General features: G+C 72.9%; 55 protein-coding genes (1 of these 55 running past the window's edge). 48 read left to right on the top strand and 7 right to left on the bottom strand.

All coding sequences use genetic code 11. From position 1 onward, the window contains the following. Positions 1–1,052 carry the 3' portion of a bifunctional (p)ppGpp synthetase/guanosine-3',5'-bis(diphosphate) 3'-pyrophosphohydrolase gene (locus tag AB0E19_RS12450; protein WP_362177470.1) on the top strand. Its footprint begins 1,399 nt before the window's first position, so the window shows 1,052 of its 2,451 coding nt (coding positions 1,400–2,451); its start codon lies off the left edge, out of view; it ends in the stop codon at positions 1,050–1,052. Positions 1,053–1,129: 77 nt separating this feature from the next. Here the strand turns inward: AB0E19_RS12450 and AB0E19_RS12445 are convergent, their stop codons facing one another. Both AB0E19_RS12445 and AB0E19_RS12440 read right to left on the bottom strand, forming a co-directional pair. Further along, positions 1,130–2,359 carry a DUF349 domain-containing protein gene (locus tag AB0E19_RS12445; protein ID WP_362177467.1) on the bottom strand — a complete coding sequence of 410 codons (1,230 nt, stop codon included), beginning with the start codon at positions 2,357–2,359 and terminating at the stop codon, positions 1,130–1,132. A 225-nt stretch (positions 2,360–2,584) separates the two neighbouring features. Further along, on the bottom strand, positions 2,585–3,337 hold the full coding sequence (locus AB0E19_RS12440; RefSeq protein ID WP_362177464.1) for a peptidylprolyl isomerase: 753 nt from the start codon (positions 3,335–3,337) through the stop codon (positions 2,585–2,587). Positions 3,338–3,491: 154 nt separating this feature from the next. On the opposite strand from AB0E19_RS12440, the gene AB0E19_RS12435 reads away from it, so the two are divergent. From AB0E19_RS12435 to rpsD, 5 genes are all read left to right on the top strand, one after another. Next, the gene (locus tag AB0E19_RS12435; RefSeq protein ID WP_362177461.1) at positions 3,492–4,199 is read left to right on the top strand and encodes an MBL fold metallo-hydrolase; all 708 of its coding nucleotides are present in this window, start codon (positions 3,492–3,494) and stop codon (positions 4,197–4,199) included. Positions 4,200–4,210: 11 nt separating this feature from the next. Then, positions 4,211–5,473, top strand: a complete 1,263-nt coding sequence (gene hisS, locus AB0E19_RS12430; protein ID WP_362177458.1) for a histidine--tRNA ligase — start codon at positions 4,211–4,213, stop codon at positions 5,471–5,473. Positions 5,474–5,608: 135 nt separating this feature from the next. After that, a complete protein-coding gene (locus AB0E19_RS12425) occupies positions 5,609–6,223 on the top strand; it encodes a vitamin K epoxide reductase family protein (RefSeq protein ID WP_362177455.1) in 615 nt (204 codons plus the stop codon). A gap of 46 nt (positions 6,224–6,269) precedes the next feature. Next, entirely contained in the window at positions 6,270–7,619 is a 1,350-nt protein-coding gene (locus AB0E19_RS12420) for a replication-associated recombination protein A (protein WP_362178056.1), read from the top strand. A gap of 365 nt (positions 7,620–7,984) precedes the next feature. Next, positions 7,985–8,599, top strand: coding sequence for a 30S ribosomal protein S4 (gene rpsD, locus AB0E19_RS12415; RefSeq protein ID WP_030745475.1), 615 nt, complete (start codon positions 7,985–7,987; stop codon positions 8,597–8,599). 37 nt (positions 8,600–8,636) lie between these two features. Here rpsD and AB0E19_RS12410 read toward each other — a convergent pair whose 3' ends face one another. Continuing rightward, entirely contained in the window at positions 8,637–10,796 is a 2,160-nt protein-coding gene (locus tag AB0E19_RS12410; protein ID WP_362177451.1) for a regulator, read from the bottom strand. A gap of 179 nt (positions 10,797–10,975) precedes the next feature. Here AB0E19_RS12410 and AB0E19_RS12405 point away from each other — a divergent pair, with 179 nt between their 5' ends. From AB0E19_RS12405 to nusB, 15 genes are all read left to right on the top strand, one after another. After that, positions 10,976–11,416 (top strand): DUF948 domain-containing protein, encoded by a 441-nt coding sequence (locus AB0E19_RS12405; protein WP_362177448.1) that lies wholly within the window; start codon positions 10,976–10,978, stop codon positions 11,414–11,416. A gap of 5 nt (positions 11,417–11,421) precedes the next feature. Further along, a complete protein-coding gene (locus AB0E19_RS12400) occupies positions 11,422–11,772 on the top strand; it encodes a DUF6167 family protein (RefSeq protein WP_362177445.1) in 351 nt (116 codons plus the stop codon). Then, positions 11,772–14,441: an alanine--tRNA ligase gene (gene alaS / locus AB0E19_RS12395; protein WP_362177442.1), complete on the top strand. Its 2,670-nt coding sequence runs from the start codon at positions 11,772–11,774 to the stop codon at positions 14,439–14,441. The genes AB0E19_RS12400 and alaS overlap by 1 nt, the downstream gene beginning before the upstream one ends. A gap of 2 nt (positions 14,442–14,443) precedes the next feature. Continuing rightward, complete coding sequence (ruvX, locus tag AB0E19_RS12390; protein ID WP_063766091.1) at positions 14,444–14,908, top strand: Holliday junction resolvase RuvX; 465 nt, start codon at positions 14,444–14,446, stop codon at positions 14,906–14,908. 101 nt (positions 14,909–15,009) lie between these two features. Next, positions 15,010–16,749 carry an endolytic transglycosylase MltG gene (mltG, locus tag AB0E19_RS12385; RefSeq protein ID WP_362177438.1) on the top strand — a complete coding sequence of 580 codons (1,740 nt, stop codon included), beginning with the start codon at positions 15,010–15,012 and terminating at the stop codon, positions 16,747–16,749. Next, positions 16,733–17,575: a shikimate dehydrogenase gene (locus AB0E19_RS12380; RefSeq protein WP_362177435.1), complete on the top strand. Its 843-nt coding sequence runs from the start codon at positions 16,733–16,735 to the stop codon at positions 17,573–17,575. The genes mltG and AB0E19_RS12380 overlap by 17 nt, the downstream gene beginning before the upstream one ends. A gap of 48 nt (positions 17,576–17,623) precedes the next feature. Next, on the top strand, positions 17,624–17,851 hold the full coding sequence (locus AB0E19_RS12375; RefSeq protein ID WP_362177432.1) for a hypothetical protein: 228 nt from the start codon (positions 17,624–17,626) through the stop codon (positions 17,849–17,851). Positions 17,852–17,965: 114 nt separating this feature from the next. Beyond that, positions 17,966–19,150: a chorismate synthase gene (aroC, locus tag AB0E19_RS12370; protein ID WP_362177427.1), complete on the top strand. Its 1,185-nt coding sequence runs from the start codon at positions 17,966–17,968 to the stop codon at positions 19,148–19,150. Beyond that, the gene (locus AB0E19_RS12365; RefSeq protein ID WP_362177424.1) at positions 19,147–19,665 is read left to right on the top strand and encodes a shikimate kinase; all 519 of its coding nucleotides are present in this window, start codon (positions 19,147–19,149) and stop codon (positions 19,663–19,665) included. Before aroC ends, AB0E19_RS12365 begins: the two co-directional genes overlap by 4 nt. Continuing rightward, positions 19,662–20,759, top strand: coding sequence for a 3-dehydroquinate synthase (gene aroB, locus AB0E19_RS12360; protein WP_362177421.1), 1,098 nt, complete (start codon positions 19,662–19,664; stop codon positions 20,757–20,759). The genes AB0E19_RS12365 and aroB overlap by 4 nt, the downstream gene beginning before the upstream one ends. After that, positions 20,756–21,208, top strand: a complete 453-nt coding sequence (gene aroQ, locus AB0E19_RS12355) for a type II 3-dehydroquinate dehydratase (RefSeq protein ID WP_362177418.1) — start codon at positions 20,756–20,758, stop codon at positions 21,206–21,208. The genes aroB and aroQ overlap by 4 nt, the downstream gene beginning before the upstream one ends. Positions 21,209–21,507: 299 nt before the next feature. Then, positions 21,508–22,413, top strand: coding sequence for an AAA family ATPase (locus AB0E19_RS12350; protein WP_362177415.1), 906 nt, complete (start codon positions 21,508–21,510; stop codon positions 22,411–22,413). Positions 22,414–22,481: 68 nt separating this feature from the next. After that, positions 22,482–23,594 carry a M24 family metallopeptidase gene (locus AB0E19_RS12345; protein WP_362177412.1) on the top strand — a complete coding sequence of 371 codons (1,113 nt, stop codon included), beginning with the start codon at positions 22,482–22,484 and terminating at the stop codon, positions 23,592–23,594. Between the two features lie 49 nt (positions 23,595–23,643). Beyond that, entirely contained in the window at positions 23,644–24,210 is a 567-nt protein-coding gene (efp, locus tag AB0E19_RS12340; RefSeq protein ID WP_043228086.1) for an elongation factor P, read from the top strand. A gap of 2 nt (positions 24,211–24,212) precedes the next feature. Then, complete coding sequence (gene nusB, locus AB0E19_RS12335; protein WP_169092715.1) at positions 24,213–24,650, top strand: transcription antitermination factor NusB; 438 nt, start codon at positions 24,213–24,215, stop codon at positions 24,648–24,650. A gap of 195 nt (positions 24,651–24,845) precedes the next feature. On the opposite strand, the gene bldD is transcribed toward nusB, so the two are convergent. Beyond that, the gene (gene bldD, locus AB0E19_RS12330; protein ID WP_015032294.1) at positions 24,846–25,346 is read right to left on the bottom strand and encodes a transcriptional regulator BldD; all 501 of its coding nucleotides are present in this window, start codon (positions 25,344–25,346) and stop codon (positions 24,846–24,848) included. 256 nt (positions 25,347–25,602) lie between these two features. Here bldD and pyrR point away from each other — a divergent pair, with 256 nt between their 5' ends. The 14 genes from pyrR (at position 25,603) to AB0E19_RS12260 (ending at position 42,188) form a co-directional block, all read left to right on the top strand. After that, entirely contained in the window at positions 25,603–26,166 is a 564-nt protein-coding gene (pyrR, locus tag AB0E19_RS12325; RefSeq protein ID WP_362177406.1) for a bifunctional pyr operon transcriptional regulator/uracil phosphoribosyltransferase PyrR, read from the top strand. An 85-nt stretch (positions 26,167–26,251) separates the two neighbouring features. Next, positions 26,252–27,238, top strand: coding sequence for an aspartate carbamoyltransferase catalytic subunit (locus AB0E19_RS12320; RefSeq protein ID WP_360604032.1), 987 nt, complete (start codon positions 26,252–26,254; stop codon positions 27,236–27,238). Between the two features lie 2 nt (positions 27,239–27,240). Beyond that, positions 27,241–28,527, top strand: coding sequence for a dihydroorotase (locus AB0E19_RS12315; protein ID WP_362177402.1), 1,287 nt, complete (start codon positions 27,241–27,243; stop codon positions 28,525–28,527). Next, on the top strand, positions 28,524–29,132 hold the full coding sequence (locus AB0E19_RS12310) for a hypothetical protein (RefSeq protein ID WP_362177399.1): 609 nt from the start codon (positions 28,524–28,526) through the stop codon (positions 29,130–29,132). Before AB0E19_RS12315 ends, AB0E19_RS12310 begins: the two co-directional genes overlap by 4 nt. Further along, complete coding sequence (gene carA, locus AB0E19_RS12305) at positions 29,129–30,268, top strand: glutamine-hydrolyzing carbamoyl-phosphate synthase small subunit (RefSeq protein ID WP_362177396.1); 1,140 nt, start codon at positions 29,129–29,131, stop codon at positions 30,266–30,268. The genes AB0E19_RS12310 and carA overlap by 4 nt, the downstream gene beginning before the upstream one ends. Beyond that, positions 30,261–33,569, top strand: coding sequence for a carbamoyl-phosphate synthase large subunit (gene carB / locus AB0E19_RS12300; RefSeq protein WP_362177392.1), 3,309 nt, complete (start codon positions 30,261–30,263; stop codon positions 33,567–33,569). Before carA ends, carB begins: the two co-directional genes overlap by 8 nt. Before the next feature lie 55 nt (positions 33,570–33,624). Continuing rightward, a complete protein-coding gene (locus AB0E19_RS12295) occupies positions 33,625–34,737 on the top strand; it encodes a quinone-dependent dihydroorotate dehydrogenase (protein WP_362177389.1) in 1,113 nt (370 codons plus the stop codon). Beyond that, positions 34,734–35,570, top strand: a complete 837-nt coding sequence (gene pyrF / locus AB0E19_RS12290; protein ID WP_362177386.1) for an orotidine-5'-phosphate decarboxylase — start codon at positions 34,734–34,736, stop codon at positions 35,568–35,570. Before AB0E19_RS12295 ends, pyrF begins: the two co-directional genes overlap by 4 nt. Before the next feature lie 306 nt (positions 35,571–35,876). Further along, positions 35,877–36,200: an integration host factor gene (locus AB0E19_RS12285; RefSeq protein WP_030493613.1), complete on the top strand. Its 324-nt coding sequence runs from the start codon at positions 35,877–35,879 to the stop codon at positions 36,198–36,200. Between the two features lie 73 nt (positions 36,201–36,273). Beyond that, complete coding sequence (gene gmk / locus AB0E19_RS12280; protein ID WP_362177382.1) at positions 36,274–36,837, top strand: guanylate kinase; 564 nt, start codon at positions 36,274–36,276, stop codon at positions 36,835–36,837. A gap of 76 nt (positions 36,838–36,913) precedes the next feature. Continuing rightward, positions 36,914–37,186 carry a DNA-directed RNA polymerase subunit omega gene (rpoZ, locus tag AB0E19_RS12275; RefSeq protein ID WP_030810584.1) on the top strand — a complete coding sequence of 91 codons (273 nt, stop codon included), beginning with the start codon at positions 36,914–36,916 and terminating at the stop codon, positions 37,184–37,186. Between the two features lie 107 nt (positions 37,187–37,293). Then, positions 37,294–38,508 carry a bifunctional phosphopantothenoylcysteine decarboxylase/phosphopantothenate--cysteine ligase CoaBC gene (gene coaBC / locus AB0E19_RS12270; protein WP_360604048.1) on the top strand — a complete coding sequence of 405 codons (1,215 nt, stop codon included), beginning with the start codon at positions 37,294–37,296 and terminating at the stop codon, positions 38,506–38,508. 237 nt (positions 38,509–38,745) lie between these two features. Continuing rightward, positions 38,746–39,954 (top strand): methionine adenosyltransferase, encoded by a 1,209-nt coding sequence (metK, locus tag AB0E19_RS12265; protein ID WP_362177377.1) that lies wholly within the window; start codon positions 38,746–38,748, stop codon positions 39,952–39,954. Positions 39,955–40,049: 95 nt separating this feature from the next. Then, positions 40,050–42,188, top strand: a complete 2,139-nt coding sequence (locus AB0E19_RS12260; RefSeq protein WP_362177374.1) for a primosomal protein N' — start codon at positions 40,050–40,052, stop codon at positions 42,186–42,188. Positions 42,189–42,267: 79 nt separating this feature from the next. On the opposite strand, the gene AB0E19_RS12255 is transcribed toward AB0E19_RS12260, so the two are convergent. Further along, positions 42,268–42,789 (bottom strand): hypothetical protein, encoded by a 522-nt coding sequence (locus AB0E19_RS12255; RefSeq protein ID WP_362177371.1) that lies wholly within the window; start codon positions 42,787–42,789, stop codon positions 42,268–42,270. A 307-nt stretch (positions 42,790–43,096) separates the two neighbouring features. Here AB0E19_RS12255 and fmt point away from each other — a divergent pair, with 307 nt between their 5' ends. The 11 genes from fmt (at position 43,097) to AB0E19_RS12200 (ending at position 53,121) form a co-directional block, all read left to right on the top strand. Continuing rightward, positions 43,097–44,029, top strand: coding sequence for a methionyl-tRNA formyltransferase (fmt, locus tag AB0E19_RS12250; RefSeq protein ID WP_362177368.1), 933 nt, complete (start codon positions 43,097–43,099; stop codon positions 44,027–44,029). Then, the gene (locus AB0E19_RS12245) at positions 44,026–44,364 is read left to right on the top strand and encodes a hypothetical protein (protein ID WP_362177365.1); all 339 of its coding nucleotides are present in this window, start codon (positions 44,026–44,028) and stop codon (positions 44,362–44,364) included. Before fmt ends, AB0E19_RS12245 begins: the two co-directional genes overlap by 4 nt. A 58-nt stretch (positions 44,365–44,422) precedes the next feature. Continuing rightward, the gene (locus tag AB0E19_RS12240; protein ID WP_362177362.1) at positions 44,423–45,835 is read left to right on the top strand and encodes a transcription antitermination factor NusB; all 1,413 of its coding nucleotides are present in this window, start codon (positions 44,423–44,425) and stop codon (positions 45,833–45,835) included. A 96-nt stretch (positions 45,836–45,931) separates the two neighbouring features. Beyond that, the gene (rpe, locus tag AB0E19_RS12235; RefSeq protein WP_362177359.1) at positions 45,932–46,615 is read left to right on the top strand and encodes a ribulose-phosphate 3-epimerase; all 684 of its coding nucleotides are present in this window, start codon (positions 45,932–45,934) and stop codon (positions 46,613–46,615) included. A gap of 121 nt (positions 46,616–46,736) precedes the next feature. Continuing rightward, positions 46,737–47,795 (top strand): sugar-binding domain-containing protein, encoded by a 1,059-nt coding sequence (locus tag AB0E19_RS12230; protein ID WP_362177356.1) that lies wholly within the window; start codon positions 46,737–46,739, stop codon positions 47,793–47,795. A gap of 165 nt (positions 47,796–47,960) precedes the next feature. Further along, complete coding sequence (locus tag AB0E19_RS12225) at positions 47,961–48,422, top strand: ribonuclease domain-containing protein (RefSeq protein WP_362177353.1); 462 nt, start codon at positions 47,961–47,963, stop codon at positions 48,420–48,422. After that, positions 48,409–48,717 (top strand): barstar family protein, encoded by a 309-nt coding sequence (locus AB0E19_RS12220; protein ID WP_362177350.1) that lies wholly within the window; start codon positions 48,409–48,411, stop codon positions 48,715–48,717. The genes AB0E19_RS12225 and AB0E19_RS12220 overlap by 14 nt, the downstream gene beginning before the upstream one ends. A 143-nt stretch (positions 48,718–48,860) precedes the next feature. After that, entirely contained in the window at positions 48,861–49,520 is a 660-nt protein-coding gene (locus AB0E19_RS12215) for a DUF998 domain-containing protein (RefSeq protein WP_362177347.1), read from the top strand. A gap of 95 nt (positions 49,521–49,615) precedes the next feature. Then, on the top strand, positions 49,616–50,833 hold the full coding sequence (locus AB0E19_RS12210) for a histidine kinase (RefSeq protein ID WP_362177344.1): 1,218 nt from the start codon (positions 49,616–49,618) through the stop codon (positions 50,831–50,833). Between the two features lie 5 nt (positions 50,834–50,838). Next, entirely contained in the window at positions 50,839–51,522 is a 684-nt protein-coding gene (locus AB0E19_RS12205; protein ID WP_362177340.1) for a response regulator transcription factor, read from the top strand. A gap of 156 nt (positions 51,523–51,678) precedes the next feature. Continuing rightward, the gene (locus AB0E19_RS12200) at positions 51,679–53,121 is read left to right on the top strand and encodes a GuaB1 family IMP dehydrogenase-related protein (protein ID WP_362177337.1); all 1,443 of its coding nucleotides are present in this window, start codon (positions 51,679–51,681) and stop codon (positions 53,119–53,121) included. Positions 53,122–53,193: 72 nt separating this feature from the next. On the opposite strand, the gene AB0E19_RS12195 is transcribed toward AB0E19_RS12200, so the two are convergent. Continuing rightward, the gene (locus AB0E19_RS12195) at positions 53,194–54,207 is read right to left on the bottom strand and encodes a GDSL-type esterase/lipase family protein (protein WP_362177334.1); all 1,014 of its coding nucleotides are present in this window, start codon (positions 54,205–54,207) and stop codon (positions 53,194–53,196) included. Positions 54,208–54,551: 344 nt separating this feature from the next. Between AB0E19_RS12195 and AB0E19_RS12190 the strand changes: the two genes are divergently transcribed. Together AB0E19_RS12190 and AB0E19_RS12185 are read left to right on the top strand one after the other, a co-directional pair. Beyond that, positions 54,552–56,033, top strand: coding sequence for an amino acid permease (locus tag AB0E19_RS12190; protein ID WP_362177331.1), 1,482 nt, complete (start codon positions 54,552–54,554; stop codon positions 56,031–56,033). 10 nt (positions 56,034–56,043) lie between these two features. Continuing rightward, on the top strand, positions 56,044–56,499 hold the full coding sequence (locus AB0E19_RS12185; protein WP_043223665.1) for an Lrp/AsnC family transcriptional regulator: 456 nt from the start codon (positions 56,044–56,046) through the stop codon (positions 56,497–56,499). Positions 56,500–56,503: 4 nt separating this feature from the next. Here the strand turns inward: AB0E19_RS12185 and AB0E19_RS12180 are convergent, their stop codons facing one another. Next, positions 56,504–56,677: a hypothetical protein gene (locus AB0E19_RS12180; RefSeq protein ID WP_362177327.1), complete on the bottom strand. Its 174-nt coding sequence runs from the start codon at positions 56,675–56,677 to the stop codon at positions 56,504–56,506. Between the last annotated feature and the right edge of the window lie 694 nt (positions 56,678–57,371).

Below are 57,371 nucleotides of genomic sequence, written 5' to 3'. Positions count from 1 at the left end.
TCCGCTTCGACCTCTCGCGCAACGAGGTCTTCGTCTTCACGCCCAAGGGCGACGTCATCGCGCTGCCCGCCGGCGCCACCCCGGTCGACTTCTCCTACGCCGTCCACACCGAGGTCGGCCACCGCACCATAGGGGCCCGGGTCAACGGCCGTCTCGTGCCGCTCGAATCCACCCTCGACAACGGCGACCTGGTCGAGGTCTTCACCTCCAAGGCCGCCGGCGCCGGCCCCTCCCGGGACTGGCTCGGCTTCGTCAAGTCCCCGCGCGCCCGCAACAAGATCCGCGCCTGGTTCTCCAAGGAGCGCCGCGAGGAGGCCATCGAGCAGGGCAAGGACGCCATCGCGCGGGCCATGCGCAAGCAGAACCTGCCGATCCAGCGGATCCTCACCGGCGACTCCCTCGTCACCCTCGCCCACGAGCTGCGCTACACCGACATCTCCTCGCTGTACGCGGCGATCGGCGAGGGCCACGTCACCGCCCAGTCCATCGTGCAGAAGCTGGTGCAGGCGCTCGGCGGCGAGGAGGCCGCCACCGAGGACATCGCCGAGACGGCCCCGCCGACCCGCGGCCGCTCCAAGCGGCGCTCCAACGCCGACCCCGGCGTGGTCGTCAAGGGCGTCGAGGACGTGTGGGTCAAGCTGGCCCGCTGCTGCACCCCCGTGCCCGGCGACCCGATCATCGGCTTCGTCACCCGCGGCAGCGGCGTCTCCGTCCACCGCAGCGACTGCGTCAACGTCGACTCGCTGTCCCGGGAGCCGGAGCGGATCCTGGAGGTCGAGTGGGCCCCGACCCAGTCCTCGGTCTTCCTGGTCGCCATCCAGGTCGAGGCGCTGGACCGCTCCCGGCTCCTCTCGGACGTCACCCGGGTCCTCTCGGACCAGCACGTCAACATCCTCTCGGCGGCCGTCCAGACCTCCCGGGACCGGGTGGCCACCTCCCGCTTCACCTTCGAGATGGGCGACCCCAAGCACCTGGGACACGTCCTCAAGGCGGTCCGGGGCGTCGAGGGCGTGTACGACGTCTACCGCGTGACCAGCGCCCGGCGCCCGTAGCCGGACCCCGGCACGGACACGGGAAGGGCCCCCGGCACGCGCCGGGGGCCCTTCCTCGTACCGCTGCTCCCACGGGATCAGCCGCCGAACTCCTCCAGGCCCTTCATGGCCTGGTCGAGCAGGGCCTGGCGGCCCTCCAGCTCCTTGCCGAGCTTGTCGGCCTTGGCGTCGTTGCCCGCCGCCCGGGCCGCGTCGATCTGCTTGCGCAGCTTCTCGACGGCGTCCTGGAGCTGGCCGGTGAGACCCGCGGCACGCGCGCGTGCCTCCGGGTTGGTGCGGCGCCACTCGGCCTCCTCGGCCTCCTGGATCGCCCGCTCCACCGTGTGCATCCGGCCCTCCACCTTGGGGCGGGCGTCGCGCGGCACGTGACCGATGGCCTCCCAGCGCTCGTTGAGCGCGCGGAAGGCGGCGCGGGCGGCCTTCAGGTCCGTCACCGGCAGCAGCTTCTCGGCCTCGCCGGCGAGCTCCTCCTTCAGGGCCAGGTTCTCGGTCTGCTCCGCGTCCCGCTCGGCGAACACACCGGACCGGGCCGCGAAGAAGACGTCCTGGGCGCCGCGGAAGCGGTTCCACAGGTCGTCCTCGTGCTCGCGCTGCGCGCGCCCGGCGGCCTTCCAGTCGGCCATCAGCTCGCGGTAGCGGGCCGCGGTCGCGCCCCAGTCGGTCGAGTTCTGCAGCGCCTCGGCCTCGGCGACCAGGCGCTCCTTGGTCTTGCGGGCGTCCTCGCGCTGCGCGTCGAGCTGGGCGAAGTGCGCCTTGCGGCGCTTGGAGAAGGCCGAGCGGGCGTGCGAGAAGCGGTGCCACAGCTCGTCGTCGGACTTCCGGTCGAGCCGGGGCAGGCCCTTCCAGGTGTCCACGAGCGCCCGCAGCCGCTCGCCGGCCACCCGCCACTGCTCGCTCTGCGCCAGCTCCTCGGCCTCGGTGACCAGGGCCTCCTTGGCGGAGCGCGCCTCGTCGGCCTGCTTGGCCTTCTGCGCCTTGCGCTCCTCGCGGCGCGAGTCCACCGACTCCACGAGCTTGTCCAGACGGGCGCCGAGCGCGGCCAGGTCACCGACGGCGTGGTGCTCGTCGATCTGCTGCCGGATGTGCTCGATCGCCGTCTGGGCGTCCTTCGCCGAGAGGTCGGTGGTCTTCACCCGCTTCTCGAGGAGGCCGATCTCGACAACCAGGCCCTCGTACTTGCGCTCGAAGTAGGCCAGCGCCTCCTCGGGGGTGCCCGCCTGCCAGGATCCGACGACCTTCTCACCCTCGGCCGTCCGCACGTACACGGTGCCCGTCTCGTCGACGCGGCCCCACGGGTCGCTGCTCACAGCGCCTCCTCACCATGATGCCCTCGTCGGGGTGGTGACCCCCGGGCATCGTCCACAGTTCCTGGGCGGGCCTCGCCCGCCTTCCGCCGCGCGGCCGACGATCGGACCGCGCCGCACAACGCCAATCTAGGCGAACGGCGGCCCGGCTGTCCGCACTCGGCGCCACCGAAATTCCACGGTCACGTGCGTGCGGACGTCCGGGCCGCCGTCGCCTCCGCCCCGGCGTCACTTCGCGGCGACGGTCGCCTTCTCGATGGTGACCGGCTTCTTCGGGGCCCCGTCGCCCTGGCCGCCGTCGGCGCCCGCGGCGCCGACCTTCTGCACCGCCGCCAGACCGGCCGCGTCGATCGTGCCGAAGGGGGTGTACTGCGGCGGCAGCTTCGAGTCCTTGTAGACGAGGAAGAACTGCGAGCCGCCGGTGCCCGGCTGCCCCGTGTTGGCCATGGCGACCGTGCCGGCCTTGTACGTCACCTTGCCGTCGGCGCCCGCCTTGCCCAGGGCGTCGAGGTTCTCGTCCGGGATGGTGTAGCCGGGGCCGCCCATGCCGGTGCCCTCCGGGTCGCCGCACTGGAGGACGAAGATCCCGGCGGTGGTGAGCCGGTGGCACTTGGTGCCGTCGAAGTACTTCTTGTCGGCGAGGTGCTTGAAGGAGTTCACCGTGCGCGGGGTCTTCGCCGCGTCCATGGTGATCGTGATGTCGCCCTCGTTGGTCTTCAGGGCCATGGCGTACGCGCCCTTGGCCTCGATGCCCATCTTCGGCTCGCCGGTCGGCGTCTCCGCCTCGGTGTTCTTGGTGTCGTCCCCGAGGAACTGCACCGAGGCGTACACCGCTCCGCCCGCGGCGAGGACCACCGCGAGGGAGGCCGCGATCACGGTGGTGCGACGTTTGGCCTTGCGCTGCGCCTCCGCCCGTCGCTGCTGCTGGCGCGCGTACTTGTCCCTGGCGAGCTGCCGCCGCCGCTGATCGCTGGTGACCACCGGGTCCGCTCCTTGTCGGTCGTGTGTTCCTGTCCTGGCCGGATGTGCCCGTACCGTATACGGGTTGGCTGTGGAATACGCAGCGCCGGTAGGCTCTGATCTGCTGCATTCCGCAAGGCCGCAGTCATCTGCCGGACGACACAGAAGGACGATCGTGCTGATTGCCGGGTTCCCCGCCGGGGCCTGGGGCACCAACTGTTACGTGGTCGCCCCCGCCGCAGGCGAGGAGTGCGTCATCATCGACCCGGGCCACCAGGCCGCCCAGGGAGTCGAGGAGACGCTGAAGAAGCATCGGCTCAAGCCCGTCGCGGTGGTCCTCACCCATGGCCACATCGACCACGTCGCCTCCGTCGTCCCGGTCTGCGGCGCCCATGACGTACCCGCGTGGATCCACCCCGCGGACCGGTACATGATGAGCGACCCGGAGCGTGCCCTCGGCCGCTCCATCGGGATGCCCCTCATGGGCGAGCTGACCGTGGGCGAGCCGGACGACGTGCACGAGCTCACCGACGGCGCCGAGCTGAAGCTCGCCGGCATGGGGTTCTCCGTCGCGCACGCGCCCGGTCATACCAAGGGGTCGGTGACCTTCCGGACGCCGGAGACGACGGAGATCCCCTCCGTGTTCTTCTCCGGCGACCTGCTGTTCGCCGGCTCCATCGGCCGCACCGACCTGCCCGGCGGTGACATGGACGAGATGCTCGCGTCGCTGACCCGCGTGGTCCTGCCGCTCGACAACTCGACCGTCGTCCTGTCCGGCCACGGTCCCCAGACGACCATCGGCCAGGAGCGCGCCACCAATCCGTATCTGCGGCAGGTGACCTCCGGCCTCGGGAGCACGGACGCTCCCCGACGAGGAATGTGACGAGAACCTCCGTGAGCACCTTTCAGGCCCCCAAGGGCACGTACGACCTGATCCCCCCGCGCTCCGCCGTCTTCCTGGCGGTCCGGGACGCCATCTCCACCCAGGCGAGGAACGCCGGCTACGGCTACGTCGAGACCCCCGGCTTCGAGGACGTGAACCTCTTCGCCCGCGGCGTCGGCGAGTCCACCGACATCGTCACCAAGGAGATGTACACCCTCACCACGAAGGGCGGCGACCAGCTCGCCCTGCGCCCCGAGGGCACCGCCTCCGTGCTGCGCGCGGCCCTCCAGGCCAACCTGCACAAGCAGGGCAACCTGCCGGTCAAGCTCTGGTACTCCGGCTCCTACTACCGCTACGAGCGCGCCCAGGCCGGCCGCTACCGCCACTTCTCGCAGGTCGGCGCCGAGGCGATCGGCGCCGAGGACCCGGCGCTCGACGCCGAGCTGATCATCCTGGCCGACCAGGCGTACCGCTCCCTCGGCCTGCGCCAGTACCGCATCCTGCTGAACTCGCTCGGCGACAAGGAGTGCCGCCCCGTCTACCGCGAGGCCCTGCAGACCTTCCTGCGCGGCCTCGACCTCGACGAGGAGACGCTGCGCCGCGCCGAGATCAACCCGCTGCGGGTCCTCGACGACAAGCGGGCCGACGTGCAGAAGCAGCTCGTCGACGCGCCGCTTCTCCGCGACTACCTGTGCGACGCCTGCAAGGCGTACCACGAGCAGGTCCGCGAGCTGATCACCGCCGCGGGCGTGGTCTTCGAGGACGACCCCAAGCTGGTCCGCGGCCTCGACTACTACACCCGGACCACCTTCGAGTTCGTCCACGACGGCCTCGGCTCCCAGTCCGCCGTCGGCGGCGGCGGCCGGTACGACGGCCTCTCCGAGATGATCGGCGGCCCCTCGCTGCCGTCCGTCGGCTGGGCGCTCGGTGTCGACCGCACGGTCCTCGCCCTGGAGGCGGAGGGCGTGGAGCTGGACCTGCCCGCCACCACCAGCGTCTTCGCGGTGGCCCTCGGCGAGGAGGCGCGGCGCGTCCTCTTCGGCAAGGTCACCGAGCTGCGCCGGGCCGGGATCGCCGCGGACTTCTCCTTCGGCGGCAAGGGCCTGAAGGGCTCGATGAAGGACGCCAACCGCTCCGGCGCCCGCCTCACGCTCGTCGCGGGCGAGCGCGACCTCGCCGAGGGCGTCGTCCAGCTCAAGGACATGGAGTCCGGAGAGCAGCGCGCGGTCGCCCTGGACGAGGTCCTGGACGCCGTCCGCGACCAGCTCGCCTGACACCCGTACCGAGGGGAGGGCCCGGTCCGCCTCGCGCGGCCGGGCCCTTCCTTATGCCCCGCGAACGGCCGATGCCGTACGCCTTGTTGCAGAATGGCGGGGGCCGCCGGGCCCGCGAGCGAGGGAAAAGGACAGATGAGAGACGCCGCTACGGAGACGACGGAGACGCCGGGGACCATCGGCGCGAGCAAGGGCCTCGCCTGGCTGCTGGTGATCACCGGAGCGGCCGGACTCCTCGCCGCCTGGGTCATCACCCTCGACAAGTTCAAGCTCCTGGAGGACCCGAACTTCGTCCCCGGGTGCAGCCTCAACCCCATCGTGTCCTGCGGGAACATCATGAAGAGCGAGCAGGCCTCGGTCTTCGGCTTCCCCAACCCGATGCTCGGCCTGGTCACCTACGGCATGATCGTCGCCATCGGCGCCGGCCTCCTCGCGGGCGCCCGCTACCGCCGCTGGTACTGGCTCGGCCTCAACGCCGGCACCCTCTTCGGCGTCGGCTTCTGCACCTGGCTGATGCAGCAGTCCCTGTACGAGATCAACTCGCTCTGCCTCTGGTGCTGCCTCGCCTGGGTCGCCACCATCGTCATGTTCTGGTACGTGACCTCGCACAACGTCCGCAAGGGCGTCATCCCCGCCCCGGCCGGACTGCGGACCTTCTTCGCCGAGTTCACCTGGGTCCTGCCCGTCCTGCACATCGGGATCATCGGCATGCTGGTCCTGACCCGCTGGTGGGACTTCTGGACGAGCTGACCGGCGGCCCCCGGCTTGTCGGTGGCGTGACCTAGGCTTCATGGACGTGGAGCCCGACCTCTTTACCGCAGCCGCAGAAGAACGCCAGGAGAAGGACCCGGCCAGCAGTCCGCTGGCGGTCCGGATGCGCCCCCGCACGCTCGACGAGGTGGTGGGCCAGCGGCACCTGCTCAAGCCCGGCTCGCCGCTGCGACGGCTCGTCGGGGGGAGCGGCGGCCCCGCCGGCGCCTCCTCGGTGATCCTCTGGGGCCCGCCCGGCATCGGCAAGACCACCCTCGCGTACGTGGTCTCCAAGGCCACCGACAAGCGCTTCGTGGAGCTCTCCGCGATCACCGCCGGCGTCAAGGAGGTCCGGGCCGTCATCGACGGCGCCCGCCGCGCCTCCGGCGGCTACGGCAAGGAGACCGTCCTCTTCCTCGACGAGATCCACCGCTTCTCCAAGGCGCAGCAGGACTCCCTGCTCCCCGCCGTCGAGAACCGCTGGGTCACCCTCATCGCCGCCACCACCGAGAACCCGTACTTCTCGGTGATCTCCCCGCTCCTCTCCCGCTCCCTGCTCCTCACCCTGGAACCGCTCACCGACGAGGACCTCAGCGGCCTCATGGACCGGGCCGTCACCGAGGAGCGCGGCCTCGGCGGCGCCGTCGAGCTCCGGGACGACGCCCGCGCCCATCTGCTGCGGATCGCCGGCGGCGACGCCCGGCGCGCCCTCACCGCCCTGGAGGCCTCCGCGGGCGGCGCCCTCGCCAAGGGCGAGCGGGAGGTCACCCTCCAGACGGTCGAGGAGGCCGTCGACCGGGCCGCCGTGACGTACGACCGGGACGGCGACCAGCACTACGACGTGGCCAGCGCCCTCATCAAGTCCATCCGCGGCTCCGACGTGGACGCGGCGCTGCACTACCTCGCCCGCATGATCGAGGCGGGGGAGGACCCCCGCTTCATCGCCCGCCGCCTGATGATCTCCGCCAGCGAGGACATCGGCCTCGCCGACCCGCAGGCCCTGCCGCTCGCCGTCGCCGCGGCCCAGGCCGTCGCCATGATCGGCTTCCCCGAGGCCGCCCTCACCCTCAGCCACGCCACCATCGCCCTGGCCCTGGCCCCCAAGTCCAACGCGGCGACCACCGCGATCTTCGCCGCCCGCGAGGACGTCAGGAACGGCCACGCGGGCCCCGTCCCGGCCCACCTCCGCGACGGCCACTACAAGGGCGCCGCCAAGCTCGGCCACGCCCAGGGGTACGTGTACCCGCACGACGTGCCCGGCGCGATCGCCGCCCAGCAGTACGCCCCCGACGCCCTCCACGGCAAGCGCTACTACGAGCCCACCCGTTACGGCGCCGAGGCCCGCTACGCGGACGTGGTGGAGAAGGTCCGCGGACGCCTGAAGGGCGACGGCTGACCGCTGTCCGGGCCGACCGGGCCCCCGGGCGGCGGCGCTCCGCGGAGCCGGTACACTGGTCGGGATCGCTGCGTCCCGTGTCCGGCCCAGGCCGGCGCCACCAGAGCGGGACAGTCAGCAGGAGACCCGGCCCCCGGGCAGGGTTTCCAGGAGCGTCGCGCACCTCGAAGGTGTCGCGTGCCACCCACCACCCCCCGGGTTCCCGGGAACGGCGGTGGGTCGTTCGCGTGCTGCACGTACGTGCCCAGAACGGGAAGCGGCTGCCCGACAGGTCCCTCGTGGACCCGGAGGGTTTTCCCGGCTGCGGATGGCGACCTCCCTAACCACTGGTGAAGCCGTATTCGTTCAGATAGAGAGGTTGGTTCATGGCGAACCAGGCCCGCCCCAAGGTCAAGAAGTCGCGTGCCCTCGGCATCGCGCTGACGCCGAAGGCCGTCAAGTACTTCGAGGCCCGTCCCTACCCGCCGGGCGAGCACGGCCGCGGCCGCAAGCAGAACTCGGACTACAAGGTCCGTCTGCTCGAGAAGCAGCGTCTGCGTGCCCAGTACGACATCAGCGAGCGCCAGATGGCGCGCGCCTACGACCGCGCCAAGAAGGCCGAGGGCAAGACGGGCGAGGCGCTGGTCGTCGAGCTCGAGCGCCGCCTCGACGCCCTGGTCCTGCGTTCGGGCATCGCCCGCACCATCTACCAGGCCCGTCAGATGGTCGTCCACGGCCACATCCAGGTCAACGGTGGCAAGGTCGACAAGCCGTCCTTCCGCGTCCGTCCCGACGACGTCGTGATGGTCCGCGAGAAGTCCCGCGCGAAGACCCTGTTCCAGGTCGCCCGCGAGGGTGGCTTCGCCCCCGACGGCGAGACCCCGCGCTACCTCCAGGTCAACCTGAAGGCCCTGGCCTTCCGCCTGGACCGCGAGCCGAACCGCAAGGAGATCCCGGTCATCTGCGACGAGCAGCTGGTCGTCGAGTACTACGCCCGCTGATCTCGGCAGGCGCTGGGGGAACTCACCCCCGTGGTGCTCAGCCCGCCGCTTCCCCGCCCTTTCCGGTGGGGGAGCCGGCGGGCTTCCGCGTTCCCGGCACCACCGGCGGACGCGCGGAGCGGAACGGCCGCCGCGCCTCCTCCCTGGGCCGCCCGCCCCCGACCGCCGCGGGCCGGTCCGCGAGCGCCCGCTCCACCGTCTCGTCCAGCGAGAGCCCCTGACCGAACCGCAGCGCCTCCTCGTACCGCTCCGCCCCCAGCTCCTCCACCGCCCGCCCCGCGCACAGCGCCCGCGGCCCGTCGAAGGAGCCGGACCCGAAGAGCTGGATCCCCACCGCGTCCCACACCGGCAGCGCCGCCCCCTGGAGCACCGCGGCCTCCACCGCGTCGCCCTCGCTCACCGTGACCAGCGCCAGCAGCTCCACCGCGAGCACCACCCCCACCAGGTCGCGGAAGAGGTGGTTGATCGTCACGCACTCCACGAGCAGCTCCCGCGCCTGCGCGAGCGCGCCCCGCGTCCAGGCCGAGTACGCGAGCACATAGAGCGCGTACGCCCGCGTCCACCGTTCCCCGCGCTCCTCGCAGACCTCCCGCACTTCCCGGCAGATCGCCGTCGCGCCCTCCAGATCGCCCCGGAAGGCCCGTGCCATCGCCAGCTCCACCTGGCCCATCAGCACATTGCTGTTCAGCTCGCCCAGCTCGCCGTAGGCGTCGAGTGCCCGGCCGAGCAGCTCCTCGGCGCGCGGGAAGTCGTCCGTGAGCAGCGCCAGACAGCCCATCCGGTGCGTCGCGTACGCCTCCGCCAGCCGGTTCCGCGAGGCGCGCGCCCGCTCCCGGCAGGAGTGCAGCGCCCCCACCGCCGCCGTCGCGTCGCCCTGCAGGACCGCCACGTAGCCGAGCACCCACAGCGCCTTGAGCCGCGCCTCCTCGTGCCCCGACTCCAGGGCGAGCGCCCGGTCCAGCCAGTGCCGTCCCTCCGCGAGCCGCCCGCACCCCACCCACGCGAACCAGAGCGTGCCCGCCAGGTGCTGGGCCAGGTGCGCGTCCTCCGGCAGCTCCAGGCAGAGGTCGAGCGCCGCCCGCAGGTTCGGCAGCGCCGCCGCCGTCCGCGCCGCCACCTCCGCCTGCCGGGGGCTGAACCACTCCAGCTCGCACCAGGTCGCCAGGCCCATGTACCAGTCCCGGTGCCGCCTGCGCATCCGCTCGGTGTCCCCGAGCTGCGCCAGCCACTCCGCCCCGTACGCCGCCACCGTGTCCAGCATCCGGTAGCCCGGGCCCGCCGCCGTGTCCTCCCGGGTCACCAGCGACTGCGCGAGCAGACCGCCGAGCAGGTCGAGGACCGCCTCCGGCGGCAGGTCCGGGCCCCCGCACACGTACTCGACGGCCTCCAGGTCGAAGGGGCCGGCGAAGACCGAGAGGCGCGCCCACAGCAGCCGCTCCTCCGGCGTGCACAGCTCGTGGCTCCAGCCGATCGCGGTGCGCAGCGTCTGGTGGCGGGGGAGGACCCCGCGTCCGCCGCCGCCGAGCAGCCGGAAGCGGTCGTCGAGCCGGGCGAGCAGCTGTTCCACCGAGAGCAGCGGCAGCCGGCCCGCGGCCAGTTCGAGGGCGAGCGGGATCCCGTCGAGCCGCCGGCACAGCTCCCGTACCGACGCGTCGGCGTCGAGGGCGGGCGCGCCGGCCCCGGCCGCCCGCTCGGTGAGCAGGGCGAGGGCGTCCGGCTCGGCCATCGGTGCCAGCGTCAGCACCGCCTCGCCCGGCAGCCGCAGCGGGCGGCGGCCGGTGGCGAGCACGGTCAGCCCCGGTGCCGCCGTGAGCAGCTCGTGGACGAGCGGGGCGCAGTCCTCCACCAGGTGTTCGAAGCCGTCGAGGACGAGGAGCAGCCGGCGTTCGGCGAGGTGCTCCCGCAGCACCTCGCGGGGCGCGCGGGGCGTGTGGTCGGTCAGGCCGAGCGCCTCGATCAGGGCGTGCTCGACGAGCCCGGGGTCGCGCAGCGGCGCCAGTTCCGCGAGCCGCACCCCCTCGCCGTAGCGTTTCTGCACCTCGGCGGCGGTCTTCAGGGCGAGTCGGGTCTTGCCGACCCCGCCCACACCGAGCACGGTGACGAGACGGGACTCGGCCAGGAGCGCGGCCAGTTCGGCCCGCTCCCCGGTCCGGCCCACGAACCGGTTGAGCTCCGCCGGGAGGTTGCTGCGTCGCATGGGACACGGAGCGTACTCACCCGCGCGCGCTCCGTACAATCCGATCGCGCGGCTCCCGTGCCGGGGCGGCAACGCGGGCGCTAATGCGGTACGGCGTCCCAGCCCCGGCGCGATAGGCTCGGGGAACGACTTTTCGCAGGACCCCAACGACCGATGACGACAGCAGAGAGCGGTGCGGAGTGACCGGTGGAGAGGTTGCCGGGATCCTGGTGGCCGTGTTCTGGGCGATCCTCGTCTCCTTCCTCGCCGTGGTGCTGGGGAGGCTGGCGCAGACGCTCAGGGCGACCACCCGGCTCGTGGCGGAGGTGACCGAACAGGCCGTGCCGCTGCTCGCCGACGCGTCGGCGACCGTCCGCTCGGCACAGACCCAGCTGGACCGGGTCGACGCCATCGCCTCGGACGTCCAGGAGGTCACCGCCAACGCCTCCGCGCTCTCGACGACCGTCGCCTCCACCTTCGGGGGCCCGCTCGTCAAGGTCGCCGCCTTCGGCTACGGGGTCCGCAAGGCGCTCGGCCGCGACCGGGACCGCGAGGAGGCGGCGCCCGCCGGCGGGCGCCGCACTGTGATCGTCGGCCGTACCGTGCCGGTCGCACGGCGCCGGAAGCAGAAGGGCCGATAGCCGCGATGTTCCGCCGTACGTTCTGGTTCACGGCCGGCGCAGCCGCCGGCGTCTGGGCCACCACCAAGGTCAACCGCAAGATCCAGCAGCTGACCCCCGAGAGCCTCGCGGCGCAGGCCGCGAACAAGGCGGTCGAGGCGGGCCACCGGCTCAAGGACTTCGCCCTCGACGTGAGGGCGGGCATGGTCCAGCGCGAGGCGGAGCTCGGCGAGGCACTCGGCCTCGACGCGGCGCCTCCCGCGGACCGGGAGCTTCCGCAGCCCCGCCGCCGGGCCGCCCTCGGCCCCACCCCGCACAAGACCACGACCACGTTTTCGTCGCGCACGATCTCGTACAACCGGAATGAGGACCACTGATGGAGTCGGCTGAAATCCGCCGCCGCTGGCTGAGCTTCTTCGAGGAGCGCGGGCACACCGTCGTCCCTTCGGCGTCGCTCATCGCGGACGACCCGACTCTGCTGCTCGTCCCCGCCGGCATGGTGCCCTTCAAGCCCTACTTCCTGGGTGAGGTCAAGCCGCCCTTCTCGCGCGCCGCGAGCGTGCAGAAGTGCGTCCGCACCCCGGACATCGAAGAGGTCGGCAAGACCACCCGCCACGGCACGTTCTTCCAGATGTGCGGCAACTTCTCCTTCGGCGACTACTTCAAGGAAGGCGCCATCAAGCTCGCCTGGGAGCTGCTGACCTCCTCGGTCGAGCACGGCGGCTACGGGCTCGACCCGGAGAAGCTCTGGATCACCGTCTACGAGCAGGACGACGAGGCCGAGCGCATCTGGCGCGACGTCGTGGGCGTCCCCGCCGAGCGCATCCAGCGCCTGGGCATGGGCCCGAACTTCTGGTCCATGGGCGTCCCCGGCCCCTGCGGCCCCTGTTCCGAGATCAACTACGACCGCGGCCCCGAGTTCGGCGTCGAGGGCGGCCCGGCCGTCAACGACGAGCGGTACGTGGAGATCTGGAACCTCGTCTTCATGCAGTACGAGCGCGGCGAGGGCTCCGGCAAGGACGACTTCCCGATCCTCGGCGACCTGCCGGCCCAGAACATCGACACGGGCCTCGGCCTGGAGCGCCTGGCGATGATCCTCCAGGGCGTCCAGAACATGTACGAGACGGACACCCTCAAGGTCGTCATCGACAAGGCCACCGAGCTCACCGGCGTCTCCTACGGCAAGGCCAAGGACAGCGACGTCTCGCTGCGCGTGGTCGCCGACCACATGCGCACCTCGGTCATGCTCATCGGCGACGGCGTCACCCCGGGCAACGAGGGCCGCGGCTACGTGCTGCGCCGCATCATGCGCCGCGCCGTCCGCAACATGCGCCTGCTCGGCGCCACCGGCCCGGTCGTCGGCGAGCTCGTCGACACGGTCATCACGACGATGGGCGAGCAGTACCCGGAGCTGGAGACCGACCGCAAGCGCATCGAGACGGTCGCCCTCGCCGAGGAGGCCGCGTTCCTGAAGGCCCTCAAGGGCGGCACGAACATCCTCGACAGCGCCGTCACCGAGACCAAGGCCGCCGGCGGCACGGTCCTCGCCGGCGAGAAGGCCTTCCTGCTCCACGACACCTGGGGCTTCCCGATCGACCTCACCCTGGAGATGGCCGCCGAGCAGGGCCTCTCCGTGGACGAGACCGGCTTCCGCCGCCTGATGCAGGAGCAGCGGGACCGGGCCAAGGCCGACGCCAAGGCCAAGAAGACCGGCCACGCCGACGTCTCCGCCTACCGTGAGATCGCCGACACCTCCGGCGCCACCCAGTTCACCGGTTACACCAACACCGAGGGCGAGTCCACGGTCGTCGGCCTGCTGGTGAACGGCGTCCCGTCGCCGGCCGCCTCCGAGGGCGACGAGGTCGAGGTCGTCCTCGACCGCACCCCCTTCTACGCCGAGGGCGGCGGCCAGATCGCCGACCAGGGCCGTATCCGGCTCCACTCCGGTGCCGTGATCGAGGTCCGCGACGTGCAGCAGCCCGTCCCGGGCGTCTCGGTGCACAAGGGCTCGGTCCAGGTCGGCGAGGTGACCGTCGGCTCCACCGCCTACGCCACCATCGACGTGCGCCGCCGCCGGGCCATCGCCCGCGCCCACTCGGCCACCCACCTCACCCACCAGGCGCTGCGCGACGCCCTCGGCCCGACGGCCGCCCAGGCCGGTTCCGAGAACCAGCCCGGCCGCTTCCGCTTCGACTTCGGTTCGCCGAACGCCGTCCCGGGCACGGTCCTCATGGACGTCGAGCAGAAGATCAACGAGGTCCTCTCGCGCGAGCTGGAGGTCCACGCCGAGGTCATGCCGATCGACGAGGCCAAGCGGCAGGGCGCCATCGCCGAGTTCGGCGAGAAGTACGGCGAGCAGGTCCGAGTCGTCACCATCGGCGACTTCTCCAAGGAGCTGTGCGGCGGCACGCACGTCAAGAACACCTCGGCCCTGGGCCTGGTGAAGCTGCTCGGCGAGTCCTCCATCGGCTCCGGCGTGCGCCGCATCGAGGCCCTGGTCGGCGTCGACGCGTACAACTTCCTCGCCAAGGAGCACACGGTCGTCGCCCAGCTCCAGGAGCTGGTCAAGGGCCGCCCGGAGGAGCTGCCGGAGAAGATCTCCTCCATGCTCGGCAAGCTGAAGGACGCCGAGAAGGAGATCGAGAAGTTCCGCGCGGAGAAGGTCCTCCAGGCCGCCGCCGGCCTGGTCGACTCCGCCAAGGACATCCGCGGCCTCGCCCTGGTCACCGGCCAGGTCCCGGACGGCACCGGCGCCGACGACCTGCGCAAGCTCGTCCTCGACGTGCGCGGCCGCATCCCGTCCGACCGCCCGGCCGTCGTGGCCCTCTTCACCACGGCCAACGGCAAGCCGCTGACGGTCATCGCCACCAACGAGGCCGCCCGCGAGCGCGGTCTCAAGGCCGGCGAGCTGGTCCGCACGGCCGCCAAGACCCTCGGCGGCGGTGGCGGCGGCAAGCCGGACGTCGCCCAGGGCGGCGGCCAGAACCCGGAGGCCGTCGGCGAGGCCATCGCCGCCGTCGAGCGTCTCGTGGTGGAGACGGCGTGACGATGCGCCGCGGCCGCCGTATCGCGGTCGACGTCGGGGACGCCCGGATCGGGGTCGCCTCGTGCGACCCCGACGGGGTCCTCGCGACGCCGGTGGAGACCGTGCCGGGACGCGACGTCCCGGCCGCCCACCGGCGGCTCCGCCAGATCGTCGAGGAGTACGAGCCGATCGAGGTCGTCGTGGGCCTGCCCCGCTCGCTCAGCGGGCGGGAGGGCCCCGCGGCCACCAAGGTCCGGGCCTTCGCGAAGGAGATGGCGAAGGGCGTCGCCCCGGTGCCGGTCCGCCTGGTCGACGAGCGGATGACCACGGTGACGGCCACGCAGGGGCTGCGCGCCTCCGGCGTGAAGTCCAAGAAGGGGCGGTCCGTCATCGACCAGGCCGCCGCTGTGATCATCCTTCAGAACGCTCTTGAGTCCGAACGGGTATCAGGTAATCCGCCCGGCGAGGGCGTCGAAGTGGTCATCTGATCGCGATACGGTAACGTTCCGCGCGATGCGGCGGTGTTCGAACAGCTGCCGCACTACGTAGAGGCGGATCGTCCGGAAGCCTCGCGGCTGTTTGGGGATCGATGACTGAGTATGGCCGGGGCCCTGGCTCCGAACCGTGGCACCCCACGGACCCGTTGTACGGGGACCAGGGGTGGGAAGGTCAGCAGCAGTACCACCAGCAGCCGCACCAGGCGACGCCGTACGCGCAGGGTGGTCAGGCCTACCAGGACCCGTACGCCCAGCAGGGCTACGGGACCGACCCGTACGCGCAGCAGCAGGCCGCGTACCAGCAGCAGTACCCGCAGCAGGGGTACGTCGACCCGCAGCAGGCGCAGCCGCAGGCCTACGGCCAGACCGGCTGGGACCAGGTTCCGCAGGGGCACGAGGCGTACCAGGGGCAGGGCTACGACACGCCCGGGCATCCCGCACAGGCGTACGACGGCAACTGGGAGACCGGCCAGGCCGCCATGGCCTACAACGCGCCGCCGGCCGATCCGTACGGCGGTCAGCAGCCCGATCTGTACGGCACGCCCGAGGCGTACCCGCCGCCGCAGCCGCCCGGCCGCCGGCAGCGGCCGCCGCAGCCCGAGCCCGCCCACCCGGAGCCCGAGCCCGAGCCGGAGGAGTCGCACCCCTTCTTCGGTGGTGACGACGAGGACGGTCACGAGGACGACGAACCGGCCTCGCGCCGGGGCCGGGGCGGCGACGACCGCGACCGCGAGCGCCGCGGCAAGGAGCGGAAACGCAAGGGCAAGAACGGCATGGCCTGCCTCGTCGTCGCCGCCGTCCTCGTGGGCGGCGTCGGCGGCATCGGCTACTTCGGCTACCAGTTCTGGCAGGGCCAGTTCGGCGAGGCCCCCGACTTCGCGGGCGGCGGCAGCGGCGAGGTCCAGGTCGAGATCCCGAAGGGCGCCTTCGGCAACGAGATCGGCAACATCCTCAAAGAGGCCGGTGTCGTGAAGAGCGTCGACGCCTTCGTCGCCGCCCAGAAGAAGAACGAGAAGGGCAACTCGATCCAGGCCGGCGCCTACACCCTGAAGAAGGAGATGTCGGCGGAGAGCGCGGTCGCGCTGATGCTGGACCCGGCGAGCCAGGCCAACCTCATCATCCCCGAGGGCAAGCGCAACGCCTGGGTGTACGAGCAGATCGACACCCGCCTCGGCCTCGACCCCGGCAGCACGAAGGAGATCGCGGTCTCGAAGGCCGACTCCCTGGGCCTGCCGGACTGGGCGAAGAACCACAAGAACGTCAAGGACCCCCTGGAGGGCTTCCTCTTCCCGGCGAGCTACCCGGTCGCGAAGGGCTCCAAGCCCGAGGACGCCCTCAAGAAGATGGTCAGCCGCGCCAACCAGGAGTACACGAAGCTGGACCTGGAGGGGAAGGCGAAGGCGCACGGCCTGGAGAACGCCTGGGAGCTCGTGACGGTCGCGAGCCTGGTGCAGGCCGAGGGCAAGACGCACGACGACTTCCGCAAGATGGCGGAGGTCATCTACAACCGCCTCCAGCCGGACAACACGGAGACGAACCGGAAGCTCCAGTTCGACTCGGCCCTGAACTACCTGAAGGGCCAGTCCGAGATCAAGATCTCGGAGAACGAGGCGAACACCAATCAGGACCCGTACAACACGTACACCCAGGTCGGTCTGCCGCCCGGTCCGATCAGCAACCCCGGTGTCGAGGCCCTGGCCGCCATGCTCGACCCGACGAAGGACGGCTGGATGTACTTCGTGGCGACCGACGGCATGAACAAGACCGAGTTCGCGAAGACGTACGCCGAGTTCGAGAAGCTCAAGGACAAGTTCAATGCCAACACGAACTAGCGCCGCCGGCCGCCGCGCCGCCGTCCTCGGTTCGCCGATCGCCCACTCGCTCTCCCCGGTCCTGCACCGGGCCGCGTACGCGGAGCTCGGTCTCGACGACTGGTCCTACGAGCGCTTCGAGGTCGACGAGGCGGCGCTGCCGGGCTTCGTCGCCGAGCTCGACGGCTCGTGGGCGGGGCTCTCGCTGACCATGCCGCTCAAGCGGGCGATCATCCCGCTGCTCGACGAGGTCAGCGGGACGGCCGCCTCCGTGGAGGCCGTGAACACGGTGGTCTTCCGCGAGGACGGCCGCCGGGTCGGCGACAACACCGACATCCCCGGCATGATCGCCGCCCTGCGCGAGCGCGGCGTCGAGAAGGTGGAGTCCGCGGCGATCCTCGGCGCGGGCGCCACCGCCTCCTCCGCGCTCGCCGCCCTGGCCCGCGTCTGCGCGGGCCCGGTCACCGCCTACGTACGCGGCGAGGCGCGGGCCGCGGAGATGCGCGGCTGGGGCGAGCGCCTCGGCGTCGACGTCCGTACCGCCGCCTGGGACGACGCGGCGGAGGCCCTCGCGGCGCCGCTGGTCGTCGCCACCACCCCGGCGGGAGCCACGGACGGGCTGGCGACGGCCGTGCCCGACCGCCCCGGCACCCTCTTCGACGTCCTGTACGACCCCTGGCCCACCCGGCTCGCCGCCGCCTGGTCCGAACGCGCCGGTAAGATCATCGGCGGCCTGGACCTCCTGGTCCACCAGGCGGTGCTCCAGGTCGAACAGATGACGGGCGCCCCGAAGGCCCCGCTGGCCGCCATGCGCGCCGCCGGCGAGGCCGCGCTCGCCGCGCGCTGACCCCGCGCGGCCGCCCCGGGGTGCCATGACACCCAGGGGGAAACGGGGATGGACGGGGACATCACGCTCGCGTCGAAGGCGGATCTGGCCTTCGACGCGTTGCGCTTTCTGTACGTGGGCTTCCTCAGCTCACTGCCCGCGTGGGCGCGGTACACCGTGCTCGCGCTCTTCATGCTGACCGTGGTCTACGGCTTCGTCAGCTGGCTGCGGAAACGGTCCGCCGACGAGCCCGCGGCCGCCGCCGACGTCCACGAGGACGAGGCACGCGTCCGATAGCTGGACCGAGGGCCGAGGTCAGGGCCCGGACGTGGGAGGATCGGGGGTGGCGGGTCAGGGCCGCGCGCCCGGTCCTGCCGTCGCAGTGCCCAGGCGCGAGCATGAGGAGCATCGTTGAGCAGGTTGCGTTGGCTGACCGCTGGGGAATCCCACGGACCCGCGCTGGTCGCGACGCTGGAGGGTCTTCCCGCCGGCGTCCCGGTCACCACTGAGCTGGTGGCGGACCACCTCGCGCGGCGGCGCCTCGGCTATGGGCGCGGCGCCCGGATGAAGTTCGAGCAGGACGAGGTCACCTTCCTCGGCGGCGTCCGGCACGGGCTCTCGCTGGGTTCGCCGATCGCCGTGATGGTCGGCAACACCGAGTGGCCCAAGTGGGAGAAGGTCATGTCGGCCGACCCGGTCGACCCCTCGGAGCTGAAGGAGACCGGCCGCAACGCGCCGCTCACCCGGCCCCGCCCCGGCCACGCCGACCTCGCCGGCATGCAGAAGTACGGCTTCGACGAGGCCCGGCCGATCCTGGAGCGCGCCAGCGCCCGGGAGACCGCCGCCCGCGTCGCCCTCGGCGCCGTCGCCCGGTCCTTCCTCAAGGAGGCCGCCGGCATCGAGATCGTCAGCCACGTGGTCGAACTGGCCGCGGCCAAGGCCCCGTACGGCGTCTACCCCGTCCCCGGCGACGTCGAGCGACTCGACGCCGACCCGGTCCGCTGCCTCGACGCCGACGCGTCGAAGGCGATGGTCGCCGAGATCGACCAGGCCCACAAGGACGGCGACACCCTCGGCGGCGTCGTCGAGGTCCTGGCCTACGGCGTGCCCGTCGGCCTCGGCTCGCACGTCCACTGGGACCGCCGCCTCGACGCCCGGCTCGCCGCCGCGCTCATGGGCATCCAGGCCATCAAGGGCGTCGAGGTCGGCGACGGCTTCGACCTCGCCCGGGTGCCCGGCTCCCAGGCCCACGACGAGATCGTGAGGACCGAGGACGGCATCAGGCGCACCTCCGGCCGCTCCGGCGGCACCGAGGGCGGCCTCACCACCGGCGAACTGCTGCGCGTCCGCGCCGCCATGAAGCCGATCGCGACCGTCCCGCGCGCCCTCGCCACCGTCGACGTCGCCACCGGCGAGGCCGCCGCGGCCCACCACCAGCGCTCCGACGTCTGCGCCGTCCCGGCCGCCGGCATCGTCGCCGAGGCCATGGTCGCCCTCGTCCTCGCCGACGCCGTCGTCGAGAAGTTCGGCGGCGACTCGGTCCCCGAGACCCGGCGCAACGTCCGGTCGTACCTCGACAACCTCCGCATCCGGTGACCGGCGGCCCGCTGGTCGTCCTCGTCGGCCCGATGGGCTCCGGCAAGTCCACGGTGGGCGCGCTCCTGGCCGAACGGCTCGGCGCGCCCTACCGGGACACCGACGCCGACATCGTCGCCGCCGAGGGCCGTGAGATCTCCGACATCTTCGTCGAGGACGGCGAGGAGCGCTTCCGCGCCCTGGAGAAGGCCGCCGTCGCGCGGGCCGTCGCCGAGCACCGGGGCGTCCTCGCCCTGGGCGGCGGCGCGATCCTCGACGCCGACACCCGCGCCCTGCTGGCCGGGCAGCCCGTCGCGTACCTCTCGATGGACGTCGAGGAGGCCGTACGACGGGTCGGACTCGGCGCGGCCCGCCCGCTGCTCGCCGTGAACCCGCGCCGGCAGTGGCGCGAGCTGATGGACGCCCGGCGCCACCTGTACGAAGAAGTCGCCCGCGCCGTGGTCGCCACCGACGCGCGCACCCCCGAAGAGGTCGCCGAGGCGGTCCTCGACGCACTGGAGCTGAAGGACGCATGACCACGGACCAGGAAGTCACCCGCATCCACGTCGGCGGCACGGCGGGCACGGAGCCGTACGAGGTGCTGGTCGGCCGGCAGCTGCTCGGCGAACTGCCCACCGTCATCGGCGACCAGGCCAAGCGGGTCGCGGTCATCCACCCCGAGGCGCTCGCCGAGACCGGTGAGGCGCTCCGCGAGGACCTCGCCGAGCAGGGGTACGAGGCCGTCGCCATCCAGGTGCCGAACGCCGAGGAGGCGAAGACCGCCGAGGTCGCCGCCTACTGCTGGAAGGCGCTCGGCCAGACCGGCTTCACGCGCACCGACGTCATCGTCGGCGTCGGCGGCGGCGCCACCACCGACCTGGCCGGCTTCGTCGCCGCGACCTGGCTGCGCGGCGTCCGCTGGGTCGCCGTGCCGACCACCGTCCTCGGCATGGTCGACGCGGCCGTCGGCGGCAAGACCGGCATCAACACCGCCGAGGGCAAGAACCTCGTCGGCGCCTTCCACCCGCCCGCCGGGGTCCTCTGCGACCTGGCCGCCCTCGACTCGCTGCCCGTCCACGACTTCGTCAGCGGGCTCGCCGAGATCATCAAGACCGGCTTCATCGCCGACCCGGTGATCCTCGACCTCGTCGAGGAGGACCCGCAGGCCGCCCGTACGCCCGCCGGACCGCACACCGCCGAGCTGATCGTCCGCTCGATCCGGGTGAAGGCCGACGTGGTCTCCGGCGACCTCAAGGAGTCCGGCCGCCGCGAGATCCTCAACTACGGGCACACCCTCGCGCACGCCATCGAGAAGAACGAGCGGTACAAGTGGCGCCACGGCGCCGCCGTCTCCGTCGGCATGGTCTTCGCCGCCGAGCTGGGCCGCCTCGCCGGCCGCCTCGACGACGCCACCGCCGACCGGCACCGCGCCGTCCTGGAGTCCGTCGGCCTGCCGCTCACCTACCGCGGCGACCAGTGGCCCAAGCTCCTGGAGGCGATGAAGGTGGACAAGAAGTCCCGCGGCGACCTGCTGCGCTTCATCGTCCTCGACGGGCTCGCCAAGCCGTCCGTCCTGGAGGGCCCGGACCCGGCCGTCCTCATCGCCGCCTACGGGGAGATCTCCGCATGAGCGGAACGCGGCGCGTCCTGGTGCTGAACGGGCCGAACCTCGGCCGGCTGGGCTCGCGCGAGCCCGACATCTACGGCGCCACCTCCTACACGGGGCTCGTGGAGTCCTGCCGGGAGCTCGGTGCCGAGCTCGGCTTCGACGTCGAGGTCCGCGAGACCAACGACGAGGGCGAGATGATCCGCTGGCTGCACGAGGCGGCCGACGGGCGCGTCCCGGTCGTGCTCAACCCGGGCGCCTTCACGCACTACTCGTACGGGATGCGGGACGCGGCCGCGCAGCGGACCGCCCCGCTGATCGAGGTGCACATCTCCAACCCGTACACCCGCGAGGAGTTCCGGCACACCTCGGTGGTCGCCGCCGTCGCGACCGGCACCGTCGCCGGCTTCGGCATCGGCTCCTACCGGCTCGCCCTGCGCGCCCTCGCCGAGGAGCTCGACGCCCAGCTCTGAGCGGGTACGCGGACACGCGGGTACCCGGACACGCGGGTACGCAGGACCCGGGGGCGGTCGCCGTGCGGCGGCCGCCCTTCGCGCGCCGGTCCGGTCCTCGGGCGGCCGCTCCTCGCGGCCGGGCCGTTCCGCCGGGCATGTCCGCCGGGCACTTTCGGCGGGGTCCCGCCCGTTCCCCGAGCGGGGGGACGGGGCGGTAACGTTTTGGCATCCCCGGGGGGACCGGAGCGGGGCCGACGGCGGCACCGTACCGGCCGCCCGTACCGACCTACCAGGCCGACGAGACGGAGTGGCACCGGATGCAGCACGCAGTGGGGGCACCGCTGCCACCGCCCGAGGGGCCGGGCCGCGCGCCCGGCCAGGGCCCGGCGGGCGGCCACGGCCCCGTACCCCCGCCTCCGCCCCCGCAGGCCGCGCCCTACCCCGGACCGCCGTCCGGCGCGCCCGGCGGCCGGCTCGGGGTGCACCCGGCCGTGCGGCCGGGACAGGCCCCGGCGGCCGGCGGGACGGGCTGGGGCGTCCCCGGAGCCGTACCGCCGCCTCCCGGCGGAGCCGTGCCGCCGCACTCCGCGGGGTCCCCGCACGCCACCGGGGCCGTCCCCCTCGCGCCGCCCGTGCCGGTCGTCGAGCACCGGCCCGGCACCGGGGGCGCCACGCTCGCCGTGCTGCTCATCGGGCCCGCCGGCGCCGGCAAGACGACCGTCGCCCGGCACTGGGCGACCCGCCGGCCCGTCCCCACCGCCCACATCAGCCTCGACGACGTCCGGGAATGGGTCTGCTCGGGCTTCGCGGACCCGCAGTCGGGGTGGAACGAGCACTCCGAGGCGCAGTACCGGCTCGCCCGCCGCACCTGCGGCTTCGCCGCCCGCAACTTCCTCGCCAACGGCATCTCCTGCATCGTCGACGACGCCGTCTTCCCCGACCGGCCCGCCGTCGGGCTCGGCGGCTGGAAGCGGCACGTCGGCCCCGGCCTGCTGCCGGTGGTCCTCCTGCCCGGCCTGGAGGTCGTCCTGGAGCGCAACGCCCAGCGCGCCGGCAACCGGCGGCTCTCCGACGAGGAGGTCGCCGCGATCCACGGCCGGATGGCCGGCTGGTACGGCTCCGGGCTGCCGATCATCGACAACTCCGCGCTCGACGTGGACTCCACCGCCCGGCTCATCGACGAGGCGCTGGCCCGCGCGATAGCCGCGCCGCCCGCCGGCTGACGGCGGACGTTCCCCGGTCGGCGGCCGCCGACAGGCCGGGCCGGGGCCCGGCTCGTAGGCTCGGAGGCATGTCACAGGTGTATGCGGACCGCCGGGTCAGGCTGCGCGACCGGGTCGCGGCAGCGGGCAGCGCGGCGGCCCTGGTGTCCCGTCCCGCCAACGTCCGCTATCTGGCGGGTGGCGCCCCGCCCGGCGCCGTCCTCCTCGTCGGCCCCGATCCCGGCGCGGACCTGCTGATCCGGCCGCTCGCCGCCGAGGGCGAGCCCCTCGACGGACGGCTCGACGAAGCGCTCCGGAAGCAGCAGCTGCCGCTCGGCGGCGGCGACCCGGCCGTCGCCGCCGCCGAACTCGCCCGCCGCTGCGGCGCCGACGGGCTCGCCGTCGAGGAGCACGACCTGACGGTGGCCCGGCACCGCAGCCTCGCCGCCGCCGCTCCCGGCCTGCGCCTCGCCGACCTCGCCTGCGCCGTCGAACAGCTCAGGGTGGTCAAGGACGAGGACGAGATCGGCTGTCTGCGGATCGCCGCCGAGATCGCCGACCAGGCCCTCGGCGAGCTCCTGGAGTCCATCCTCGTCGGCCGCACCGAACGCCACCTCGCCCTCGAACTGGAGCGGCGGCTCGTCGACCACGGCGCCGACGGGGCCGCCTTCCCGACCTCCGTCGCCACCGGGCCGCACTCCGGCCGGCGCGGTCACCGGCCCACCGACCGCCGGGTCGAGGAGGGAGACTTCCTCTCCGTCTGCCTCGGCGCCGACTACCACGGCTACCGCTGCGAGATCGGCCGGACCTTCGTCATCGGCACCGCGCCCGCCGACTGGCAGATCGAGCTGTACGAGCTCGTCTTCGCCGCCCAGAGGGCCGGCCGGGAGTCCCTCGTGCCCGGCGCCGGGTACCGTGACGTGGACCGCGCGGCCCGCCAGATCCTCGACGCCGCGGGCCATGCGGAGACCGCCGTTCCGCTCACCGGACACGGCGTGGGGCTCGAAATCCACGAGGACCCGCAGTTGTCCCCCTCGGCCATGGGTAAACTGGACGCTTGTGTGCCGGTCACCGTCGAACCGGGGGTCCACCTCCCGGGCCGGGGCGGGGTCCGGATCGATGACACGCTCGTCGTGCGCCAGGAGGCGGACGGCGGACCCGAGCTACTCACCATCACGACCAAGGAGCTGCTCGCGCTGTGAGGCGCGTACGCCTCCTCGGTCCCACGTCAGTCCAGGAGATTCCGCAACCGTGGCTTCCACGAACGACCTCAAGAACGGCATGGTGCTCAAGCTCGAAGGCGGCCAGCTCTGGTCCGTCGTCGAGTTCCAGCACGTCAAGCCCGGCAAGGGCCCGGCCTTCGTGCGCACCAAGCTCAAGAACGTGCTGTCCGGCAAGGTCGTCGACAAGACCTTCAACGCCGGCGTGAAGGTGGAGACCGCGAACGTCGACAAGCGCGACATGCAGTTCTCCTACATGGACGGCGACTACTTCGTCTTCATGGACCTGGACACCTACGACCAGCTCCACATCGACCGCAAGGTCGTCGGCGACGCCGCCAACTTCCTCATCGAGGGCTTCACCGCGCTCGTCGCGCAGAACGAGGGCTCCGTGCTCTACGTCGAGCTGCCGGCCGCCGTCGAGCTCGTCATCGCCGAGACCGAGCCGGGCGTCCAGGGCGACCGCTCCACCGGCGGCACCAAGCCCGCCAAGCTGGAGACCGGCCACGAGATCCAGGTCCCGCTCTTCATCACCACCGGTGAGAAGGTCAAGGTCGACACCCGCAACAGCGACTACCTCGGCCGGGTGAACAGCTAACCGTGGCCGCCCGGAGCAAGGCCCGCAGGCGGGCCTTCCAGATCCTGTTCGAGGCCGACCAGCGCGGCACTTCGGTCCAGGAGGTCCTCGCGGACCAGATCCGGCTCCACCGTGCCGACGAGCGCCAGCCCGCGGTCGGTGACTTCACCATGCAGCTGGTCGAGGGATACGCCCAGTACGTGGCCCGGATCGACGAGCTCATCGCCACCTACGCGGTGGACTGGGACCTCGACCGGATGCCGGCCGCCGACCGGAACATCGTGCGCCTCGGCGCGTACGAGCTGATCTGGGAGGACGGCACGCCGGACGCGGTGGCCATCGACGAGGCCGTGCAGCTCGCCAAGGAGTTCTCCACGGACGACTCCCCGGCCTTCGTCAACGGTCTCCTCGGGCGCTTCAAGGACCTGAAGCCCCGACTCCGTCGCGACGTGGACGCCTAGTCCCGCACACGGCCCTGCGAAGGGGCCCGCCGCACCGTTCGGTGCCGCGGGCCCCTTCGCGTTGTCCGGACGAGGTGCCTTCACCCGTTCGGGTGGCCGCGGCCCCGGACGGGGACGCGAAAAGCGCCGGGCCCGTGGTCGTCGGATGACGTCCACGGGCCCGGCGGCACGTTTCTGCAGGTGTCGCGGAGGAGGTCAGTTCTCCTCGTGGGCGACCGCGCGGCGCGCGTCCGCGTCGAGCACGCCCCAGCTGATCAGCTGCTCGGTGAGGACCGAGGGGGACTGGTCGTAGATGACGGCCAGGGTGCGCAGGTCGTCCTGGCGGATCGACAGCACCTTGCCGTTGTAGTCGCCGCGCTGCGACTGGATCGTCGCGGCGTAGCGCTGGAGGGGGCCGGCCTTCTCCTGCGGGACGTGGGCCAGGCGCTCCAGGTCCAGGACCAGCTTCGGCGGGGGCTCGGCGGCGCCGCCAGGGGTCGTACCGGGCAGCAGCTCCTGCACCGGCACGCCGTAGAAGTCCGCCAGCTCGGCCAGACGCTGTACGGTCACGGCGCGGTCGCCGCGCTCGTACGAGCCGACCACCACGGCCTTCCAGCGGCCCTGGGACTTCTCCTCCACCCCGTGGAGGGACAGGCCCTGCTGGGTGCGGATGGCGCGGAGTTTGGCCCCGAGCTGCTTTGCGTATTCGCTGGACATAACGCTCCCGGACGCTGTGACGACATGCGGCTGCGCCGCGCGGCTGGTAACTCACTGTGAGGTTACGCAGCGTTACTCTTTCCCGTCAAGCCGAAAAGGGCTCGCCACCCCCTCCCGGGGGACGGCCCGCCGCAGGTCGGAGCGGCGGAGGGGGCCCCGGGAAAGCCTGTGCGAGCGTCCCTGCTAAAGTGGACGCCGTACTTTCCGACGTCCTTTAAGAACCGTCCCGTGAGGCGGAGAAGGAGGTCCTTTCTTCATGGACACGCACGAGCACACCGATGTGGCGCGGCCCGTTCTCGAGGCCCCCGACATCGCCCGGGTCCTGACCCGGATCGCCCACGAGATCGTCGAGCGCGCCAAGGGCGCCGACGACGTGGTCCTCCTCGGCATTCCCACCCGCGGCGTCTACCTCGCCCGCCGGCTCGCCGAGAAGCTCGAATCGATCACCGGTGCCACGATTCCGGTCGGTTCCCTCGACATCACCATGTACCGCGACGACCTCCGGTTGAAGCCGGCGCGCGCCATCGGCCGCACCGAGATCCCCGGGGACGGCGTCGACGGCCGCCTGGTCGTCCTCGTCGACGACGTGCTCTTCTCGGGCCGCACCATCCGCGCCGCCCTCGACGCCCTCGGCGACATCGGCCGCCCCCGCGCGGTCCAGCTCGCCGTCCTCGTCGACCGCGGCCACCGCGAGCTCCCGATCCGCGCCGACTACGTCGGCAAGAACCTCCCCACGTCGCTGCGGGAGACCGTCAAGGTCCAGCTCGCCGAGGAGGACGGTCGCGACACCGTCCTGCTCGGCGGCAAGTCCGCCTCCTAGCCGGACCGGCCACCCCGCGGAGCCCGGGCACCCCGCCCGCGCGCCCGCATGCCCTGATGCCTCCCCACCCCGGAGAGAAACCCCGATGATGCGTCACCTCATCTCGGCCGCCGACCTCACCCGCGACGACGCCGTCCTGATCCTCGACACCGCCGAGGAGATGGCCCGGGTGGCCGACCGGCCCATCAAGAAGCTGCCGACCCTCCGCGGCCGGACCATCTGCAACCTGTTCTTCGAGGACTCCACCCGCACCCGGATCTCCTTCGAGGCCGCCGAGAAGCGCCTCTCCGCCGACGTCATCAACTTCGCGGCCAAGGGCTCCAGCGTCTCCAAGGGCGAGTCGCTGAAGGACACCGCGCAGACCCTGGAGGCGATGGGCGTCGACGCCGTCGTCATCCGGCACAGCGCCTCCGGCGCCCCCTTCCGCCTCGCCACCTCCGGCTGGATCGACGCCCCCGTCATCAACGCCGGCGACGGCACCCACCAGCACCCCACCCAGGCCCTCCTCGACGCCTTCACCATGCGCCGCCGCCTCGTCGGCCGCGACGCCGGCCTCGGCAGGGACCTGGCCGGCAAGCGCGTCACCCTCGTCGGCGACGTCCTGCACAGCCGGGTCGCCCGCTCCAACGTCGACCTGCTGCACACCCTCGGCGCCGAGGTCACCCTGGTGGCCCCGCCCACCCTCGTCCCCGTCGGCGTCGAGACCTGGCCCTGCGAGGTCAGCTACGACCTCGACAGCGTGCTGCCGAAGTCCGACGCGGTGATGATGCTGCGTGTGCAGCGCGAGCGGATGAACGCCGCCTTCTTCCCGACCGAGCGCGAGTACTCGCGCCGCTACGGCCTGGACGGCGAGCGGATGGCGAAGATGCCCGAGCACGCCATCGTCATGCACCCCGGCCCCATGGTCCGCGGCATGGAGATCACCGCCGAGGTCGCCGACTCCGACCGCTGCACGGTCGTCGAGCAGGTCGCCAACGGCGTCTCCGTCCGGATGGCCGTCCTCTACCTGCTGCTCGGCGGCTCCGAGCCCGCCGTCGCCCCCGCCACCACCCGTACCGAGGAGAGCAAGTAAAGATGAGCAAGATCCTTATCCGTGGTGCGAAGGTGCTGGGCGGCGAGCCGCAGGACGTCCTCCTCGACGGCGAGACGATCGAGGCGGTCGGCACCGGCCTGTCCGCCGAGGGCGCGACCGTGATCGAGGCCGAGGGCCAGATCCTCCTCCCCGGCCTCGTCGACCTCCACACCCACCTGCGCGAGCCCGGCCGCGAGGACTCCGAGACCGTCCTCACCGGCACCCGCGCCGCCGCCTCCGGCGGCTACACGGCCGTCTTCGCCATGGCCAACACCCACCCGGTCGCCGACACCGCCGGCGTCGTCGAGCAGGTCTACCGGCTCGGCAAGGAGGCCGGCTACTGCGACGTGCAGCCCATCGGCGCCGTCACCGTCGGCCTGGAGGGCAAGAAGCTCGCCGAGCTCGGCGCCATGCACGACTCCGCCGCCGGCGTCACCGTCTTCTCCGACGACGGCAAGTGCGTCGACGACGCCGTGATCATGCGCCGCGCCCTGGAGTACGTGAAGGCCTTCGGCGGCGTCGTCGCCCAGCACGCCCAGGAGCCCCGCCTCACCGAGGGCGCCCAGATGAACGAGGGCGTCGTCTCCGCCGAGCTCGGCCTCGGCGGCTGGCCGGCCGTGGCGGAGGAGTCGATCATCGCCCGCGACGTCCTCCTCGCCGAGCACGTCGGCTCCCGCGTCCACATCTGCCACCTCTCCACCGCCGGCTCCGTCGAGATCGTCCGCTGGGCCAAGTCCCGCGGCATCGACGTCACCGCCGAGGTCACCCCGCACCACCTCCTCCTCACCGACGAGCTGGTCCGCACGTACAACCCGGTCTACAAGGTCAACCCGCCGCTGCGCACCGAGCGCGACGTGCTGGCCCTGCGCGAGGCCCTGGCCGACGGCACCATCGACATCGTCGCCACCGACCACGCCCCGCACCCGCACGAGGACAAGGACTGCGAGTGGGCCGCCGCCGCCATGGGCATGGTCGGCCTGGAGACCGCGCTCTCCGTCGTCCAGCAGACGATGGTGGAGACCGGCCTCCTCGACTGGGCCGGCGTCGCCGACCGGATGTCCTCCGCCCCGGCCCGCATCGGCCGCGCCACCGGCCACGGACGACCCGTCTCGGCTGGTGAGCCCGCGAACCTGGTCCTGGTCGATCCGGCTTACCGTGGGACGGTGGACCCCGCGGACTTCGCCTCCCGCAGCCGCAACACCCCCTACGAGGGCCGTGAGCTGCCGGGTCGCGTCACCCACACCTTCCTGCGGGGCCGGGCAACGGTCATGGACGGGAAGTTGGCGTGACACACACCATCGCAAGCGCGGCCCTCGCCGCGGAGCAGAAGTCGGCAGAGGTGACCGACTGGGCCGGCCGCATCGGCTGGGTCGTCGGACTCCTGCTCTTCGTCGCCTTCGTCTACTGGCTCATGCGCCAGGGCTGGAAGTGGCGCGGCAGCCTCCAGTCGGACCTTCCCGAGCTCCCCGAGGTGCCGCGGACGCCCGGTGAGGCCAAGCTGGCTGTGTCGCCGATGGTCGGCCGCTACCACGGCTCCACCACCGCCGGTCAGTGGCTCGACCGGATCGTCGCCCACGGCCTCGGCACCCGCAGCCGCGCCGAGCTCACGCTCACCGAGGCCGGGATCTCGGTCGTCCGCCCCGGGGCGAACGACTTCCTGATCCCCGCCGCCGCCCTGCGCGAGGCCCGTCTCGACAAGGGCATCGCCGGCAAGGTCCTCGCCGAGGGCGGGCTCCTGATCGTCACCTGGGAGCACGGCGGCACCCTCCTCGACTCCGGCTTCCGCTCCGACCGGGCCGCCGAGCACACCGCCTGGGTCGAGACCCTCAACTCCATGATCGACACCCCGATCGACACTTCGAAGACCGACACGACGGAAGGCATCGCACGATGACGACCTCCACAAGGGGAGCCCAGGCTCCCGCCGTACTCGTCCTGGAGGACGGCCGCACCTTCCGCGGCCGCGCCTACGGGGCCGTGGGGGAGACCTTCGGCGAGGCCGTGTTCTCCACCGGCATGACCGGCTACCAGGAGACCCTCACCGACCCGTCGTACGACCGCCAGATCGTCGTCGCCACGGCCCCCCAGATCGGCAACACCGGCTGGAACGACGAGGACGACGAGTCGAGCCGCATCTGGGTCTCCGGCTACGTGGTCCGCGACCCCGCCCGCATCCCGTCGAACTGGCGCGCCAAGCGCAGCCTCGACGACGAGCTGGTCGCCCAGGGCGTCGTCGGCATCTCCGGCATCGACACCCGCGCCCTCACCCGCCACCTGCGCGAGCGCGGCTCCATGCGCGCCGGCGTCTTCTCCGGCGAGGCGCTCGCCCCCGAGGCCGAGCTGCTCGCCCGCGTGCAGGCCCAGCCGCACATGAAGGGCGCCAGCCTCTACGAGGAGGTCGCCACCAAGGAGCCGTACGTCGTCCCCGCGATCGGCGGGAAGAAGTTCACCGTCGCCGCGATCGACCTCGGCATCAAGGGCATGACCCCGCACCGGATGGCCGAGCGCGGCATCGAGGTCCACGTGCTGCCCGCCACCGCCACCGCCGACGACGTGTACGCGGTGAACCCGGACGGCGTCTTCTTCTCCAACGGCCCGGGCGACCCGGCCACCGCCGACGGCCCGGTCGCGCTCATGACCGCCGTCCTGGAGCGGAAGACCCCGCTCTTCGGCATCTGCTTCGGCAACCAGATCCTCGGCCGCGCGCTCGGCTTCGGCACCTACAAGCTGAAGTACGGCCACCGGGGCATCAACCAGCCCGTCCAGGACCGGACCACCGGCAAGGTCGAGGTCACCGCGCACAACCACGGCTTCGCCGTCGACGCGCCCCTCGACAAGGTCTCCGAGACCCCCTTCGGCCGCGCCGAGGTCTCCCACGTCTGCCTGAACGACAACGTCGTGGAGGGCCTCCAGCTGCTCGACCAGCCCGGCTTCTCCGTCCAGTACCACCCCGAGGCGGCCGCGGGCCCGCACGACGCCGCGTACCTCTTCGACCGCTTCGTGACCCTCATGGAGGCCGAGCGTGCCTAAGCGCACCGACATCCAGTCCGTCCTGGTCATCGGCTCCGGCCCGATCGTCATCGGCCAGGCCGCCGAGTTCGACTACTCCGGCACCCAGGCCTGCCGGGTCCTCAAGGCCGAGGGCCTGCGGGTCATCCTGGTGAACTCCAACCCGGCCACGATCATGACCGACCCGGAGATCGCCGACGCCACCTACGTCGAGCCGATCACCCCCGAGTTCGTCGAGAAGATCATCGCCAAGGAGCGCCCCGACGCCCTCCTGCCCACCCTCGGCGGCCAGACCGCGCTCAACACCGCGATCTCCATGCACGAGCAGGGCGTCCTGGAGAAGTACGGCGTCGAGCTCATCGGCGCCAACGTCGAGGCCATCCACAAGGGCGAGGACCGCGACCTCTTCAAGGGTGTCGTCGAGGCCGTCAACGCCAAGATCGGCTACGGCGAGTCCGCCCGCTCGGTCATCTGCCACTCCATGGACGACGTCCTCAAGGGCGTCGACACCCTCGGCGGCTACCCCGTCGTCGTCCGCCCCTCCTTCACCATGGGCGGCGCCGGCTCCGGCTTCGCCCACGACGAGGAGGAGCTGCGCCGCATCGCCGGCCAGGGCCTCACGCTCTCCCCGACCACCGAGGTGCTCCTGGAGGAGTCCATCCTCGGCTGGAAGGAGTACGAGCTGGAGCTCATGCGCGACAAGCACGACAACGTCGTGGTCGTCTGCTCCATCGAGAACTTCGACCCGATGGGCGTCCACACCGGCGACTCCATCACCGTCGCCCCGGCGATGACGCTCACCGACCGCGAGTACCAGATCCTCCGCGACGTCGGCATCGCGATCATCCGCGAGGTCGGCGTCGACACCGGCGGCTGCAACATCCAGTTCGCGGTCGACCCGGTCGACGGCCGCGTGATCGTCATCGAGATGAACCCGCGCGTCTCCCGCTCCTCGGCCCTCGCCTCCAAGGCCACCGGCTTCCCGATCGCCAAGATCGCGGCCCGGCTCGCCGTCGGCTACACCCTGGACGAGATCCCGAACGACATCACGGAGAAGACCCCGGCGTCCTTCGAGCCCACGCTCGACTACGTCGTGGTCAAGGCCCCGCGCTTCGCCTTCGAGAAGTTCCCCTCCGCCGACTCCACGCTGACCACGACCATGAAGTCGGTCGGCGAGGCCATGGCCATCGGCCGGAACTTCCCCGAGGCCCTCCAGAAGGCCCTGCGCTCCCTGGAGAAGAAGGGCTCGCAGTTCGCCTTCACCGGCGAGCCCGGCGACAAGGCCGAACTCCTCCGCGAGGCGGTCCGCCCCACCGACGGCCGCATCAACACCGTCATGCAGGCGATCCGGGCCGGCGCCACCGCGCAGGAGGTCTTCGACGCCACGAAGATCGACCCGTGGTTCGTCGACCAGCTCTTCCTGATCAAGGAGCTCGCCGACGAGCTCGCCGGCGCCGAGAAGCTGGAGCCGGAGCTGCTGGCCGAGGCCAAGCGCCACGGCTTCTCCGACGCCCAGATCGCCGAGATCCGCGGCCTGCGCGAGGACGTCGTCCGCGAGGTCCGGCACGCCCTCGGCGTCCGCCCGGTCTACAAGACGGTCGACACCTGCGCCGCCGAGTTCGCCGCCAAGACCCCGTACTTCTACTCGTCCTACGACGAGGAGTCCGAGGTCGCGCCGCGCGAGAAGCCCGCCGTGATCATCCTCGGCTCCGGCCCGAACCGCATCGGCCAGGGCATCGAGTTCGACTACTCCTGCGTCCACGCCTCCTTCGCCCTGAGCGACGCCGGCTACGAGACCGTGATGGTCAACTGCAACCCGGAGACCGTCTCGACGGACTACGACACCTCCGACCGCCTGTACTTCGAGCCGCTGACGCTGGAAGACGTGCTGGAGATCGTCCACGCCGAGTCCCTCGCGGGCCCGATCGCCGGTGTCGTCGTCCAGCTCGGCGGCCAGACCCCGCTCGGCCTCTCCCAGGCCCTCAAGGACAACGGCGTGCCCGTCGTCGGCACCTCCCCGGAGGCCATCCACGCCGCCGAGGACCGCGGCGCCTTCGGCCGCGTCCTGGAGGAGGCCGGCCTGCCGGCCCCCAAGCACGGCACCGCCACCACCTTCGCCGGCGCCAAGAAGATCGCCGACGAGATCGGCTACCCGGTCCTGGTCCGCCCCTCGTACGTCCTCGGCGGCCGCGGCATGGAGATCGTCTACGACGAGGCGCGCCTGGAGTCGTACATCGCCGAGTCCACCGAGATCAGCCCCACCCGGCCGGTCCTGGTCGACCGCTTCCTCGACGACGCCATCGAGATCGACGTGGACGCCCTCTACGACGGCACCGAGCTCTACCTCGGCGGCGTCATGGAGCACATCGAGGAGGCCGGCATCCACTCCGGCGACTCGGCCTGCGCCCTGCCCCCGATCACGCTCGGCGGCTTCGACATCAAGCGGCTGCGCGCCTCCACCGAGGCCATCGCCAAGGGCGTCGGCGTCCGCGGCCTGATCAACATCCAGTTCGCCATGGCCGGTGACATCCTCTACGTCCTGGAGGCCAACCCGCGCGCCTCCCGGACCGTGCCCTTCACCTCCAAGGCCACCGCCGTCCCGCTCGCCAAGGCCGCCGCCCGCATCTCGCTGGGCGCGACCATCGCCGAGCTGCGCGCCGAGGGCCTGCTGCCGAAGACCGGCGACGGCGGCACCCTGCCGCTCGACGCGCCGATCTCCGTCAAGGAGGCCGTGATGCCGTGGTCGCGCTTCCGCGACGTGCACGGCCGCGGCGTGGACACCGTCCTCGGCCCGGAGATGCGCTCCACCGGCGAGGTCATGGGCATCGACGCCGTCTTCGGCACCGCCTACGCCAAGTCGCAGGCCGGCGCCTACGGCCCGCTGCCCACCAAGGGCCGCGCCTTCATCTCGGTCGCCAACCGCGACAAGCGCTCGATGATCTTCCCGGCGCGCGAGCTGGTCGCCCACGGCTTCGAGCTGCTCGCCACCTCCGGCACCGCCGAGGTCCTCAAGCGCAACGGCATCAACGCCACCGTCGTGCGCAAGCTCAGCGAGGGCGAGGGGCCGAACGGCGAGAAGACGATCGTCCAGCTGATCCACGACGGCCAGGTCGACCTGATCGTCAACACCCCGTACGGCACCGGCGGCCGCCTCGACGGCTACGAGATCCGTACGGCGGCGGTGTCCCGCGGCGTCCCGTGCCTCACCACCGTGCAGGCGCTCGCCGCGGCCGTCCAGGGCATCGACGCCCTCAACCACGGCGACGTCGGCGTCCGTTCCCTCCAGGAACACGCCGAACACCTGACCGCGGCCCGCGACTAGCAGCCATCGAGGGGGACACCGGAAACGGTGTCCCCCTCTTCATGAGGACACCACCATGTACAAGCTCTTCTTCCAGCTCGTCTTCAAGCGCATGGACCCCGAGAAGGCCCACTACCTCGCCTTCCGCTGGATCCGGCTCGCGGCCCGCACCCCCGTCCTGCGCACCTTCGTCGCGGCCGTCCTCGCGCCCCGGTACAAGGAGCTGCGCACCGAGGCCCTGGGCCTGCGCATGCACGGCCCCTTCGGCCTCGCCGCCGGCTTCGACAAGAACGCCGTCGCCATCGACGGCATGGCCATGCTCGGCTTCGACCACGTCGAGATCGGCACGGTCACCGGCGAGGCCCAGCCCGGCAACCCCAAGAAGCGGCTCTTCCGCCTCGTCCCCGACCGGGCCCTGATCAACCGCATGGGCTTCAACAACGAGGGCTCCGCCGCCGTCGCCGCCCGCCTCCACGCGCGCACGCCGGTCTTCAGGACCGTCGTGGGCGTCAACATCGGCAAGACCAAGGTCGTCGAGGAGGCCGACGCGGCCGCCGACTACGTGAAGTCCACCGAGCGGCTCGCCGCCCACGCCGACTACCTCGTCGTCAACGTCTCCTCGCCGAACACCCCCGGCCTGCGCAACCTCCAGGCCACCGAGTCGCTGCGCCCGCTGCTCACCGCCGTCCGCGAGGCCGCCGACCGCACGGTCACCGACCGCCGCGTCCCGCTCCTGGTGAAGATCGCCCCCGACCTCGCCGACGAGGACGTGGACGCCGTCGCCGACCTCGCCGTCGAGCTCGGCCTGGACGGCATCATCGCCACCAACACCACCATCGCCCGCGAGGGCCTCGGCCTGAGCTCCGCCCCGGCCCTCGTCCAGGAGACCGGCGGCCTCTCCGGCGCCCCGCTCAAGGAGCGCTCCCTGGAGGTCCTGCGCCGCCTGTACGCGCGCGTGGGCGACCGGATCGTCCTGGTGGGCGTCGGCGGCATCGAGAACGCCGAGGACGCCTGGCAGCGCATCCTCGCCGGCGCCACCCTGGTCCAGGGCTACAGCGCCTTCATCTACGAGGGCCCCTGCTACGCCCGCGCCATCCACAAGGGCCTCGCCGCGCGCCTCGCGGCCTCCCCGTACGCCACCATCGCCGATGCCGTCGGCGCGGACCACCGAAAGGCCACCACCTCGTGACTCCCTCCTTCGGCACCCGCCTGCGCTCCGCCATGGACGAGCGCGGCCCGCTCTGCGTCGGCATCGACCCGCACGCCTCCCTGCTGGGCTCCTGGGGCCTCGGCGACGACATCGCGGGCCTGGAGTCCTTCACGTACACCGTGGTCGAGGCGCTGGCGGAGACCGTCGCCGTCTTCAAGCCGCAGGCCGCCTTCTTCGAGCGCTTCGGCTCGCGCGGCATCGCCGTCCTGGAGCGCGCCACCGCCGACCTGCGGGCCGCCGGCGGCCTGGTCGTCATGGACGCCAAGCGCGGCGACATCGGCTCCACCATGGCCGCCTACGCGGAGACCTTCCTCCGGAAGGACTCCCCGCTCTTCTCCGACGCGCTCACGGTCTCCCCGTACCTCGGCTACGGCTCCCTGAAGCCGGCCGTCGACCTGGCCCGCGAGTCCGGAGCCGGCCTCTTCGTCCTGGCCCTGACCTCCAACCCGGAGGGCGCCGAGGTCCAGCGGGCCGTCCGGGAGGACGGCCGGACCATCGGCGCGACCATGCTCGCCCACCTGGCGGAGGAGAACGCGGGGGAGACCCCCATGGGCTCCTTCGGCGCGGTCGTCGGCGCCACCCTCGGCGACCTCTCCTCCTTCGACCTCGACATCAACGGCCCGCTGCTCGCCCCGGGCATCGGCGCCCAGGGCGCGACCCCGGCCGACCTCCCGGTCGTCTTCGGGGACGCGGTCCGCAACGTGGTCCCGAACGTCAGCCGCGGTGTGCTGCGCGCCGGACCGGACGCGTCCGCCCTGCGGGACGCGGCGACGCGCTACGCGGACGAGATCCGCGCCGCCGTCGCCGGCTGACCCCGCCGACCCGCCCCCGGGTCATCCCCGCAGGTGGGAGCGGACGGGGGCGGGGGCCGCGTCCCGTCGTGGCACTTGACGAAATCTTGGCAGAAATCCGGGTCGATATGCCGGAAAAGTACTGGTCGGCAGAGGCTGACCAGGACTTTTCCGCTGTTCTCGCTGACTGGAGCGGCCATGGCCGCTAGTCTCCGGGGCAGAGCAGACGTCCGACGGCCACGTCGTCGGGCGTTGCTCCACTGGTGTGGGTCGACCAGGTCCTCACCGGTCCGTATCCGACAGATCGACATCCGAGGTGACGTAGGCGTGGCTCTTCCGCCCCTTACCCCTGAACAGCGCGCAGCCGCGCTCGAGAAGGCCGCCGCGGCTCGCCGGGAGCGGGCCGAGGTCAAGAATCGACTCAAGCACTCCGGCGCCTCCCTCCACGAGGTCATCAAGCAGGGCCAGGAGAACGACGTCATCGGCAAGATGAAGGTCTCCGCCCTCCTTGAGTCCCTGCCCGGCGTCGGCAAGGTCCGCGCCAAGCAGATCATGGAGCGGCTCGGCATCTCCGAGAGCCGTCGCGTCCGCGGTCTCGGCTCCAACCAGATCGCCTCCCTGGAGCGCGAGTTCGGCGGCGCCGGCGCCTGACCCGGCGCTCCGGCGGGTGCCCGATCCGGGCCACGCGTCCCGGGCACCCCGGCGTTACTGGAATAATCGCCGCATGGCAGCAGAGGTACGTCCGCGGCTGACCGTGCTCTCCGGCCCCTCAGGGGTCGGCAAGAGCACGGTCGTCGCTCATATGCGCAAGGTCCACCCCGAGGTCTGGCTCTCGGTGTCGGCCACGACACGAAAGCCCCGCCCCGGCGAGAAGCACGGCGTCCAGTACTTCTTCGTCTCGGACGACGAGTTCGACAAGCTGATCGCCAACGGTGAGCTCCTCGAGTGGGCCGAGTTCGCGGGCAACCGCTACGGCACCCCCCGCAGCGCGGTCGTCGACCGCCTGGAGAAGGGCGAGCCCGTGCTCCTGGAGATCGAGCTCCAGGGCGCGCGCCAGGTGAAGGAGTCCATGGCCGACTCCCGCCTCGTCTTCCTGGCCCCGCCGAGCTGGGAGGAGCTGGTCCGCCGGCTCACCGGCCGCGGCACCGAGTCGCCCGAGGTCATCGAGCGCCGTCTGGCGGCGGCCAAGATCGAACTCGCCGCGGAGTCGGAGTTCGACACCACGCTCGTCAACACCTCCGTCGAGGACGTCGCACGCGAGCTGCTAACGTTGATGCACGTAGTCTGATCTTTCTGATCATTCTGCACACTCTGAATCCTTCAGAGTCTCTCTGAGTCTTGTATCCATCTTCGGAAGGTAGAGCGTGTCCTCTTCCATCACCGCGCCCGAGGGCATCATCAACCCGCCGATCGACGAGCTGCTCGAGGCCACGGACTCGAAGTACAGCCTCGTGATCTACGCGGCCAAGCGCGCGCGTCAGATCAACGCGTACTACTCGCAGCTCGGTGAGGGCCTGCTGGAGTACGTCGGTCCCCTCGTCGACACGCACGTCCACGAGAAGCCGCTCTCGATCGCCCTGCGCGAGATCAACGCGGGCCTGCTGACCTCCGAGGCCATCGAGGGTCCCGTTCAGTAAGCGTTGCGTTCGTCACCACAGGCCCGGCGGTCCCTCCGCCGGGCCTGTGGTGTCTCATGGAGTCGTACGCAATCCGAGAGCGCGCACCCGCGTGGGGAGAGGCAGCCGTGACCAAGCCGAAGGTCGTCCTGGGCGTGAGCGGCGGGATCGCCGCCTACAAGGCGTGCGAGCTGCTGCGCCGGCTCACCGAGTCGGGCCACGACGTCCGCGTCGTCCCCACCGACTCCGCGCTCCACTTCGTCGGCGCCGCCACCTGGTCCGCACTCTCCGGCAACCCCGTCTCCACCGAGGTCTGGGAGACCGTCCACGAGGTGCCGCACGTCCGCATCGGCCAGGGCGCCGACCTCGTCGTCGTCGCCCCCGCCACCGCCGACATGCTCGCCAAGGCCGCCCACGGCCTCGCCGACGACCTCCTCACCAACACGCTGCTCACCGCGCGCTGTCCGGTCGTCTTCGCCCCCGCCATGCACACCGAGATGTGGGAGCACCCGGCCACCCAGGAGAACGTGGCCACGCTCCGCCGCCGCGGCGCCGTCGTCATCGAACCCGCCGTCGGCCGTCTCACCGGCGTCGACACCGGCAAGGGGCGACTCCCCGACCCCGGCGAGATCTTCGAGGTCTGCCGCAGGATCCTCGCCCGCGGCGTCACCGCCCCCGACCTGGCGGGCCGCCACGTCGTGGTGTCCGCCGGCGGTACCCGCGAGCCCCTCGACCCGGTCCGCTACCTGGGCAACCGCTCCTCCGGCAAGCAGGGCTACGCCCTCGCCAAGGCGGCCGCCGCCCGCGGCGCGAGGGTCACCCTGATCGAGGCCAACACCGCCCTTCCCGACCCGGCCGGCGTCGACGTCGTCCACGTCGGCACCGCCGTCCAGCTGCGCGAGGCCGTCCTCAAGGCGGCCGCCGACGCCGACGCGGTCGTCATGGCCGCCGCCGTCGCCGACTTCCGCCCGGCCGCCTACGCCACCGGCAAGATCAAGAAGACCGACGACGGGGGCGCGCCCACCATCGAGCTGGTCCGCAACCCCGACATCCTCGCCGAGCTCTCCGCCGACCGCGCCCTGCCCGGCCAGGTCGTCGTCGGCTTCGCCGCCGAGACCGACGACGTCCTCGCCAACGGCCGCGCCAAGCTCGCCCGCAAGGGCTGCGACCTCCTCGTCGTCAACGAGGTCGGCGAGCGCAAGACCTTCGGCTCGGAGGAGAACGAGGCCGTGGTCCTCGCCGCCGACGGCACCGAGACCCCGGTCCCGTACGGCCCGAAGGAAGCCCTCGCCGAGACCGTCTGGGACCTCGTCCTGCCCCGTCTGCGGGAGCGCTCCGCCTGAGAACGGGGCGGCCGGGGCGAGCGAAACGCCGGGGCGCGAGTGATCTCCGCCCTACGGAACGTGCTCCCCGGCCCCCTCCCGGAGCCGGTTCGCCCCAGCTGATCACATTCGTCAGGCGAGACACCTGGTCCATCCGGCGACCCGGCCCGATAGACTGTCCGTGGAACGTCGCGGGGCGCAGCCCCCTGCCGGTCCGCGAAGAGATAGCCAGCAGCCGCTGCAACCCCAGGGAGCGTTGTGTCCCGTCGTCTGTTCACCTCGGAGTCCGTCACCGAGGGACACCCCGACAAGATCGCTGACCAGATCAGCGACACCATCCTCGACGCGCTGCTCCGGGAGGACCCCACCTCCCGCGTCGCCGTCGAGACGCTGATCACCACCGGCCTCGTGCACGTCGCGGGCGAGGTGACCACCAAGGCGTGGGCGGACATCCCGACCCTCGTCCGCAACAAGATCCTCGAGATCGGGTACGACTCCTCGAAGAAGGGCTTCGACGGCGCCTCCTGCGGCGTCTCGGTCTCCATCGGGTCGCAGTCCCCCGACATCGCGCAGGGCGTGGACACCGCCTACGAGAAGCGCGTCGAGGGCGACGAGGACGAGCTCGACAAGCAGGGCGCCGGCGACCAGGGCCTGATGTTCGGCTACGCCTCGGACGAGACCCCCGAGCTGATGCCGCTGCCGATCCACCTCGCGCACCGGCTCTCCCGCCGCCTCACCGAGGTCCGCAAGAACGGCACCATCCCGTACCTGCGCCCCGACGGCAAGACCCAGGTCACCATCGAGTACGACGGCGACAAGGCCGTCCGCCTCGACACGGTCGTCGTCTCCTCGCAGCACGCCTCGGACATCGACCTCGAATCGCTGCTCGCGCCCGACATCCGCGAGTTCGTCGTCGAGCACGTCCTGAAGGAGCTCGTCGAGGACGGCATCAAGCTCGACACCGACGGCTACCGCCTGCTGGTCAACCCCACCGGCCGCTTCGAGATCGGCGGCCCGATGGGCGACGCCGGCCTCACCGGCCGCAAGATCATCATCGACACCTACGGCGGCATGGCCCGCCACGGCGGCGGCGCCTTCTCGGGCAAGGACCCGTCGAAGGTCGACCGCTCGGCCGCCTACGCCATGCGCTGGGTCGCCAAGAACGTCGTCGCCGCGGGCCTCGCCTCCCGCTGCGAGGTCCAGGTCGCCTACGCGATCGGCAAGGCCGAGCCCGTCGGCCTCTTCGTCGAGACCTTCGGCACCAACACCGTCGAGACCGAGAAGATCGAGAACGCCATCGGCGAGGTCTTCGACCTCCGCCCGGCCGCGATCATCCGCGACCTCGACCTGCTCCGCCCGATCTACTCCCAGACCGCCGCCTACGGCCACTTCGGCCGTGAGCTGCCCGACTTCACCTGGGAGCGCACCGACCGCGTCGACGCCCTCAAGAAGGCCGCCGGCCTGTAGGCCCCCGCACCACCCCGGAAGCCCGGCACCCCCTCGGGGGGCGCCGGGCTTCCGGCGTACTCCCGCTGTCCGAGCCGTCTGGTAGGTATGGGGCTGTGAGCAGCGAGAAGGGGAACGGGGTGAGCGGCGAGGGGCCCGAGCAGCTTGCGCTGATCCGGGAGACCGTGCGCAAGGCGAAGGTGCCGAAGGCGAAGCCGCGGACGTGGCGGGGGGCCGCGCTCGCGAAGGAGCTGCCGGTCGCGCGGGTGGTGGTGAACAAGGGGGTGCTGCACCTCGACCAGTTCTTCGACTACGCGGTGCCCGAGGAGCTCGACGAGGTCGCGCGGCCGGGCGTGCGGGTGCGGGTGCGGTTCGGGGCCGGTTCGGGGCAGGTGCGGGGCGGGCGCCGGGAGGGCGGGCGGCTGATCGACGGGTTCCTCGTCGAGCGGCGGGCCGTGTCCGACTACTCCGGGCCGCTGGCCGCGCTCGCCGACGTGGTGTCGCCCGAGCCGGTGCTCGGGCCCGAGCTGCTCGCGCTCGCGCGGGCCGTCGCCGACCGGTACGCGGGCAGCCTCGCCGACGTGCTGCAGCTCGCCGTGCCGCCGCGCAACGCCGCCGCCGAGCGGCGGGCCTCGCCCGCGCCGCTGCCGCCGCCCCCGCCGCCGGAGCCGGGTACCTGGGGGCGGTACGAGCAGGGGCCGGCGTTCCTGGAGTCGCTGGCGCGCGGCGGGGCGCCCCGGGCGGTGTGGACGGCGCTGCCGGGGCCGCACTGGGCCGAGGAGATCGCCCGCGCGGTCGCCGCCACGCTCGCCTCCGGCCGCGGCGCCCTCGTCGTCGTGCCCGACGGGCGGGCCGTCGGGCGTGTCGACGCGGCGCTGACCGCCGTCCTGGGGGAGGGGCGGCACGCGGTGCTCACCGCCGAGGCCGGGCCCGAGAAGCGGTACGGGCAGTGGCTCGCCGTGCGGCGCGGCTCCGTGCGGGCCGTCGTCGGCACCCGCGCCGCCATGTTCGCGCCCGTCCGGGATCCGGGCCTCGTCGTCATCTGGGACGACGGCGACGGCAGCCACAGCGACCCGCACGCCCCGCAGCCGCACGCCCGTGAGGTGCTGCTGCTGCGCGCCGCGCACGACCGGTGCGCCTTCCTGCTCGGCGCCACCGGCTGCACCGTGGAGGCCGCGCAGCTCGTCGAGTCCGGCTGGGCCCGGCCCCTCGCCGCGAGCCGCGAGGAGGTCCGCAGGGCCGCGCCCCGGGTGCGTACCGTCGGCGACGACCTGCTCGCCCGGGACGGGGCCGCGCGCGCCGCCCGGCTGCCCTCGCTCGCCTGGGAGACGCTCCGGGACGGGCTGCGCTCCGGGCCGGTCCTCATCCAGGTGCCCCGTCGCGGGTACGTGCCCCGGCTCGCCTGCCAGCAGTGCCGGACGCCCGCCCGCTGCCGGCACTGCGCCGGGCCGCTGGAGGCCCCCGACCAGCGCGAGCTGCACTGCGGCTGGTGCGGGCGCGAGGCCCCCGACTGGCACTGCGAGGCGTGCGGCTCCACCCGGCTGCGCGCCCAGGTCGTCGGTGCCCGCAGGACCGCGGAGGAGCTCGGCCGGGCCTTCCCCGCCGTGCCGGTGCGGACCTCCGGCCGCGATCACGTCCTGGACCGGGTCCCGGACCGCCCCGCCCTCGTCGTCTCCACCCCCGGCGCCGAACCGGTCGCCGACGGCGGCTACGCGGCCGCGCTGCTGCTCGACGGCTGGGCCCTGCTCGGCCGCCCCGACCTGCGGGCCGGCGAGGAGGCGCTGCGGCGCTGGATGGACGCGGCCTCGCTGGTCAGGGGCCAGGCGGAGGGCGGCACCGTGGTGGTGGTCGCCGAGCCGACGCTCCGGCCCGTGCAGGCGCTCGTCCGGTGGGACCCGGTCGGGCACGCCCAGCGGGAGCTGGCCGAGCGGGCCGAGCTGGGATTCCCGCCGGTCTCCCGGATGGCCGCGGTGACCGGACCGCCCGAGGCGGTGGCGACCTTCCTCACGGGTGCCGCGCTGCCCATGGACGCGGAGGTCCTGGGGCCGGTGCCGCTGCCGGTGGTCCGTCCGGGGGCCGTCCGCCGGCCCGGCGACCCGCCGCCCGGCGAGCAGTGGGACCGGGCTCTCGTCCGGGTCCCGCCGGGCAGCGGCGCGGCGCTCGCGCAGGCCCTCAAGCACGCCCGGGCGAGCCGTCAGGCGCGCGGCACCGGTGACCCCGTCTGGGTCAGGGTGGATCCGCCGGACATCGGCTGACGGACGGCGGAGCGGACACGGCGACGGCCGCCGCCCCCCTTCGGCCGGGGGACGGCGGCCGGTCGTCGGCCCCGCGCGGTCAGCCGTTGCGCGGGCTGGGGAAGGCGGGGGAGCGGGGCTCCTCGCGGAGGGTGGCGCTGCCCGAGGTGGGCTGCGGCGGCATGCTGCGGGCGGCGGGCACCGACGGCAGGGTGCGGGTCGCGCCCGGCTCGGCGACGCCGTGCTGCTCCGGCTCCACCGCGGGCTGCTGGGGCGCCCGGCGGGCGCCGTAACGGCGGTGGACGGCCTGCTTGGTGACACCCAGCGCGGAACCGACGGCGTCCCAGGAGAACCCGAGGGAGCGGTCGAACTCGACGGCCGCGGTCACCAGGGTCTCGACGCTGTCGCGGAGCTCCTGGGCGAGCCGAACGGTGGGGGCGGGGGCGCGGCCGTAGACGACGAAGCCCGTGGACGGGCCGGAGCGGCGAGGGCGGTAGACATTGCCCAGCTGGGCCGTGAGCGTGCGCAGTGCGTCCACCTGCCGCCGGACCCGCTCGATGTCCCGCACCAACAGGTGCAGACTCGCCCGGGCTTGGGCGTCGTGGGTTGCGTGGTCGGCCATGTGAAAGCCTCTCGAACCGGCGATGGAAGGGCGGGCGGCCGCAGGGGGACGGCAGCCCGATTCGGTCAATCTCTCTTGACCAACGCGCCACCGGGACTTGGGTCACGCTGCGGGGGCGTACACGCATATGCGCAGGGCGCTCACCGCCGCGCACGCCCCCTCTCCGCGCGCGCCGCACGCGAGCCCCTCCGACCGCCCTCGCGCCGTACGGCGGCGCCCCGTCCGTGCCCCCGATCCTCTGCGGGAGACAGCGCCTAGACTGGTGTGTCGCTCGCAACACCCCCGGACAGACAGGCAGTCGCCACCCATGAAGCTGGTCTTCGCAGGCACCCCCGAGGTCGCCGTTCCCGCCCTGGACGCCCTGCTCGCCTCGGGCCGGCACGAGGTGGCGGCCGTGGTCACCCGGCCGGACGCGCCGGCGGGGCGCGGGCGGCGGCTCGTCGCCAGTCCGGTCGCCCAGCGGGCCGAGGAGGAGGGCATCGAGATCCTGCGGCCGGCCCACCCGCGCGACGAGGACTTCCTCGCCCGGCTGCGCGAGATCGCCCCCGACTGCTGCCCGGTCGTCGCCTACGGCGCGCTGCTGCCGCAGAAGGCCCTCGACATCCCGGCGCACGGCTGGGTCAACCTGCACTTCTCCCTCCTCCCGGCCTGGCGCGGCGCCGCCCCCGTCCAGCACGCGGTGATGGCGGGCGACGAGGTGACCGGCGCCTCCACCTTCCAGATCGAGCGGGGTCTCGACTCCGGCCCGGTCTACGGCGTGATCACCGAGGAGATCCGCCCCACCGACACCAGCGGCGACCTGCTCACCCGCCTCGCCTTCGCCGGCGCCGGGCTGCTCTCGGCGACCATGGACGGCATCGAGGACGGCACCCTGAAGGCCGTCCCGCAGCCCGCCGACGGCATCACCCTGGCCCCGAAGATCGAGGTCGAGGACGCCCACGTCGACTTCGCCGCCCCGGCCCTCCGCGTCGACCGCGTCGTCCGCGGCTGCACCCCCGCCCCCGGCGCCTGGACCCTCTTCCGCGGCGAGCGGCTCAAGCTCATCCACGTCGCCCCCGTCGCCGACCGCACCGACCTCGCCCCCGGCGAGCTGGCGGTCGGCAAGAACAACGTGTACGCGGGCACCGGGTCGTACGCCGTCGAGCTGCTGTGGGTCCAGCCCCAGGGCAAGAAGCCCATGAAGGCCGCCGACTGGGCCCGCGGCGTCCGCATCGCCCCGGGCGAGCGCCTGGGCGCGTGACCCCGCTGCCGCTCCCCGACGGCCCCTGGGACGCCTGGGAGCTCCGCCGGTACGACGGCAGCCGGCTCACCCTGGCCGCGGGGTACGACCTCACGTACCACCACGGCCTGGAGGTCGAGCTGACGGACGTGCTCTACGTCCGGTGCCCGACGGCCTTCATGGACCCCGTCTTCCGCGAGCCCACGGCGGAGGAGCGGGCCGAGGTCGTCCGGAGCACCGGCGAGGAGCCGCCCGTGCTCCTCGCCTTCGACGCGGACGGCGGCGGCACCGCGCCCGTCACCTGCCTCCTGGCCGCCGGGGCGTGGGCGATCCGCCAGGGGCGTTTTCCCCGGTAGGGGCGCGCGGACGTAGGCTGGGTGGGTTCGACCCCTCATTTCGTCACGCGGAGCACCTTTGAGCGAGCAGGCACGTCGCCGTCCCCCCAAGCCCCACCGCCGGCCCAAGAAGGATCCCGTGCGGATGCTCGCCTTCGAGGTGCTCCGGGCGGTCGACGAGCGGGACGCGTACGCCAACCTCGTGCTGCCCCCGCTGCTGCGCAAGGCGCGCGAGAAGGAGGGCTTCGAGGCGCGGGACGCGGCCCTCGCGACCGAGCTGGTCTACGGGACGCTGCGGCGGCAGGGCACGTACGACGCGATCATCGCGGCCTGCGTCGACCGGCCCCTGCGTGAGGTCGACCCGCCCGTCCTGGACGTGCTGTCGCTCGGCGCCCACCAGCTGCTCGGGACCCGCATCCCGCCGCACGCCGCCGTCTCCGCCACCGTCGAGCTGGCCCGCGTGGTGCTGGGCGAGGGGCGCGCCAAGTTCGTCAACGCCGTGCTGCGGAAGATCACGCGGCAGGACCTCGACGCCTGGCTGGCCGAGGTCGCCCCGCCGTACGAGAAGGACGCCGAGGACCACCTCGCCGTCATGCACTCCCACCCCCGCTGGGTGGTCTCCGCGCTCTGGGACGCGCTCGGCGGCGGCCGGGCCGGCATCGAGGCGCTCCTGGAGGCCGACAACGAGCGGCCCGAGGTCACCCTCGTCGCCCGCCCCGGCCGGGTCACCGTCGACGAGCTGGCCGACGCCGCCGAGACCGAGCCGGGCCGCTGGTCCCCGTACGCCCTGCGGCTCGCCGACGGCGGCGAGCCCGGCGCCATCGAGGCCGTCAGGGACGGCCGGGCCGGCGTCCAGGACGAGGGCAGTCAGCTCGTCGCGATCGCGCTGGCCAACGCGCCGCTCGAAGGCCCCGACACCCGCTGGCTGGACGGCTGCGCCGGTCCCGGCGGCAAGGCCGCCCTGCTCGGGGCGCTGGCCGCCGAGCGCGGCGCCGCCCTGCTCGCCTCCGAGAAGCAGCCGCACCGCGCCCGGCTCGTCGAGCGCGCCCTGGCCGGCAACCCCGGCCCGTACCAGGTCATCGCCGCCGACGGCACCCGCCCGCCGTGGCGCGAGGGCGTTTTCGACCGCGTCCTCGTCGACGTGCCCTGCTCCGGGCTCGGCGCCCTGCGCCGCCGCCCCGAGGCCCGCTGGCGCCGCCGCCCCGAGGACCTCGACGGCTTCGCCCCGCTCCAGCGCGGGCTGCTCACCGAGGCGCTCAGGGCCGTCCGCGTCGGCGGAGTCGTCGGTTACGCGACCTGCTCGCCGCACCTCGCCGAGACCCGGGTCGTCGTGGACGACGTCCTGAAGAAGCTCGGGGGCGCCGAGCTGATCGACGCCCGGCCCCTCTTCCCCGGTGTCGAGCGGCTCGGCGACGGTCCCGACGTCCAGCTGTGGCCGCATCTGCACGGTACGGACGCCATGTATCTGGCGTTGATCCGCCGGACGGCCTGACGGTTTCCGCTGGTCCGTACCAGTACGTCCGGTGCCGTGAGGGCCGAGCGTCGGTTCGCGGCAAAGAAGTCCCCAAGAACGTGGCAGGCTTGGCTCATGGCGCAGATCAATCCCAGCATCCTCTCCGCAGACTTCGCCCGCCTCGCGGACGAGGCCAAGGCCGTCGACGGGGCCGACTGGCTGCACGTCGACGTCATGGACAACCACTTCGTGCCCAACCTGACGCTGGGCGTGCCGATCGTCGAGTCGCTCAGCCGGGCCACCGACACCCCCCTCGACTGCCACCTGATGATCGAGGACCCGGACCGCTGGGCGCCGCAGTACGTCGAGGCGGGCGCCGGCTCGGTCACGTTCCACGTCGAGGCCGCCGCCGCGCCGGTCCGGCTCGCCCGGGAGATCCGCGCCAAGGGCGCCAGGGCCTCCATGGCGCTCAAGCCGGCCACCCCCATCGAGCCCTTCGAGGACCTGCTCCCCGAGCTCGACATGCTGCTCATCATGACCGTCGAGCCCGGCTTCGGCGGCCAGGCCTTCCTCGACATCATGCTGCCCAAGATCCGCCGCACCCGTGAGCTGATCTCCAAGCACGGCCTGGAACTGTGGCTCCAGGTCGACGGCGGCGTCTCCGAGGCGACCATCGAGCGCTGCGCCGAGGCGGGCGCCGACGTCTTCGTGGCCGGCTCGGCGGTCTACGGCGCGGCCGACCCGGCCGCCGCGGTGGCCGGGCTGCGGGCCAAGGCGGAGGCCGCCACGGCCGGCGCCGCCTGGGCATGTGGCCACTGAGCCTCCGGCTGATGAACGCGGTCCGACGGGCCGCCGACAGGACTGATCAAGGCCCGCCGTTTCTGACAGGATGAACAGCGGGTCCAGAGTGTGAACGAACACGGATCGTGGACAGCGGTGCGTGAACAGCAGTGAGGAGATCGCGGTGGCGGGAATGTCGGCGGGACGGTCGGCCCTGCGGATGGGCCCCGCGGAGCTGGTGCAGGCGGCGGCCATGGCGCGCCGCTTCTACCTGGAGGGGAAGTCCAAGATCCAGATCGCCGAGGAGTTCGGCGTGAGCCGCTTCAAGGTGGCCCGGGTCCTGGAGACCGCTCTGGAGCGGGATCTCGTACGCATCGAGATCCGGGTACCGGCCGAGCTGGACGCCGAACGTTCCGACGCGCTGCGCGCCCGTTACGGGCTCCGCCACGCCGTCGTCGTCGAGTCCCCGGCCGAGGACGACGAGTCGCCCGACCCGGAGAACCTCGGCGAGGTCGCCGCCGACCTCCTCGGCGAGCTCGTCACCGAGGGCGACGTCCTCGGCCTGGCCTGGGGCCGCTCGACCATCCACATGGCGGCCGCCCTCGACCGGCTGCCCCCGTGCACGGTCGTGCAGCTCACCGGCGTGTACGACGCCGGGACCGCCGAGCGCGGCTCGGTGGAGGCCGTCCGGCGGGCCGCCCAGGTCTCCGGCGGCGAGGCCCACCCCATCTACGCGCCCATGCTGCTGCCCGACCCGGCCACCGCCGCGGCGCTGCGCAACCAGACCGGCATCGCGCGGGCCTTCGAGTACTTCGACAAGGTCACCGTCGCCTGCGTCTCCATCGGCTCCTGGGAGCCGGGCATCTCGACCGTCCACGACATGCTCACCGAGGAGGAGCGCGCCCACTACGCCACCCTCGGCGTGGCCGCGGAGATGTCCGCGCACCTCTTCGACTCCGAGGGCCGCCGGGTCGGCCGCGACCTCGGCGAGCGGTGCATCACCGTCGAGGCGGACCGGCTGCGCCGGATCCCCGAGGTCGTCGCCATCGCGGGCGGCCAGCGCAAGGCGGCGGCGATCGGCGCGGTGCTCCGCTCCGGCCTCGTCACCAGCCTCGTCACCGACCGCTCGGCCGCCGACTACCTGCTCACCGAGTTCAGCCCGGGCCCGCGCCCGGCCCTCGACCGCAAGGACCCGGACACCGGCACCGACGCCCGCTGAGCCCGGACGGAGGGCGCCGACCGCGGTGGGACCCGGTCGGCGCCCTCCGCCGTACCCGGGGCCCCGCACGGGCCCGTCCCGGCCTCCGCACGGGCTTGTCCCGTTCCGGGTGTTCCCCGGGCGCGCCCCCGGGGCCGGTCCGGGGGCCGGTGGCAGCATCGGGGGATGATCGCTCGTCGCCTCCGGTCGGGGCTCGGCGTCCTGGCCGGGCTGACCCTGCTGCTCACCGGCTGCACCGCCGGGACCGCCACGCCGACCGCGACCGCGGTCCCGTCCCGTACCGCCGTGACGGCCGCCCCCGCGCCCTCGGGGCGGGCCACCGCCACGCCCGTCTCGGACCTCCCCACCGTCCGGGAGTCGGAGCTGCCGCCCGAGGCGCGCGAGACCCTCGCGCTGATCCGGGCCGGCGGACCCTTCCCGTACGCCAAGGACGGCAGCGTCTTCTCGAACTTCGAGCGGATCCTGCCGCCCAGGAAGCGCGGCTACTACCACGAGTACACCGTCCGTACCCCCGGCGAACGCGACCGCGGGGCGCGTCGCGTCGTCACCGGCGGGGAGGGCGAGCGGTACTACACCGACGACCACTACGAGAGCTTCCGGGAGGTGGTCGGCGATGAGGATCGATGACCCCGTCGTCCTCGATCTGCGCGGCGTCACCGACAAGGCGGGCTTCATGGACCGCTGCGCGGACGCGTTCGGCCTGCCGGACTGGTTCGGCCGCAACTGGGACGCGCTGGCCGAGAGCCTCGGCGGACTGCCCCGGCCCGTCGCCGTCGTGGTGACCCACTGGCAGGGTTACGCGCGCCGCGCGCCGCGCGACTGGGACCTCGCCCAGGAGGTCTTCGCGACGGCCGTCGAGGAGTCCGGCGAGCGGCTCTCGGTGCTGGTCGCCCTCGGATCGCCGGGGGGAGGCGAGGAGTGAGGACGTACACCGTGGGGAGTACGGCGTGCGCCGGGGGAGTACGCCGGGATGTCGGCGGACGGGGGACGCGGGCGGGGCGGCCGGATTCCTAGCGTGTGGGGCGTCGGGCGGAAGCGCCGCCCCTCACCGTCCGGAGGCCTCTCGTGCAGACACGCTCGCCGTTCTCCTTCTCCTCCTCTTCCTCTTCCTCCTCCGTCGTCGTCGCCGGGGTCGGTGCCGCCGTGGCCGGGATCGCCGCCGCCGACCTGCTGAACCCGGGGTACAGCCCGGTCACCGAGGTGATCAGCCGGTACGTCAACGGCACCGCCGGCTGGCTGGTCGCCACGGCCCTGCTGCTGATCGCCGGGGCGTCCGCCCTCCTCCTCGCCCTGCTGCGGCGCGCCGGGGCCCCACGGGGCGGCCGGTGGGCGGTGGGGGTGTGGACCGTCGGCGTCCTGGTCGCCGGGGTGTTCCCGGCCGACCCGCCCGGGCGGTGGAGCCGGCCCTCCACCTCGGACCTCGTCCACGGCACCGCCGCCACCCCCGCCTTCCTCGCCCTGCCCATCGCCGCGCTGGTGCTGCACCGGTGGCTGGCCCGGCGCCGGCCGGGCGCCGCCGGGGTGCTGCGGGCCGTGCTCGTCACCTCGCTCGTCTCGACCGTCGCGCTGCTCGTCTGCCTGGTGGATGTCATGGACGGGCCGTCGCTGGGCACCGCCGCCGTGCCCACCGTGGTCGGGCTCGTCGAGCGGGTCGCCTTCGGCACCGCCCTGCTCTGGGTGGCGCTGGCCGCCGTCGCCGCCGCCCGCCCGGAGGAGCGCGCGTGAGGTGCGAACGGCCCTGGTCCCGCGCGGGCGTTGGGCAGAATGAGCCGGTGAGCGAAGAACGTTTCCGTGATGGACGGAAGGGTGGGACGGGGGCCGTGCGGGTCGCCGCAGCGGCGGTGACGGCGGTCGCCGTGGTCACCGCCGAGGCCCTGGCGGGCGAGGGCCCGCTCCTGGTCGGCGCGGTGCCGTACGCCCTCGGCCTGGCCGTACTGGTCCTCGCGGCCGGCCGGTGGCCGCGCGCCGCCCTCCTGGCGAGCGTCCAGACCGTCATCGCCTTCCGGGGCGCCGGCATGTCGGACGTGGGCTGGATCTGGCCCGCCTCCGCCGCGTACTTCCTCGTGGCGGCCGGCGACGGTGCCGGAGCCGTACGGGACGAGGCGGGGAAGCGGCTCGGCACGCTGCTGCGGCGGGTGCCGCGCGGGCTCCCCTTCGCCGTGGCCGTCGGGGTCTTCCAGGTGCTCTTCGCGGCGAACTGGGAGCGGTACGTCGCCGGGCTCGGCGGCCGGGAGGTGGTCGCCGAACTCGGCGCGGAGACCCTCTGGCTCGCCCTCGTCCTGGCCGCCGCGACCGCCTGGCGCAACGGCCGCAACTGGCGCCGCGAGGAGGCGGCCGGACGGGAACGCGCCGCCCGGGAGCGGGCGGCGGAGGCCCGGCGGCGCGCCGAGGCGGAGCGGCTCAGGATCGCCCGCGAGCTGCACGACGTGGTCGCGCACACCCTGACCGTCGTCGGCGTGCAGCTGCGGGTGGCCGTCGAGGCCCTCGACGACGAACCGGCGGAGGCACGGGCCGCGCTGCGGACCGCGCAGGAGGTCCGCGCGACCGCCGTCGCCGACCTGCGCGCGCTCATCGGCGTCCTGCGCGACCCCGGGGAGGACCCGGGAGGGATGGAACTCGCCCCGGGGCGGGGACTCGACGGCGTCGCCGACCTGGTGGAGGGCGTACGGGCCGCCGGACTCCGGGCGGCCGTCGAGACCGAGGGCGACCCGGCCGGGGTCCCGGCGCCCGTCGCGCTCGCCGTCTACCGGATCGTCCAGGAGTCGCTGACCAACGCGGTACGGCACTCCGGCGGCACCCGCGTCGACGTCCGGCTGCGGTACGGCCCCGAGGCCGTCCGCGTCGAGATCGCCGACGACGGCACGGGCATCGGTATCGGCGCCGGGGCCGGGGCCGGGAGCGAGGGGGGTGCGGGCGGTGGCGGTCACGGGGTCGCCGGGATGCGGGAGCGGGTCTCCGTCCTCGGCGGCGAGTTCGCCTCCGGACCGGGCGAGCACGGCGGACACACCGTCCGGGCCGTGATTCCTGTGCCAAGCTGACGATCATGACGATCTCGGTACTGCTCGCCGACGACCAGGCCCTCGTCCGGGCCGGTTTCCGCAGCCTGCTCCGCCGCACCCGCGACATCGAGGTGGTCGGCGAGGCGGCCACCGGCGACGAGGCGCTGCGCGCCGTCCGGGAGCTGCGCCCCGACGTCGTCCTGATGGACATCCGCATGCCGGGGACGGACGGGCTGACCGCCACCGAGGCCCTCACCCGGGACCCGGAACTCGCCGGCACCCGGGTCATCGTCCTGACCACCTTCGAGACCGACGAGTACGTCTTCGCGGCGCTGCGCGCGGGCGCCGGCGGCTTCCTCACCAAGGAGATCGAACCGGACGACCTGCGCCAGGCGATCCGGGCGGTCGCCGCGGGCGACGCCCTGCTCTCGCCGAGCGCGACCCGCCGGGTCGTCGCGGAGTTCGCCCACCGGGCGCCCACCGCCACCGTCGCCGCCGAGCGGCTCACCGCGCTCACCGCCCGCGAGCGCGAGGTGGTCGCCCTGGTCGCGGCCGGGCTCTCCAACGAGCGGATCGCCGAACGGCTGGTGATCTCACCGCTGACGGCCAAGACCCACGTCACCCGGGCGATCACCAAGCTCGGGGTGCGTGACCGCGTCCAGCTCGTCGTCCTCGCGTACGAGACGGGGCTGATCCGCCCCGGCCACACCGCGGAAAGCGAGGGATGACCGAAAGCATTCGGGCGATCCTCCGAAAGGACGGTCGTGAGGCTCGGAGGATTCGCCCGGGGCTGGTATCCGTACCGGCGTGGGACAATGAACTACGTGCTTTTTCCCCTGGCTGAAATGCCTAGGGGCCGATCCGAACGACTGGGATGTCAGCACGTGCGTTTCCTCAATGACGTCAAGCCGCCGTACGACCTCACGTACGACGATGTGTTCATGGTGCCGAGCCGGTCGGCCGTCGGCTCCCGACAGGCCGTGGACCTCTCCGCGCCGGACGGCACCGGCACGACGATCCCGCTGGTCGTCGCCAACATGACCGCGATCGCCGGCCGCCGCATGGCCGAGACGGTCGCCCGCCGGGGCGGCATCGTCGTCATCCCCCAGGACATCCCGATCGAGGTCGTCACCGAGGTCGTCTCCTGGGTGAAGGGCCGCCACCTGGTCCTCGACACGCCCATCGTCCTGGAGCCGCACCAGACCGTCGCCGACGCCCTCGCGCTGCTGCCCAAGCGGGCGCACGAGGCCGGTGTCGTCGTCGACGAGCACCGTCGCCCGGTCGGCGTCGTCACCGACGCGGACCTCACCGGCGTCGACCGCTTCACCCAGCTCTCCGAGGTCATGTCCAAGGACCTCCTGCTGCTCGACGCGGACATCGACCCCCGCGAGGCCTTCAACACCCTCGACGGCGCCAACCGCCGCTACGCCCCCGCCGTCGACGCGGACGGCAAGCTGGTCGGCATCCTCACCCGCAAGGGCGCCCTGCGCGCCACCCTGTACACCCCGGCCGTCGACAAGGACGGCAGGCTGCGGATCGCCGCGGCCGTCGGCATCAACGGCGACGTGGCCGGCAAGGCCAAGCAGCTGCTCGACGCGGGTGTCGACACGCTCGTCATCGACACCGCCCACGGGCACCAGGAGTCGATGATCTCCGCGATCAAGACCGTGCGGGCGCTCGACCCGCAGGTCCCGATCGTCGCGGGCAACATCGTCTCCGCCGAGGGCGTCAAGGACCTCATCGAGGCCGGCGCGGACATCATCAAGGTCGGCGTGGGCCCCGGTGCCATGTGCACCACCCGCATGATGACCGGTGTCGGCCGCCCGCAGTTCTCGGCCGTCCTGGAGTGCGCCGCCGAGGCGAAGAAGTACGGCAAGCACGTCTGGGCCGACGGTGGCGTGCGGCACCCGCGCGACGTCGCCATGGCGCTCGCCGCGGGCGCGTCCAACGTGATGATCGGCTCCTGGTTCGCGGGGACGTACGAGTCCCCCGGCGACCTGCAGCACGACGCGCAGGGCCGCGCCTACAAGGAGTCCTTCGGCATGGCGTCGGCTCGGGCGGTGCGGAACCGGACGTCCGAGGAGTCCTCGTACGACCGGGCGCGCAAGGCGCTGTTCGAGGAGGGCATCTCGACGTCGCGGATGTTCCTCGACCCGACCCGTCCGGGCGTCGAGGACCTGATCGACTCGATCATCGCGGGTGTGCGGTCGTCGTGCACCTACGCGGGTGCGAGCACGCTGGCCGAGTTCGAGGAGAAGGCCGTCGTGGGCATCCAGTCCGCCGCCGGCTACGCCGAGGGCAAGCCCCTCCACGCCAGCTGGAGCTGACACCCCAGGGCGCCGCCCCGGCGGGGCGGCGCCCTCCTCCCGCCCCCGTGCGGGCGGCCCGCCCGTTCCGGCCTAGCGGAACGGGAACGTAGACCCGCAACGGAACGGCGGCCCGGACAGGGCGCTCGTCACCGCCTCCGCCAGGCGGCGGTGACCCGTGTCGTCGGGGTGGAGGCCGTCCGCCAGGTGCTCGGGGCGGAGCAGGGGGCGGCCCGGCAGGACGAGGAGGCGGCCGTCGCCCTCCGCCGCCAGCTCGTGGCCCGCCCGCTCCATCGCCCGGCGCAGCTCCGTGAGCGTCGCTCCCAGCGCGTTGCGGGTGTGCTCCGCGGCCGGGCGCAGCACGGGGGAGACCAGGAGGAGCGGGGTGCGGGGGTGCCCCCGCCGCACCAGCCGCACGAAGGAGCGCACCGTCGCGTGCAGCCACTCCGGCGTCGCCGGCACCCGGTCCCAGCAGTTGGTGCCGAACGCCAGGGTGATCAGGTCGCCCTGGAGCCGGGAGAGGTGCTCCGCCAGCGCGAGTTCGCCGCGCGCCCCGCCCGCGTACCCGAGGTTCACCGGGTCGAGTCCGAGCGCGCGCCCCGCCGCCGCGGGCCAGGCGTGGGCCGGCCGGGTGGACCACCAGCCCTCGGTGATGGAGTCGCCGTGGACCAGCCACCGGGGCCGCGCGGGCGCCGGTGAGAGCGCCCCGCCGACGGCCCGTACGCCGCGCACGACCGGCGCCTGACCCTCCGGCAGGTGGACGGTGAACTCCCCGCCGCCCGGCGGGAGTCGGAGCCGTACCGTGGTCTCCTCCGCCGGCTCCGCGAAGACCTCCCGCACACATCGTCCGCCCTCCCAGAGCGCGAACGCGTGCCGCAGCGCGCGCAGTTCGTCGCCGGCCGGCGGGACCTCCGCCCGGTAGCGGAGCTCGACCGCCGAAGTGCCGGGCTCCGCGCGGAACTCCACCCGCACCCCGATCGGCAGCGCGGCCCGCTCCGCGATGTCCCAGGGCAGCCGTTCCAGGTCGGCGGGGTCGGCGCGGACCGCCCGGTCGCCGTCGCGCCAGGCCGTGCCGCGCAGAAAGGGTTCGGGCTCCAGCCAGCTCACTCGGCACCTCCGATCGGCCCGGTGCAGGGTGGGCCACGGGCGGCGAGGAGTCAAGGCATGCGCTCCGGATCCGTCCTGTCCCCTGATGTGTCGATTCATGCGGGGGCGCGCAATGTTTCCCCGTCCGGGCCGGAAGTGCGCAATGATCATCCGCCACTGCGCAACAACACTGCATTACGGATGCGAAGCGGAGCGCTAGGCTCATCCCTCGTACCAGGAGTGGCGGGGACCGCCTGCTCGGCGGACTTCCTGCCCCCGTGGGCTGCTTCGGCATGCCCGCGGAACCGGCACGCGGCCGCCGCGATCCCCGTCGTACCGACAGGCAGCGATAAGGAGCCTCCGCAGTGCTGGATCACGGCGCAGCCCCACCGGTCGAGTCCGCGACCGTCCCCAAGACCCCCTTCCTGACCGCCCTCGTCCGCCGCAAGCCGGTGGAACGCCTGGTCGCCGAGGGTGGGCAGGGTGAGGGCGGCAGTCTCCGCCGCTCGCTCTCCATGTGGCAGCTGACCATGATCAGCATCGGTGCCACGCTCGGCACGGGCATCTTCGTCGTCCTCGGCGAGGCGGTCCCCGAGGCCGGTCCCGCCGTGACGCTCGCCTTCGTCTTCGCCGGTCTCACCGCGCTCTTCTCGGCCCTCTCGTACGCCGAGCTGGCCGGCACCATCCCGGTCGCGGGCTCCTCCTACTCGTATGCGTACGCAACGATGGGTGAGCTCGTCGCCTGGGTCTGCGGCTGGTGTCTGATGCTGGAGTACGGCGTCTCGGTCGCGGCCGTGGCCGTCGGCTGGGGCGACTACCTGAACGAGCTGCTCGACGGCACGATCGGCGTCACCCTCCCCGCCGCGCTGAGCGCTCCGCCCGGCGAGGGCGGCGTCTTCAACCTGCCGGCGCTGATAGTCGTCGTCCTCGCGATGCTGTTCCTGATGGGCGGCGCCAAGGAGTCGGCCCGCGCGAACACGATCATGGTCGCGGTGAAGATCGCCGCCCTGGTCCTCTTCTGCGCCGTCGGTTTCATGGGCTTCAAGTCCGGCAACTACTCCGACTTCATGCCGCTCGGCCTGAGCAGCGTCGGCGCCGCCGGGGCCATCCTCTTCTTCTCGTACATCGGCTTCGACGCCGCCTCCACGGCCGGCGAGGAGGCGAAGAACCCCCAGCGCGACCTGCCCCGGGCGATCATGCTCTCGCTGGTCATCGTCACCGTGCTGTACGTCCTCGTCGCGGCCGTCGCCGTCGGCGCCTGGGACTGGAAGAAGTTCGCGGGCACCGACGCCACCCTCGCCGCGATCATGAACGACGTCACCGGCCAGAGCTTCTGGGGCACCCTGCTCGCCGCCGGCGCCGTGATCTCCATCGCCAGCGTGGTCCTCACCGTCCTCTACGGCCAGACCCGCATCCTCTTCGCGATGGCCCGCGACGGCCTCGTCCCGAAGGTCTTCGGCAAGGTCGACGCCAAGACCGGCACCCCGCGCACCAACACCGTCATCGTCTCGCTGCTCTGCGGCGGCCTCGCGGCCGTCGTCCCGCTCGGCGAGCTGGTCAACGCCACCAGCATCGGCACGCTCTTCGCCTTCGCCCTGGTCAACGTCGCCGTCGTGGTGCTCCGCTTCACCCGCCCCGACATGGAGCGCTCCTTCAAGGTGCCCTTCGGTCCGGTCTTCGCCGCCCTCGGCTTCCTCTGCTGCGGCTACAGCATGTACAGCCTCGACCTGATCACCTGGGTGTACTTCGGTGCCTGGATGGCCGCGGGACTCGTGTTCTACTTCCTGTACGGCATGCGCCGCTCCCGACTGGTCACCGAGCCCGTGACCACCGACGCAGAGAAGTGATCCACCCGTAGTGCGACTCAACGACCTCGACGAACGCATCGTCCACGCCCTCGCGGAAGACGCCCGCCGCAGCTACGCCGACATCGGCTCGCTCGTCGGCCTCTCCGCCCCCGCCGTGAAGCGGCGCGTGGACCGGCTCCGGGCCGAGGGCGCCATCACCGGCTTCACCGTACGGGTGGACCCGGCGGCGCTCGGCTGGGAGACGGAGGGCTTCGTCGAGATCTTCTGTCGCCACAACACCTCGCCGGACGACATCCGGCGGGGTCTGGAGCGGTACCCGGAGGTGGTGTCCGCGTCGACCGTCACCGGTGACGCGGACGCCGTCGTCCAGGTCTTCGCCTCCGACATGCGCCACTTCGAGCGCGTCCTGGAGCGGATCGCGGGCGAGCCCTTCGTGGAGCGCACCAAGTCCGTCCTGGTGCTCTCCCCGCTGCTGCGGCGCTTCTCCTCGGGCTCGCCCGCCTGACGCGCTACCCGGCCATGCCGTCGTAGATCCACGGCAGCACCCGGAAGTCCCCGCCGCCCCGTACGGCCTTCTCGTGCGGGGCGGCCGCGTTGCACGGCGGCACCTCGTCCGACAGCGGGGAGGAGGCCAGTCGGCTGTAGCCCAGCCGGTCGCGCTTCCCGTCGTCGTACACCGACACGCCGACACGCCGACCCGCTTGTTCCGCAGGCCCGGCACGTCCGTCTCCTCGACGATCCCGGTGACGGTCGCCACCGGACCCCCGGTGGAGAGGCAGTCGACCCGTACGAAGGCGGTGTGCTTCTCCTTCCCCATGGCGTGGCCGTACCGGAAGGTGCCGGTGGCGGCCCTCGGGTCGTTGCGGTCTGCCCCGGCCAGGTGCGCGTCGAAGGAGAAGCGGACCTTCTCCCCGGTGGCCGGGTCGCGGTCCAGCCAGGCCGCGCCGGTCAGCGCGGCCGCCTCCCGGTGCGCCCCGCCCTCCCGCCCGGTGGCGGCGGTGGTGGCGCCCGTGGCCCCGGCGCCGATCGGCAGGGCGACGGCGACGGCGGCGATCTTCGTACGGCGGTTCATGCCGGTCCTTCCGGCAGGTCGAGCGGACGCCCACCACTCTTCCGCCCGCGCCCCGTCCGGTCGTCGCGCCGGTGGAGGATCCGGGGGTACGCCGCCGGTCGCGGAGTGCGTACCCCCCGGTCCGATCGCCGCGCAACGAATCGCCGCCCCGGTCGTACATCGCGCAACGGTTCGACGGTCGGTCCGCAACGGTCCCGTCTTGTCCCGGCTGAGCCCGGAACCGTACCGTTTTGAACGTCTCCCGTAGACGCCCCTCCCTCCCCTCCGCCCCCATGAGGATCAGCATGCCCACTGTGCGCACCGCC

This window comes from Streptomyces sp. NPDC047974 (assembly GCF_040653375.1).
Classification (GTDB): domain Bacteria; phylum Actinomycetota; class Actinomycetes; order Streptomycetales; family Streptomycetaceae; genus Streptomyces.
Note: the sequence above shows the minus strand (reverse complement) of the source record. Positions and strands in the feature narration are given on the sequence as shown.

Excerpts from the sequence above, each read along its gene's own strand:
- AB0E19_RS12425 (WP_362177455.1), top strand. The coding sequence starts at position 5,609 with ATGAGAGACGCCGCTACGGAGACGACGGAGACGCCGGGGACCATCGGC.
- rpsD (WP_030745475.1), top strand. The coding sequence starts at position 7,985 with ATGGCGAACCAGGCCCGCCCCAAGGTCAAGAAGTCGCGTGCCCTCGGC.
- AB0E19_RS12410 (WP_362177451.1), bottom strand. The coding sequence starts at position 10,796 with ATGCGACGCAGCAACCTCCCGGCGGAGCTCAACCGGTTCGTGGGCCGG.
- AB0E19_RS12400 (WP_362177445.1), top strand. The coding sequence starts at position 11,422 with ATGTTCCGCCGTACGTTCTGGTTCACGGCCGGCGCAGCCGCCGGCGTC.
- alaS (WP_362177442.1), top strand. The coding sequence starts at position 11,772 with ATGGAGTCGGCTGAAATCCGCCGCCGCTGGCTGAGCTTCTTCGAGGAG.
- ruvX (WP_063766091.1), top strand. The coding sequence starts at position 14,444 with ATGCGCCGCGGCCGCCGTATCGCGGTCGACGTCGGGGACGCCCGGATC.
- mltG (WP_362177438.1), top strand. The coding sequence starts at position 15,010 with ATGACTGAGTATGGCCGGGGCCCTGGCTCCGAACCGTGGCACCCCACG.
- AB0E19_RS12380 (WP_362177435.1), top strand. The coding sequence starts at position 16,733 with ATGCCAACACGAACTAGCGCCGCCGGCCGCCGCGCCGCCGTCCTCGGT.
- AB0E19_RS12375 (WP_362177432.1), top strand. The coding sequence starts at position 17,624 with ATGGACGGGGACATCACGCTCGCGTCGAAGGCGGATCTGGCCTTCGAC.
- aroB (WP_362177421.1), top strand. The coding sequence starts at position 19,662 with ATGACCACGGACCAGGAAGTCACCCGCATCCACGTCGGCGGCACGGCG.
- aroQ (WP_362177418.1), top strand. The coding sequence starts at position 20,756 with ATGAGCGGAACGCGGCGCGTCCTGGTGCTGAACGGGCCGAACCTCGGC.
- AB0E19_RS12350 (WP_362177415.1), top strand. The coding sequence starts at position 21,508 with ATGCAGCACGCAGTGGGGGCACCGCTGCCACCGCCCGAGGGGCCGGGC.
- AB0E19_RS12345 (WP_362177412.1), top strand. The coding sequence starts at position 22,482 with ATGTCACAGGTGTATGCGGACCGCCGGGTCAGGCTGCGCGACCGGGTC.
- bldD (WP_015032294.1), bottom strand. The coding sequence starts at position 25,346 with ATGTCCAGCGAATACGCAAAGCAGCTCGGGGCCAAACTCCGCGCCATC.
- pyrR (WP_362177406.1), top strand. The coding sequence starts at position 25,603 with ATGGACACGCACGAGCACACCGATGTGGCGCGGCCCGTTCTCGAGGCC.
- AB0E19_RS12320 (WP_360604032.1), top strand. The coding sequence starts at position 26,252 with ATGATGCGTCACCTCATCTCGGCCGCCGACCTCACCCGCGACGACGCC.
- AB0E19_RS12315 (WP_362177402.1), top strand. The coding sequence starts at position 27,241 with ATGAGCAAGATCCTTATCCGTGGTGCGAAGGTGCTGGGCGGCGAGCCG.
- carA (WP_362177396.1), top strand. The coding sequence starts at position 29,129 with ATGACGACCTCCACAAGGGGAGCCCAGGCTCCCGCCGTACTCGTCCTG.
- AB0E19_RS12295 (WP_362177389.1), top strand. The coding sequence starts at position 33,625 with ATGTACAAGCTCTTCTTCCAGCTCGTCTTCAAGCGCATGGACCCCGAG.
- gmk (WP_362177382.1), top strand. The coding sequence starts at position 36,274 with ATGGCAGCAGAGGTACGTCCGCGGCTGACCGTGCTCTCCGGCCCCTCA.
- AB0E19_RS12255 (WP_362177371.1), bottom strand. The coding sequence starts at position 42,789 with ATGGCCGACCACGCAACCCACGACGCCCAAGCCCGGGCGAGTCTGCAC.
- fmt (WP_362177368.1), top strand. The coding sequence starts at position 43,097 with ATGAAGCTGGTCTTCGCAGGCACCCCCGAGGTCGCCGTTCCCGCCCTG.
- rpe (WP_362177359.1), top strand. The coding sequence starts at position 45,932 with ATGGCGCAGATCAATCCCAGCATCCTCTCCGCAGACTTCGCCCGCCTC.
- AB0E19_RS12225 (WP_362177353.1), top strand. The coding sequence starts at position 47,961 with ATGATCGCTCGTCGCCTCCGGTCGGGGCTCGGCGTCCTGGCCGGGCTG.
- AB0E19_RS12220 (WP_362177350.1), top strand. The coding sequence starts at position 48,409 with ATGAGGATCGATGACCCCGTCGTCCTCGATCTGCGCGGCGTCACCGAC.
- AB0E19_RS12205 (WP_362177340.1), top strand. The coding sequence starts at position 50,839 with ATGACGATCTCGGTACTGCTCGCCGACGACCAGGCCCTCGTCCGGGCC.